Raw genomic sequence first — 46,651 nt, forward strand, 5'->3', positions numbered from 1 at the left:
AGCGCGGAGACATCGTTCCTGAACGTGTCCTACGATCCGACGCGCGAGCTCTATCAGGACTTCAATCAGGCCTTCGCGAAGAAGTGGAAGGCCGAGACGGGCGAGACCGTCACCTTCAAGCAGTCGCACGGCGGCTCCGGCGGCCAGGCGCGCGCGGTCCTCGACGGTCTGCAGGCCGACGTCGTCACCCTTGCACTGGCGTACGACATCGACGCCCTTGCGGGCAAGGGCCTCGTCAACGCGGACTGGCAGAAACGCCTGCCGGACAATGCGTCGCCGTACACCTCGACCATCGTGTTCCTGGTGCGCAAGGGCAATCCGAAGCACATCAAGGACTGGGACGACCTGGCGAAGCCGGGCGTGTCGATCGTCACGCCGAATCCCAAGACCTCGGGCGGCGCGCGCTGGAACTATCTGGCCGCGTGGGCGTATGCGCAGCACAAGCCGGGCGGCAACGAGCAGACCGCGAAGGACTTCGTGACGAAGCTCTACAAGAATGCGGGCGTGCTCGATTCCGGCGCGCGCGGCGCAACGACGAGCTTCGTGCAGCGCGGTCAGGGCGACGTGCTGATCGCGTGGGAGAACGAGGCGTTCCTGTCGCTGAAGGAATTCGGTCCGGAGAAGTTCGAGATCGTGGTGCCGTCGGTGAGCATCCTGGCGGAGCCGCCGGTCGCGGTGGTGGACAAGGTCGTCGACAAGCACGGCACGCGCAAGCTCGCCGAGGCCTATCTCAAGTATCTGTATAGCGACGAAGGCCAGCAGATTGCCGCGCGCAATTTCTATCGGCCGCGTTCGACGACGGTGCCGGCCGAGCTCACGAAGCAGTTTCCGAAGCTGAAGCTCTACACCATCGACGACACGTTCGGCGGCTGGGCCAAGGCGCAGAAGACCCACTTTGCCGACGGCGGCGTTTTCGACTCGATCTATCAGCCGCAATAAGGACAGGTTCCGACGACGCGGCGCACTCATGACGCCGCGCGTCGCTCATGCAGTACCCGGCAGCACGCGCCTCCCCCGGCGCAGAAGGAAGACTCAAGGAAGACTCACGGATGACGACCCTCACATTCAGGAAGCCGAGCGCCTTGCCCGGCTTCGGCCTGACCCTCGGCATCACGCTGGCTTACCTGAGCCTCGTGGTGCTGATTCCGCTTGCGGCCACCTTCGCGAAAACCGCGACGCTCGACTGGGCCCAGTTCGTCCGCGCGGTCACGTCGCCGCGCGTGCTGGCCTCGTACCGGCTGACCTTCAGCGCGGCCCTCGGCGGCGCGCTCATCAACGCCGTGTTCGGCTTTCTCGTCGCGTGGGTGCTGGTGCGCTACACGTTCCCGTTCAAGCGCATCGTCGATGCCATCGTCGACCTGCCGTTCGCGCTGCCCACGTCGGTCGCGGGCATCTCGCTCGCCGCGGTCTATGCGAGCAACGGCTGGGTGGGCCAGTATCTCGCGCCGCTCGGCATCAAGGTCGCCTTCACGCCGCTCGGCGTGCTGGTCGCGCTGACGTTCATCGGCTTGCCGTTCGTCGTGCGCACGGTGCAGCCGGTGCTGGAGGACTTCGAGCGCGAGCAGGAGGAAGCCGCCGCGTGCCTCGGCGCATCGCGCTGGCTGACGTTTCGCCGCGTGGTGCTGCCGTCGCTGTTGCCCGCCTTGCTGACGGGCTTCGCGCTCGCGTTCGCGCGTGCGCTCGGCGAATACGGCTCGGTGATTTTCATCGCCGGCAACGTGCCGATGAAGTCCGAGATAACGTCGCTCCTCATCATCACCAAGCTCGAACAATACGACTATGCCGGCGCCACGGCGCTCGCTGTCGTGATGTTGTGCGTGTCGTTCCTGATGCTGCTGCTCATCAACACCTTGCAGTGGTTCCTGCAACGGCGCACGAGCAAGACCGGCGCGGCGCCGGCACAGGTTGCGCAAGCGACGGCAGGAGAACCGGCATGAGCAAGGTCCTGCCATTGCAAACCGCGTCGCAGCGCGACACGCACACGCTCAATCCCGTCACCGAGCCGCGCGCGGTGCGCTGGCTGCTGACAGGCATCGCGCTCGCGTTCCTCGCGTTCTTTCTCGTGGTGCCGCTTGCCGCCGTGTTCGCGCAGGCCTTCGCCAAGGGCCTCGACTATTACTTCGAGTCGCTGAAGGACCCGGATGCGTGGTCCGCGATCAAGCTGACGCTCCTGACCGCCGCGATCGCCGTGCCGCTCAACCTCGTGTTCGGGCTGGCGGCTTCGTGGGCCATCGCGAAGTTCGAGTTTCGCGGCAAGGCGCTGCTGACGACGCTGATCGATCTGCCGTTCTCGGTGTCGCCGGTGATTTCGGGCCTCATCTACGTGCTGATGTTCGGCGCCCAGGGCTGGTTCGGCCCGTGGCTCGCCGCGCACGACGTGCAGATCATCTTCGCGGTGCCGGGCATCGTGCTCGCCACCATCTTCGTGACGTTCCCGTTCGTTGCGCGTGAATTGATCCCGCTGATGCAGGCGCAGGGCAACGAAGAAGAAGAAGCGGCGCATGTGCTGGGCGCATCGGGCTGGCAGATCTTCCGTCGCGTGACCCTGCCCAATGTGAAGTGGGGCCTGCTGTACGGCGTGATCCTCTGCAACGCGCGCGCGATGGGCGAGTTCGGCGCGGTCTCGGTGGTCTCCGGGCACATTCGCGGCCAGACCGACACCATGCCGCTGCACGTCGAAATCCTCTACAACGAATACAACTTCTCGGCGGCGTTCGCGGTGGCGTCGCTGCTTGCGCTGCTCGCGCTCGTGACGCTCGCGCTCAAGCTCCTCGCGGAGCGGCGCATGACGCAGTCCGTGAGCGAAGCCAAAGCCTCCGCCACCGCACAGAACTGACAGGCCGACATCATCATGAGCATCATCGTTCGCAATCTGCAAAAACGCTTCGGCGATTTCACCGCGCTTGACAACGTCTCGCTGGATTTTCCCGCCGGCGAACTGGTCGCGCTGCTCGGGCCGTCGGGCTGCGGCAAGACCACGCTGCTGCGCGTCATCGCGGGTCTCGAATTCGCCGATGCAGGGCAGGTCGTGCTGCATGGCGAGGACGTCGCGGAAGTGGGCGCGCGCGAGCGCCAGGTCGGCTTCGTGTTCCAGCATTACGCGCTGTTCCGGCACATGACGGTGTTCGAGAACGTCGCGTTCGGCTTGCGCGTGAAGCCCCGCCGCGAGCGCCCGAGCGAAGCCGTGATACGCGAGAAGGTGCATGAACTGCTCAAGCTCGTGCAGCTCGACTGGCTCGCGGAACGCTTTCCTTCGGAGCTGTCGGGCGGACAGCGGCAGCGCATTGCATTGGCGCGGGCGCTGGCTGTCGAGCCGAAGGTCCTGCTGCTCGACGAACCGTTCGGCGCGCTCGATGCCAAGGTGCGCAAGGAACTGCGCAGCTGGCTGCGGCGTCTGCACGACGACCTGCATATCTCGACGCTGTTCGTCACGCACGACCAGGAAGAAGCGCTCGAAGTGGCGGACCGCATCGTCGTGATGAATCACGGCCGCATGGAGCAGGTCGGCAGTCCGCAGGACGTGTACGATCATCCGCAGACCTCGTTCGTCTACGAGTTTCTCGGCGCGGCGAACCGCCTGCAAGGGCAGGTCGATGCCAACGGCTTCACCGCCGACGGCGCCGCGAGCCCGATCGCCGCGCAGGCTCATTTCAGCGGCCGCGCGCTCGCCTACGTCCGGCCGCACGATCTCGCGCTGTATCCGGCGGACGGCGCGCATCGCGACGGCATCACGGTCGGCGTGCGGCGCGTCGTGACGCTCGGCGGCTCGGTGCGCGTGGAGCTGGAGGGCAGCGCGGGCGGCGTGATCGAAGCGGAGCTGGATCGCGAGGCCTGGCGCGCGCTGCGGCTCGAGGTCGGCGACGGCGTGACCGCGGTGCCGCGCACGCTGCGCGTGTTTCCGGCGCAATGACAAACAGAACAAGCGATAAGAGCATCACGGAGAGACTCCCATGAACTTCCAGCAACTGCGTTTCGTGCGTGAGGCCGTGCGTCAGAACATGAATCTGACCGAAGTGGCCAACGTGCTGTACACGTCGCAATCGGGCGTGTCGAAACAGATCAAGGACCTCGAGGACGAACTCGGCGTCGATATCTTCGTGCGCCGCGGCAAGCGTCTCACCGGGCTGACGGAGCCGGGCAAGGAAGTGCATCAGCTGATCGAGCGCATGCTGCTCGACGCGGAAAACCTGCGGCGCGTGGCACGCCAGTTCGCGGATCAGGACAACGGCCATCTGGTCGTCGCGACCACGCATACGCAGGCGCGCTACGCGCTGCCCAAGGTGATCCGCCAGTTCACGGAAGTGTTTCCGAAGGTCCATCTCGCGCTGCGTCAGGGCAGCCCGCAGCAGATCGCGCAGATGATCATCAACGGCGAGGCGGACATCGGCATTTCCACAGAAGCGCTGGACCGCTATCCGGACATCGTCACGTTCCCGTGCTACTCGTGGCATCACACGGTGGTGGTGCCAAAGGATCATCCGCTGGTCGGGCGCGAGAATCTCTCGCTGGAGCACATCGCCGAATATCCGATCGTCACCTATGACACGGACTTCACCGGCCGCTCGCACGTCGACCAGGCGTTCGCGAGCGTCGGCGCGATTCCCGACATCGTGCTCACCGCCATCGACGCCGACGTCATCAAGACCTATGTGGAGCTCGGCATGGGCATCGGCATCGTCGCGGCGATGGCCTACGACGCGAAGCGCGATTCGGAACTCGTCGCGCTGGATACGCAGCATCTGTTCGAGGCGAGCACCACGCGCGTCGGCCTGCGCAAGGGCGCCTTCCTGCGCGCCTATGCGTATCGTCTGATCGAGATGTTCGCCCCGCAACTCGACGAAGCGCAGATCGCCGCGCAACTGCGCGAAGCGGCATGATCTCCTTGCCGGCTGATTTACAATCGCCGGCATGAAACCATCCTCTCTCCCTCGCATCGCCGTGCTGGCAACGGGCGGCACCATCGCCGGATCGGCCGGCGATGCCTCGAAAACAGCGGGCTACAAGGCGGGCGTCGTCGGCGTCGACAAGCTGCTCGACGCCGTGCCTGCGCTCGGTTCGGTTGCGACCATTCACGCGGAACAGGTCGCGAGCATCGACAGCAAGGACATGAGCGCCGCGCTCTGGACGACGCTGTCGCGCCGCATCGACGCGCTGCTGGCGCAGGACGACATCGACGGCATCGTGGTCACGCACGGCACCGATACGCTCGAAGAAACCGCTTACCTGCTGCATCTGACGGTGAAGCACGCGAAGCCTGTCGTGCTGACGGCGGCGATGCGGCCGTCCACCGCACTGTCCGCCGACGGTCCGCTCAATCTGCTCAATGCGGTCACGGTGGCGGCATCGCCAGACGCGGCGGAGAAGGGCGTACTGGTGGCGTTCAACAACCAGATTCACTGCGCCCGCGATGTCACCAAGACGAGCACCTATGCCGTCGATGCCTTTCGTTCACCCGAAACCGGCGTGCTGGGCTTCGTCCAGGACGGACGCGTCGAGTTCCAGCGCACGGCCGTGCGGCCGCATACCGTGACGAGCGAATTCGCCGTGACGGATCAATGGCCGATGGTGGAGATCGTCGCGAGTTATGCGGACGCGTCGCGCGTGACCGTCGATGCACTCGTGGCGGCCGGCGTGAAGGGGATCGTCGTGGCGGGTACGGGCAACGGCTCGATGCACGCCACGCTGACGCAGGCGCTCGCCGATGCGGTGAAGCGGGGCGTGGCGGTGGTGCGTGCGTCGCGCGTGGGATCGGGGCATGTGATGCGCAATGGCGCGGCCTCGGATGACGCATTGGGCACGGTCAGCGCGGGCACGCTGAACCCGTACAAGGCGCGCGTGCTGCTGATGCTGGCGCTGGCCAGAGGCGATAACGACCTGCAGCGCGTATTCGATACGTACTAAAAAAACGCGAGCTCACGGCTCGCGTTTTTCATGATGTGCGCCTGAGGCTCACGCAGCCGGAGGAATGCGCAACACCTGTCCCGGATAGATCTTGTCCGGGCTCTTCAGCATCGGCTTGTTTGCCTCGAAGATCAGGTCGTTCTTCGCGCCGCTGCCGTAATACTTCTCGGCGATTTTCCAGAGATTGTCGCCCGACACGACGGTGTAATACTGCGACTCGGGTTCCGAGTTCGGCACGGTCAGCTGGTCGTCCACCTTGTCAACGTGCTGGACGTTGCCCGCGGCAACCAGAATCTTTTCCTTGGTCGCCTGATCCGGCGCCTGGCCCGACACGGTGACCGTGTGCGACGCGCCGTCGTATTTCACATCGAGATTATCCGCGTTGAGGCCTTGCGAGCGGATATAGGTGGCGATGGCTTCGCCTGCTTTCTGGTTCAGCGCGGCGACATCCGGCGCCGCGGCGGGCGCCGCAGCCTGTGCGGCCGGCGTGGCTGCGCCGAAGAGTTTCTCGCCTGCTTCCTTGATAAAGCTGAGGATTCCCATTGTCTGGCTCCTTGGTTGAAGTGGTGAGACGGCCTGCGACTTTCAGGCAGTTTAGTCGCGCGCACCACCAGATAGTTCTGAGTTTCAACACAGGAGTTTCAACACAGGAGTTGCAGCACCGCTCATGTGCGAGCGGCAGGAATCGATGCATGAAAATCCGACGCGGACACCCGACGACACTCCGTCTGACCGACCAAGGCTTACCCGGCGCAACGCCGGGTGCCGCTCTCGGACCCCACTTGCCGCCCTCAGCCCAGGACGGCATTTGTCCCGCGTGCCCATACGCGGGACGCCCCACGGTTCAGGTGCCGCGCGTTACGCGGCGGCTTTGGCTTGCGCCGGCTCGTCGGCCACCTGGAAGTTGGACATGATCTCGAGCGCGCGCACGAGCGCCGAGTGATCCCATGCCTTGCCGCCGTTCGCGGCGCATACGCTGAAGAGTTGCTGGGCGCTTGCCGTGTGGGGCAGGGCGAGGCCCATCTTGCGCGCGCCGTCGAGCGCGAGGTTCAGATCCTTTTGATGCAGTTCGATCCGGAAGCCCGGATTGAAGGTGCGCTTCGTCATGCGTACGCCGTGCACTTCGAGGATGCGCGACGACGCGAAGCCGCCCATCAGCGCTTTGCGCACGCGCTCCGGATCGGCGCCGGAACGCGCGGCGAACAGCAGCGCTTCGGCGACCGCCTCGATGTTCAGCGCGACGATGATCTGGTTCGCCACCTTGCAGGTCTGGCCCGCGCCGTTGTCGCCGATCAGCGAGATGTTCTTGCCCATCAGCTCGAACAGCGGCTTCGCGATTTGGAAGGACTTTTCCGGGCCGCCGACCATGATGGTGAGCGTCGCTTCGCGGGCGCCGACTTCGCCGCCCGAGACCGGTGCATCGAGATAGTCGCAGCCGAGCGCGTTGATCTTCTTCGCGAATTCCTGCGTGTCGAGCGGCGCGATCGAGCTCATGTCGATCACGAGCTTGCCCTTCGAAAGACCCTTGGCGACGCCGTCGTCGGCGAACAGCACATTGGCGACATCGGGCGTGTCGGGCACCATCGTGATGACGATCTCGCTGGCCTTCGCGACCGCGGCCGAGTCTTCCACGACCTTGGTCTGCGCGCGGATGTCGTCCGGTACCGGAAACTTGCCGTTCACGACGAGCGCGTGGCCGCCCTTGATGAGATTGCGCGCCATGTGCGCGCCCATGATGCCGAGGCCGATGAAACCGATCGTTGCCATACTGGATGCTCCTCCTTGTGTCCTTGAATGTCCGGATCCGTGGGTTATGCCGCGCTGCCCGCCGTCACGCCGCCGATGCGTTCGAGCCAGCCGAGGCCCGCTTCGGTGCCGTTGAGCGGCTTGTATTCGCAGCCGATCCAGCCTTGATAGCCGATCTCGTCGAGCAGCCGGAACAGGAATGCGTAGTTGATTTCGCCGGTGCCCGGTTCATTGCGGCCGGGGTTGTCGGCGAGCTGGATGTGCGCGATCTGCGGCAGATGCTTTTTGATCGTCGCCGCGAGTTCGCCTTCCATGCGCTGCATGTGATAGATGTCGTACTGCAGGAACAGGTTGTCCGAGCCGACCGCGCGGATCACGTCGAACCCGTCCTTCGAGCGGTTCAGCGCGAAGCCAGGAATGTCGTACGCATTGCACGGCTCGACCAGCAGGCGGATGTTTTCCTTCTTGAGCGCAGCGGCAGCGAAGCGCAGGTTCTCGATGATGGTCGCGCGCGCCTGTTCGGTCGAAACGCCGGCCGTCGGAATGCCGACGAGGCAGTTCAGTTGCGGCACGTTCAGCGCCTTCGCGTATTCGATGGCGCGCGGCACGCCTTCACGGAATTCCGCCACGCGGTCGGGCAGGCAGGCGATGCCGCGCTCGCCCGCTTCCCAGTTTCCGGCGGGCAGGTTGTGCAGCACGATGCGCAGATCGTGGTCTTTCAGGCGTTGCTGGATATCGCTGATCGAGAACGCGTACGGGAACAGGAACTCGACCGCGCTGAAGCCCGCGTTCGCCGCGGCCGCGAAGCGGTCGAGGAACGGGACTTCGTTGAACAGCATGGTCAGGTTCGCAGCAAATTTCGGCATGGTTCGGTCCTGATGGTCGGTCAGTGATGACGGCCGCGCGCTCCTTCAACGAACGCGCGGCGGCGAAGCAGGGGAATCAGTCCAGCGGCGTGACGGCAGTCGGCGCATCCGACTTGCTTTCCGCGAGTTGCTCGAACTCGTTGATCGCGTCGATTTCCGTGCCCATCGCGATGTTGGTCACGCGTTCGAGAATCATCTCGACGACGACCGGCACCTGATGTTCCGCGGCCAGCGCCTGCGCCTGCTTCAGTGCGGGCGCGATCTCCTCCGGCTTGTGCACGCGCAGCGCCTTGCAGCCGAGCCCTTCGGCCACCGCCACGTGATCGACGCCATAGCCTTCGAGTTCGGGCGCATTGATGTTGTCGAACGCGAGCTGCACGCAGTAATCCATGTCGAAGCCGCGCTGCGCCTGACGGATCAGCCCGAGATACGAGTTGTTCACCACCACATGCACGTACGGCAGCTTGAATTGCGCGCCGACCGCAAGTTCTTCGATCATGAACTGGAAGTCATAGTCGCCCGACAGCGCGACGATCTTGCGTTGCGGATCGGCTGCCCGCACGCCGAGCGCCGCCGGAATGGTCCAGCCGAGCGGGCCGGCCTGGCCGCAGTTGATCCAGTTGCGCGCCTTGAACACGTGCAGGAACTGGGCGCCGGCGATCTGCGACAGACCGATCGTCGTGACGAAGCAGGTATCGCGGTCGAAGGCGAGGTTCATTTCCTCGTAGACGCGCTGCGGCTTCATCGGCACGTTGTCGAAGTGCGTCTTGCGCTGCATCGTGCGCTTGCGCTGCTGGCAGTCCTCCACCCACGCGCCGCGATCCTTCAGCTTGCCGGCCGCCTTCCATTCCTGCGCCACTTCGACGAACAGTTCCAGCGCCGCCTTCGCGTCCGACACGATGCCGAGATCCGGGCCGAACACGCGGCCGATCTGCGTCGGTTCGATATCGACGTGCACGAACTTGCGGCCCTTCGTGTACACCTCGACGCTGCCCGTATGACGGTTCGCCCAGCGGTTGCCGATGCCGAGCACGAAGTCGGAGGCGAGCATCGTCGCGTTGCCGTAGCGGTGCGAGGTTTGCAGGCCGACCATGCCGGCCATCAACGGATGGTCGTCGGGAATCGCGCCCCAGGACATCAGCGTCGGAATCACCGGCACGCCGATGGTTTCCGCGAACTTCACGAGCAGGTCTTCCGCCGCCGCGTTGAGCACGCCGCCGCCGGAGACGATCAATGGCTTGTCGGCGTCGTTGAGCATCGTCAGCGCCTTCTCGATCTGCGCGCGCGTCGCCTTCGGCTTGTAGACCGGCAGCGGTTCGTAGGTGTCGATGTCGAATTCGATTTCTGCCATCTGCACGTCGATCGGCAGATCGACCAGCACCGGGCCCGGACGGCCCGAGCGCATCAGGTGGAACGCCTGCTGGAACACGCGCGGCACGAGCGCCGGCTCGCGCACGGTGACGGCCCATTTCGTCACGGGCTTGGCGATCGATTCGATATCGACGGCCTGGAAATCTTCCTTGTAGAGCCGCGCGCGCGGCGCCTGGCCGGTGATCGCGAGGATCGGAATGGAGTCGGCCTGGGCGGAATACAGACCGGTGATCATGTCGGTGCCCGCAGGACCCGACGTGCCGATGCACACACCGATGTTGCCCGGCGCCGCACGGGTATAACCTTCGGCCATGTGCGAGGCGCCCTCGACGTGGCGCGCCAGCACGTGGCTGATGCCGCCCGACTTCTTCATCGCCGAGTAGAACGGGTTGATGGCCGCGCCCGGCACGCCGAACGCGGTATCGATTCCTTCTTTTTCCAGCACGAGGACGGCTGCATCGACGGCTCTCATCTTGGGCATGGTTGTCTCCTTCCTGGGGGCTCTAACTGAAATCTGAAATCGGGAAATGGCTGTCTGCTTTCATGCAGGGTTCGATGCACTTTAAGTCTGTGAAAAAGGTTTGATAAGATCAGCGCGAGTCGCTTTTTACCAAACAAAAAGTATCGAATGACGACGTGGCGCGGCTGAGCGGCCAGTGCCCGTCCGGAGACGACAGATGGACCGTTTCAAGCAGATCGAAACCTTCGTGCGCGTGGCCGAAGCCGGCAGCCTGGCGGCGGCGGCGCTGGAGGAGGGCGTGTCGCCGGTGATTCTCGGGCGGCGCATCGACGCGCTGGAGAAGCGCCTCGGCGTGAAGCTGATGTACCGCTCGACCCGGCGGCTGGTGGTCAGCGAGGAAGGCGCCGCGTTTCTCGACCGCTGCAGGAATCTGCTGGCGGAATGGGATCAGGCGGAGAACGAACTCGCGGCCGGACGGCGCGCGGTGGGCGGGCATCTGATCGTGTCCGCGCCGGCGGCGTTCGGGCGCATGCACGTCGCGCCGCACGCGCCGCGCTTCCTCGCCGACAAGCCCGAATTGCAGATGTCGTTCAATCTGACCGACCGCGTCGTCGATCTCGTGCGCGAGGGCTATGACCTGTCGATACGCATCGGCGGGGCCGTCGATCCGAACTTCGTCGCGGTGAAGCTGGCGGGCAACCGGCGCGTCGTGTGCGGGACGCCCGCGTACTTCAGGAAGCACGGCCGGCCGAAAACGCTCGAAGACCTGCCGAACCACAACTGCCTGGCGTTCAATCTCCAGGGCGGCCAGAACCGCGGCTGGTATTTCCGCCGCAACGGCAAGATCGTGACGGTGCGCGTGGCCGGCAATCTCGATTGCAACGACGGAGAACTGCTGCACCGCTGGGCCTCGGAAGGGCTGGGGCTGGGCTGGCGGTCGACGTGGGAGATTCAGCGGCAACTGGAATCCGGCGAGCTAGAAACCGTGCTGGACGATTTCGAACTGCCTGACTACGACATCCTCGCGGTCTACCCGCAGCAGCGCTACGTGCCGGCGCGCGTACGCTACTTCATTGATTATCTTAAGGAAATTTTCGCTCAACTGGGTTACTGGAGCCGTCCGCCCAGCTTGCCGGGCGAGCCGGTCCATGTGGCGACGACGGTCAAGGATCGCTAACTGCCTGAAATCACTGCTGAATTCAGCTTAGAGAAGGCTATGCGGCTTGCGAAAAGCGCCATTCCACGCTATAGTCTCGGGCTTCTCACTTGCCGCACCGGTCCGACGCCCGGGTGGCTTATATCCACAAGGAGTGAATATGCGTCATTACGAAATCGTCTTCATCGTGCATCCCGATCAAAGCGAGCAAGTGCCCGCCATGATCGAGCGCTACAAGAGCACGATCACGTCGCACGGTGGCCAGATCCACCGCATCGAGGACTGGGGCCGTCGTCAACTGGCCTACATGATCGAGAAACTCGCCAAGGCTCACTACGTCTGCATGAACATCGAGTGCGACCAGCCCACGCTGGAAGAGCTGGAACACGCATTCAAGTTCAACGACGCCGTTCTGCGTCACCTCATCGTCAAGATGAAGAAGGCCGAAACCGGCCCGTCGCCGATGATGAAGGAAGTGCAGCGCGAAGAAGCCAAGAAGGCGGCCAGCCAGCCGTCCGAAGCGCAGGCTTAAGGCGAATCAGTTCGTCACAGCCACCAAGGTTCAAGTGAATCGGCTGCAACTGACAGCAAGCGTCGTGGAACGCGAACCGGTGCGGTACACGCCCGCCGGCATCCCGATCGCAAGCTGCACGTTGCAACACGCCGCAGAAGTCGTCGAAGCGGGCATCGCCCGGAAAATCGAACTGACGCTGCAGGCGGTCGCCGCCGGAGAGGCGAGCGGCAGGCTGGAAAGCTGTCCGATGGGCGTCGAAACACGCTTCACCGGCTTCCTGGCCAAGAAGAGCCGTAACGCACGAACCCTGGTGTTTCACATCACAGAATTGCAGGACATTGGAAAGGACTAATCATGCCCCGCCCGACTGGTAAGAAATTCGACAAGCGTCGTCAGCAACAAAACCCGCTCTTCAAGCGCAAGAAGTTCTGCCGTTTCACGGCAGCCGGTGTCGAACAGATCGACTACAAGGACACGGAAACGCTGAAGGACTTCATCGGCGAAAACGGCAAGATCACGCCGGCTCGTCTGACCGGTACGAAGTCGCACTATCAGCGTCAGCTCGACACGGCCATCAAGCGCGCACGTTTCCTCGCGCTGCTGCCGTACACCGACCTGCACAAGGCCTAATCAGACGACGCAATAGGGAAAGCCAAAAATGCAAATCATTCTTTTGGAAAAGGTCGTCAATCTGGGCAACCTGGGCGACATCGTCAAGGTCAAGGACGGCTACGCACGTAACTTCCTGATCCCCGGCAAGAAGGCACGCCGCGCCACCAAGGACGCCATCGCTGAATTCGAAGTTCGCCGCGCCGAACTCGAAAAGAACGCCGCTGAAAAGTTGGCGGCAGCCCAGGCCCAAGGCGAAAAGCTGAGCGGTTTTACCGTTCAGATCTCGCAGAAGGCAGGCGTCGACGGCCGTCTGTTCGGTTCGGTCACGAACGCGGACATCGCCGAAGCGCTGAAGTCGCAAGGCTTCGCCGAAGTCGAAAAGGCGCAAGTGCGTCTGCCGCAAGGCCCGATCAAGCTGGTCGGCGACCATCCGGTTCAAGTGGCGCTGCACACGGACGTGCTGGTCGACGTCACGGTGTCGGTGCTCGGCGAGCACGCCTAAGTCTGACGCGAGGCATCGCGCCTCGCGAATCGGATCAGAAATGGCAGGAGCTGAATGGCTCCTGCCATTTTTTATTGTCCATGCCCGGCCATTGTCCGATAATTCCACCCCATGAACGCTCCGTCCAAAGACCCGCAACTCGACGCGCTGAAGGTCCCGCCGCATTCGATCGAAGCTGAACAATCGGTCATCGGCGGCCTGCTGCTGGACAACGCCGCGTGGGACCGCATCGCCGACGTGATGGCGCAAAGCGATTTCTATCGCTACGACCATCGCATCATTTACGAACACATCGGCAAGCTGATCGCGGCCACGCGTCCCGCGGACGTCATCACCGTCCACGAAGCGCTGACGATGGCCGGCAAGGCCGACGAAGTGGGCGGGCTCGCGTACCTGAATGCGCTGGCGCAGAACACGCCGAGCGCGGCGAATATCCGCCGTTACGCCGAGATCGTGCGGGATCGCGCGGTGTTGCGCCGGCTGGTGTCGGTCGCGGACGAAATCTCCGCCGACGCCTTCAATCCGCAGGGCAAGGAAGTCCGCCAGATTCTCGACGAAGCCGAATCGCGCGTGTTCTCGATCGCCGAAGACGGCGCGCGCGGCACGCAGGGCTTTCTCGAGATCGGACCGCTGCTGACGCAGGTGGTGGAGCGCATCGACACGCTGTACCACACCGCCAACCCGAGCGACGTGACCGGCACGCCTACCGGCTTCGTCGACCTCGACCGCATGACCTCCGGCATGCATGGCGGCGAACTGATCATCGTGGCGGGACGTCCGTCGATGGGCAAGACGGCGTTCTCGATGAACATCGGCGAATACGTGGCGGTGGAATATGGCCTGCCGGTCGCGGTGTTCTCGATGGAAATGCCCGGCACGCAGCTCACCATGCGTATGCTCGGCTCGGTGGGCCGGCTCGATCAGCATCGCATGCGCACGGGCCGCCTCACCGACGAAGACTGGCCGAAGCTCACGCACGCCGTGCAGAAGATGAGCGAGGCGCAATTGTTCATCGACGAAACCGGCGGCCTCAACCCGATGGAACTGCGCTCCCGTGCGCGGCGTCTGTCGCGCCAGTGCGGCAAGCTGGGTCTCATCATCGTCGACTATTTGCAGCTGATGTCGGGCTCGGGCGGCGGCGAAAACCGCGCGACTGAAATCTCGGAAATCTCGCGCTCGCTGAAGAGTCTCGCCAAGGAGCTCGACGTGCCCGTGATCGCGTTGTCGCAGCTGAACCGCGGTCTGGAACAGCGTCCGAACAAGCGCCCGATCATGTCGGACCTGCGCGAATCGGGCGCAATTGAACAGGATGCGGACGTGATCCTGTTCATCTATCGCGACGAAGTCTATAACCCCGACAGCCCCGACAAGGGCACGGCGGAAATCATCATCGGCAAGCAGCGTAATGGTCCGATCGGACCGGTGCGCCTGACCTTCCACGGCCAGTTCACGAAATTTGACAATTTCGCGGGCTCGCAGACCTTCTACGGCAGCGAGTAGGGCCACTGCCTTTCGGCATCGAATCAAAGTGGTCAAGTGCCGTGGCGCAAGCATTCTGCAAGGTGCGGAGCGAACACGAAGGGATGACGACTGCTTTGCTGTCCCGGATGCGAGTCACGATTCGCGGCGTATGAGCGCGGCACGTCGGGGTGCGCGCACGGGTACAATATGTCAGTTTGATGTCTGTCTTTAAATTGACCCATTAATCGGGATCGGGATTTTCATGTTCGGTCGTTTCATGCCCACTGAGGGCAAATTCTTCGAAATCTTCAACGCGCACGCCAAGTGCATCGTAGAGGCCAGCCGCGAGCTCGAGCTGCTGATCGACAACCTCGACGAAGCCGAGATGCACAAGCAGAAAGTGCAGGCGAACGAGAAGCGCGCCGACAAACTCACGCATGAAACCATCGACCTGCTGCACAAGACCTTCATCACGCCGCTCGACCGCGACGAGATCCACAAACTGATCACCACGATGGACGACATCCTCGATTTGATGGAGGACGTCGCCACGGCCATTTCGCTGTATGACGTGCGTGCGGTGACTTCGGAGGCGAGCCAGCTCGCGCACATCAGCACGGCGACGTGCGAGCGCGTGCAGCAAGCGGTCGGGCTGCTGTCCGACATGAAGCGCGCGAGCGAAATCCTGAAGATCTGTGAGGAAATCGACCGGCTCGAGTCGGACGCGGATCGCGTGCTGCGCTCGGCGATGTCGAAACTGTTCCGCGAGGAAGACGACGTGAAGACGCTCATCAAGCTGAAGGCGATCTACGAGCTGCTCGAGACGATCACCGACAAGTGCGAAGACGTCGCGAACATCATCGAAGGCATCGTGCTGGAAAACGCCTGACCGGCGGCGCTTTGAACTCCAGTCACCACACCATTCACTGATGCATTCGATTCAACTCGCCATCTGGGCCGTCGCGCTGCTCGTCATAGTCGCACTCGCGTTCGACTTCATGAACGGCTTCCACGACGCCGCCAATTCCATCGCCACGGTCGTCTCGACCGGCGTGCTCAAGCCGCAACAAGCGGTCGCCTTCGCGGCGGCGTTCAACGTCATCGCGTATTTCATCTTTCACCTGAAGGTCGCGGCCACGGTCGGGAAGGGCACCATCGATCCCGAGATCGTCGATCACTACGTGATCTTCGGCGCGCTGGTCGGCGCGATCGGCTGGAATATCGTCACCTGGATCTACGGCATTCCGTCGAGTTCGTCGCATGCGCTGATCGGCGGGCTGGTCGGCGCGGCGCTGGCCAAGTCGGGCTGGGGCTCGCTCAACTGGGACGGCCTGCTGAAGACGGTTGCGTTCATCTTCATCTCGCCGCTGCTGGGCTTCGTGCTCGGCTCGTTCTTCATGCTGCTGGTGTCGTGGCTGTATTTCCGCACGCCGCCCTCGAAGGTCGACCGGCGCTTCCGCCGCATGCAGCTGGTTTCGGCGGGTCTGTATTCGCTCGGCCACGGCGGCAATGATGCGCAGAAGACCATCGGCATCATCTGGATGCTGCTGATCGCCACCGGCTACGCGTCCGCCACCGCCGATGCGCCGCCGATCTGGGTCATCGGCTTGTGCTATCTCTCGATGGGTCTTGGCACGCTGTTCGGCGGCTGGCGCATCGTGCGGACGATGGGTCAGAAGATCACCAAGCTCAAGCCGGTCGGCGGTTTCTGCGCGGAGACGGGCGGGGCGATCACGCTGTTTCTCGCGTCGTTCCTCGGCATTCCGGTGTCCACCACGCATACCATCACGGGCGCGATCGTCGGCGTGGGCGCGACGCAGAAGTTCAGCGCGGTGCGCTGGGGCGTCGCGGGCAACATCGTGTGGGCGTGGATTCTGACCATTCCGGCCTCCGCCGCGCTCGCCGCAGCGGGTTGGTGGCTCGGACACCGCTTCCTTTAAGCGTCTTGAAGCGCGTCCGCCCTGCGTGACGGCAGGGCGGATGCGCATCAGATGATCGGCGACGAGACGCCGTCCATCGGAATCAGCGCGCCCGATACGTAACTCGCCCGGCGGCTCGCCAGGAACAGCGCGACGTCGGCGATTTCCTCCGGCTTCGCATAGCGGCCGAACGGCACCTTCGCCTGACTGTCGGCGAGCACCTGATCGCGCGTCACGCCTTGACGCTTCGCTTCGAGATCGAGCGCTTCCTCGACGCGTTCGGTAAGCGTCGAGCCCGGATTGATCGCGTTGATGCGGATGCCGAGCTTCGCATAGTGATGCGCCAGCCCCACGGTATTGAGCATCAGCGCGGCATTGGCGGCGCCGCCCGCGATGTGGATGTCGCTGGCCATCTTCCCACCCATCCCGATGATGTTGACGATGGCGCCCGGTTCCGCCTGCGGATCGGCGCGCAGGCGTTCGGCCATGCGCTTGAGCACCACTTGCTGCGGATATACGTAGGAGAAGTACTTGGCGTCCATCGCGGCCTTGTACGCGGCGGCGTCGAGCGTGTCGGGATCGTAGCGTTTTGCGGCGCCCGCGCTGTTGATCAGGATGTCGATGGGGCCGAGCGCCGCGCTCGCTTCCTCCACGACGTCGTCGGCGCTGTGCGCCTCGTGCAGGTCGGCGCGCGCAAGATGCACGTGATAGCCGCTGCTCGCGAGCTGCTCGCGGGCGCGGGCGAGATTGGCGGCATCGCGCGAGACGATGGCCACTTTCGCGCCTTCCGCGGCGAACGCCTTGGCGCAGGCGAAACCGATACCCTTGCTGCCGCCCGTGATCAGCACGACCTTGCCCGCCAGTCCCAAGTCCATGGTGTTGCGCTCCGTGGTGAAATCGATCGGAACACGATAGCAGACGCGCGCGACGGGCGTCAGTTCGTTCCGGTGGCGAAGCGGGCGATGGGGTCGTCGTTCGGTGCGGGACGCGGCGCGGCGAGCGAGCTGGTCGAGGCGCGCATCACGCGCACGGGCGGGTCTGCGGAAGCAGGCGTGGCGTTGTCATAGGCCGTTTGAGCCGTGCGCGCCTGTTGCTGCGCGGCGCGCGAACTGGGCGGCGGCGGCTCGAAGGCGTCGGCGGCGGCCTGGATCGGATCGGGTGACGCGTTGATCGCGGCCGTGGCGGCAGCAGGCGCGATCGCGCCGGCCGCTTGCGATTGCCGCTGCGCCGCACTCAGCGATGAAGGCGGCGGTTCAAAGGCGTCGGCGCTCGCGGTCACCGGGGCGGCTGGAGCCGCCTGAGCTACTGGAGCCGGCGCGGCGGCTTGAACTACGGGAGCCGCAGCGGGTGCCGCAGGCGCAGGCGATGCCAGGTAAGTCGGGCCATCGAACGGCGTCGGCGCGGCCTTAGGCGCGGCGACGCGGCGTATGCCGTCGAAACGCTTGGCCCAGTACGGATTCGTGAGGTAATCGAGACGCACCGTGCCGCCCGTCGATGGCGCGTTCACGAAGCGCAGCTTGCCGACATAGATGCCGACATGCGAATGCGGCCGCCCGGTCGTGTTGAAGAAGATCAGGTCGCCGGCGGCGATTTCGTCCGGTTCGACCGATTCGCCGCGCGAACTCATCTCGCCGGTGGTGCGCGGCAGATCGACGGACGCCGCGCGCCCGACGACATAGCGCACGAGGCCGCTGCAATCGAAGCCCGCATCGGGCGTGTTGCCGCCCCAGCGATACGGCACGCCGACGAGCGACATCGCCTGAATGGAGATTTCCTCGCGCCCGATGCTGTGATCGACGAAAGTCGGGAAACCGGGCGGCGGCTTGAAGGTGCGGGTGGCGGCGGTGCTGGACGCGGGCTTGCGCGTGGCCTGCTGCGGCGCGGAACCACACGCGGCGAGCAGCACGGACACGAGAAGCGGCAACCAGATTCGACGCATTGCAGAAGGCGAGCGCGTGCTCGCCAGTAAGGGCAGTGTGCCGATACTAGCCCGTCGCACGGGCGTGCGGCAAGCGCTGTTGAAGTTTTACATGAAGATTCGGCTGTAAGTGTTGCCGTCGCGGAACGGCGATATCACCGGAAACGTCATGAAAAACGGCCCGGCGGATCGCTCCGCCGGGCCGTGCATGGCAGCCGATAAAGCCGCTTAGAGAATGTCCGACGCGTAATCCGCGAGCCGCGAGCGTTCGCCGCGCGCCAGCGTCACGTGCCCGCTGTGCGTCCAGCCCTTGAAGCGGTCGACGACATACGTGAGCCCCGAACTGCCTTCGGTCAGATAAGGCGTGTCGATCTGCGCGATATTGCCGAGGCACACGATCTTCGTGCCCGGGCCCGCGCGCGTGACGAGCGTCTTCATCTGCTTGGGCGTCAGGTTCTGCGCTTCGTCGATGATCACGTACTTGTCGACGAACGTCCGGCCGCGCATGAAATTCATGCTCTTCACCTTGAGACGCGAGCGGATCAGCTCCTGCGTCGCGGCGCGGCCCCATTCGCCGGCGGCGTCATCGGTCTTCTGGAGCACTTCGAGGTTGTCGTCGAAGGCGCCCATCCACGGCTGCATCTTCTCTTCCTCGGTGCCCGGCAGGAAGCCGATGTCCTCGCCCACCGGCACGGTGGCCCGCGTCACGATGATCTCGTTGTAGCGCTTGTCGTCGAGCACCTGCGCGAGGCCCGCAGCGAGCGCCATCAGCGTCTTGCCGGTGCCGGCCTGGCCGAGCAGCGTGACAAAGTCGACTTCCGGGTTCATCAGCAGGTTGAGGGCGAAGTTCTGCTCGCGATTGCGCGCGGTGATGCCCCACACATTGTTCTTGTGATGGCCGTAGTCACGCAGCGTCTGCAGCAGCGCGGTCTTGCCGTTGAGTTCGCGCACCACGGCGTGGAACGACGGCTCGCCGTTCTGCGGCTCGAGATAGACGAACTCGTTGACGAGCATCGACGGGCACAGCGGACCGGTCACGCGGTAATACGTGGTGCCGGTCTTGGTGTCCTGCCAGCTTTCCATGCCCTTGGCATGCCGCGTCCAGAAGTCCTGCGGCAGCGCACGCACGCCGGAGTAGAGCAGGTCCTTGTCTTCGAGAACCTGATCGTTGAAGTAGTCTTCGGCGGGCAGTCCGAGCGCGTGCGCCTTGATGCGCATGTTGATGTCTTTCGACACCAGCACGACCTGGCTTTCCGGGCGCTCCTTCTGCAACGCACGCACGACGCCGAGGATCTGGTTGTCGGCCTTGCCGACCGGCAGGCCCTGGACCGGCTCGATGTCGGTGAGCGTCGTCTGGAAGTACAGGCGGCCGAGCGCGTCGCGGTTGCCCTGCGCGGCGAGCGGAATGCCTTCCGTCATCTTGCCCGCATGCGCGACGAGCGCGTCCAGCGTGCGGCTCACCTGACGCGCATTGCGCGCCACTTCGGACATGCCCTTCTTGTGGTTGTCGAGCTCTTCGAGCGTCATCATCGGCAGATAGACGTCGTGTTCCTCGAAGCGGAACAGCGAGCTCGGATCGTGCATCAGCACGTTGGTGTCGAGCACGAACAGCTTGCGCAATTCGGCTTCGGCAGCGGCGCCCTTGCGGCGTTTGCCGGACGCGCGCGTTTCCTTCGCGTTCGACGGGGCGCTCGCGACAGGCGCATCGGCCTGCTCAATGCGTTCGGCGCGTGCTTCGGTGTCGTCCTGTTTCGACCGGACGGGGGGCGCCGGCTGCAACAGCGCCGCGGTCTGCCGCGATTTGCGGCCGCGCGCGGGGATGGTGCCGGGCGCGGGCGGCGGCACGGCCGCATCCACCTGCGCTTCGGCGGGAATCTGGGTCAGCACTTCGCTGGCGATGGCGCGCAGCGTGTGCGCCGCGTTCGCGGGACGTTCGGCGGTGGCCGTGGCGGCGCCGCCATGGGCGTCGTCGTCGCTCGCTGCAGCGGGCTTCTTCGACGATTTCGAAGGCCGGGCTTTGGCCTTGTACTCGTCGGACGGAAGGAGATGGCCGAGCTTGGCCGGGGCGGTAGGCAAAGGCATGGTGTTCCCTCGAAAGGAATCGGGTCGTGTATCGTGCGCCGCCTGTCGCATCCTGCTCGTCCGCCCTCGCAGCGAGACGCGTGCCGCAGTTTGCGCCCGGCGGCGCGCTTCAATGTCGAAAACGCCGGTTCGCCTAGGTGTCGATCTGCTCCTCGGGATTGCGTCAGTGGATCATTGCGCGGTGGGGAAAGTGCGTCGCTCCGCGCGATGCCCAATAAAAAAGCCGCCGTTCCGACTACCGGAACCAGCGGCTGACTTCTCTTTCAGAGCGCCTGCGCCGACCCGCTGCCTCACCGCCCGGATAACCCGGATCCATGCCGACCGCGCCGCAGGGCGCACGACGGCTGGTGCCGGGAAGGAGGAAAGTGAAGGGACAGGCGCTCATTGCGAACCAATATATCGTGCCTCAAATGGCTTGTACAGCCTCCACGATGGCCTCGACGTGCCCCGGCACGCGCACGCCGCGGAACTCCTGCCGCAGCACGCCCTGGGCGTCGATCAGGAAGGTCGAGCGCTCGATGCCGCGCACTTCCTTGCCGTACATCTTCTTCATCTTGATGACATCGAACTGTGCGCAGATGGCTTCGTCGCCGTCCGACACCAGCGTGTAGGGCAGCTCCAGCTTGGCCTTGAAGTTGTCGTGCGACTTCACGCTGTCGCGCGAGATGCCGACCACTTCCGCGCCGGCCTTCCGGAACAGCTCGTAGTGGTCGCGGAACTGCAGGCTTTCGGTCGTGCAACCCGGCGTGTTGTCCTTCGGATAGAAAAACAGCACGACCTTCTTGCCGCGCAGGGAGGAGAGGGTGAACTCGCCGCCGGTTGCGGGTGCGGTGAAATCGGGAACGGGCTGGTCGACAGCGACTGACACGAAGGCTTCTCCGTTGTTGTGGATTGTTGGTGAGGGAGACGATCTGCACGCGCGCCGCGCGCGAGGCTCGGGCGCGCTGCCCGGGCGGGATTTCAGCCCGGCTGGACGATGAGTTCGCCCGCGCGGCCCGGAATCTCGCCCCACGTGACAGGGTACGTGGGCAGCGTCGCGCGGTCCAGCGCCGCATGATAATCGCCCATCGTGGCGAAGACGTGTCCCTGCGCGCGCCAGCCGGCCAGCAGTTCTCCGAACACGGGCGCGAGCTTCTGGCCTTCGAGCTCCGCGTGCAGCGTGAACACCTGGTCGTGCGGGTTGTTCTCGGTGTGCTTCAGCAGATGCGCGGCGACGTTGCTTTCGTCGACACCCGCCACGCCGAGCACTTCGTCGAGCGTCGGCAGGGTGGTGGGCATCTGCACGTGGTTCAGCGTGCGGCCGTCGAGCACGGGGATATAGGGCGTGTGGCCGCGGCCGTCGGACGCGTAGCGCATGCCCCACGCGTCGATCTGCTCGAACGCGTGGCCGTTCATCTGCCAGCCGGCCGCGCCGTGCGTGACGGGCGGCGCGCCGAAGATCTCGATGAAGCGCGCATGGCTCTGCTGCATCTGCGTCACGGTCCAGTCGCGGTCACGCGCGCGCACGTTGTCCTGCCAGTACACGTGGTCCCACGTATGGATGCCGCATTCGAAGCCGGCTTCGTGGATGGCGCGCATCTCCGACACGGCTTCGCGGCCGATGTCCGGTCCCGGCAGCAGCACGCCGTACATCAGCGTCCTGAGCCCGTAGTGCTCGACCACCGAGGTGCGCGACACCTTCTTCAGGAAGCCCGGCCGAAAGACGCGGCGCAAGGCCCAGCCGGTATGGTCCGGGCCGAGGCTGAAGAGGAAGGTGGCGCGCGCGGCGTACTGGTCGAGCAGACGCCCGAGGTTGGGCACGCCTTCGCGCGTGCCGCGCAGGGTATCGACGTCGATCTTGAGGACAATGCGTGCCACGCGGCTTCCTCGCCCTTACGCCTGCTCGACGAGCTTGCGGGCTTCGCCCACGTGCCCGCGATACGCTTCGAAGATCTTGCGCAGCGCGTCGTCCATGGTGGCCTGCGGGGCCCAGCCGAGTTCCTGCATCGTGTTGTCGATCTTCGGCACGCGGTTCTGCACGTCCTGGTAGCCCTCGCCGTAGTACGCGCCCGACGAGGTCTCGACGAGCTGGACTTTCTTCGCCGTGTCCGCGTATTCGGCATATTCGTTGGCGAGCGCCAGCATCTTGCCGGCCAGCTCGCGCACCGAGAAGTTGTTCTTCGGGTTGCCGATGTTATAGATCTTGCCGCTGGCCACGCCGCCCTTGTTCTCGATGATCTTCATCAGCGCGCCGATGCCATCGTCGATGTCGGTGAACGCGCGCTTCTGCGCGCCGCCGTCGACCAGGCTGATGTTCTCGCCGCGCACGATATGGCCGAGGAACTGCGTCACCACGCGCGACGACCCTTCCTTCGGCGTGTAGATGGAGTCAAGGCCCGGGCCGATCCAGTTGAACGGACGGAACAGCGTGAAGTTCAGGCCTTCCATGCCGTAGCCCCAGATCACACGGTCCATCAGCTGCTTGGAGCACGCGTAGATCCAGCGCGGCTTGTTGATCGGGCCGTAGGAGAGCTGCGAGTTCTCCGGGTCGAACTGCTCGTCGGTGCACATGCCGTACACCTCGGACGTCGACGGAAACACCAGGTGCTTGCCGTACTTCACGGCTGAACGGACGATGGGCAGGTTCGCCTCGAAGTCGAGTTCGAACACGCGCAGCGGCTGCTTCACGTAGGTGGCGGGCGTCGCGATGGCGACCAGCGGCAGGATCACGTCGCACTTCTTGACGTGATACTCGACCCACTCCTTGTTGATCGTGATGTCGCCTTCGAAGAAGTGCATCCGTTCGTGATTTGCGAGGTCGCCCAGACGATCGGTTTGCATGTCCATCCCGAAGACTTCCCAGTCGGTGGTCTCGAGGATGCGCTTGGACAGGTGGTGGCCGATGAAGCCGTTCACACCCAGGATCAGAACTTTTTTCATGAATGACGAGAGGATTGAGTGAGGCGGCCGAAAGCGGTGGCGAATTCGGCAGGGCTGATGGCGCGCTCGTCGCCCACGGGTTGACCGTCGGCGGACAGCGGCCGATGGCGCAATTCGTGGATGGCGATGACGCGGCCATCGCCGCACACGCCGAACAGCGCATTATCCGTCACGGCAAGGCCCGGGGGCAAACCGCGCAGCTCACCGAGCCTTTCCGGCGTGACGCCCGGTGCGCCGGTTTCCGGCACGAGCCGCGCACGCGCGACGATGAAGCGGTCAGCGCCGAGATCCGTGAACGCGCCCGGATAAGGCGGCGCCACGGCGCGAACCAGGTTGTAGACGCGCGCGGCCGGCTGCGTCCAGTCGATGCGCCCGTCTTCCGGCTTGCGCCCGCCGTAGTAGCTGCCGGCGGCGAGATCGTTCGGCAGGCGCGGCGCGTCGCCGGCCAGCAGCGCGGGCAGCACGCGCCAGAGCGTCTGCTCGGCGGCGACCACGGTCTTGTCGAAGACCTGCGCGGCGGTATCGTCGGGCAGGATGGGCACCGGCGTCTGCGCGAGGATCGCGCCGGCGTCGGGCTTCGCGGCCATTTCATGCAGCGTCGCGCCGGATTCGGTCTCGCCGTTGAGCACCGCCCAATTGGTGGGCACGCGGCCGCGGTACTTCGGCAGCAGCGAGCCGTGCATGTTGTACGCGCCGCGCCGCGCGAGCGACAGCAGCGCCACCGGCAGCATGTGCCGGTAGTAGAACGAGAAGATGAAGTCGGGTGCGAGGCGTTCGACGGCCTCGTGAAGCTCGGGCGACTTCGGATCGGCCGGGGTGAGCGTGGCGATGCCATGCTCCGCCGCCACCTGCGAGACGCTCCCGAACCAGATGTTCTCGCTCGCGCTGTCCTCGTGCGTGACGACGAGCGCGACCTCCACGCCGCGCGCGAGCAGCACCTGCAGGCAACGCACGCCGACGTCGTGATAGGCGAAGACGACTGCGCGCGGCTTCATGCGCCGTCTTCCTCGCGCGTGACCACGGCGACCTGCTGCACGGCGTCCTGCAGTGGCCGGGTGGCGGTGGGCAGGCCGTCGCGTTCTTCGAGGATGGTCTGCACCAGATAGCGCGGCCGCGCGCGCACTTGCTGGTAGATCCGGCCGATGTATTCGCCCAGCAGCCCGAGCGCGAAGATGATCACGCCGAGCATGAAGAAGGTGATGGCGAACAGGGTGAACACACCCTGGACTTCCGCGCCGAACATGAAGCGGCGGATCAGCAGCAGCAGGAACAGGCCCGCCGATCCCACCGAGAGAATCACGCCGATGAACGACAGCCATTGCAGCGGCACCACCGAGAACCCGGTGACCAGGTCGAAGTTCAGGCGGATGAGGCTGTAGAGCGAATACTTGGATTCGCCCGCGAAGCGCTCCTCGTGGGCCACGTCCACTTCGATCGGGTTCTGCGCGAAGGTGTAGGCGAGGGCCGGAATGAAGGTATTGATCTCGCCGCAGCGGTTGATCGTGTCGATGATATGGCGGCTGTAGGCGCGCAGCATGCAGCCCTGGTCCGTCATGCGGATCTTGGTGATGCGCTCGCGCAGCCGGTTCATCGCGCGCGACGCCTTCTTGCGCCACAGGCTGTCCTGGCGCTGCTGGCGGATCGTGCCGACGTAGTCGTAGCCCTCGTGCATCTTCGCCACCAGCTTGCCGATTTCCTCGGGCGGATTCTGCAGGTCGGCGTCGAGCGTGACGACGATCTCGCCGCGCGACTGCTCGAAGCCCGCGAGGATCGCCATATGCTGGCCGTAGTTGCCGTTCAGCAGGATGACGCGGGTAGTGTCGGGGCGCGCGTGGAACTGCTTCGCGAGCAGCGCCGCCGACTTGTCCCGGCTGCCGTCGTTGATGAAGATCACCTCGTACGACGTGCCGAGCGCGTCGAGCGCCGGATACAGGCGCTGGAACAGGGCGGCGAGGCCGGCTTCCTCGTTGTAGACGGGGATGATCACCGAAAGCTCGGGGGAAGTCGCCGGAAAATCGAAATGACTCATGTTGCGCTGGTTGTCCCTGGGTTGCCCGTGATTGGCGGGTGCATGTCTTGTGCGTTTCTCATGGCGTGTTCATCGCCCGAACTGCTCGCAGATCGCATCGATGGAGCTCACGACATGCTCCACGTCGGCGGTCTCCATCAGCGTGAAGAGCGGCAGCGTGAGCGTGGCCGCGCCGAGCTCCTCGGCATGCGGGAACATGCCTTCGTGGAAACCGCGCGCGCGATACAGCGTGAACAGATGCAGCGCCGGATAGTGCACGCCCGTGCCGACGCCGCGTTCCTTCATCTCCTCCATGAACTCGGCGCGCGTGAGCGTGAGCCGCTCCAGCGGCAACGCGATCTGGAACATGTGCCAGTTGGCGTCGCTGAAGTTGCGCAGCGGCAGGCCCGTGCCGAGGCGCACGGCGGCGCCGCCTTCAAACGCGTCGAAGTACGCGCGCGCCAGCTGGCGGCGTTTTTCCGTGAAGCGGTCGATCTGGCGCAACTGGCCGAGCCCGACGCGCGCCGCGACGTCGGTCAGGTTGTACTTGCCGCCGAGGACGTCGCAGTCCATGCCGTCGAAACCGGTCCGCGTAATGCCTTGCAGGCGGTACTTGCGCGCAAGCTCCGCCTCGTCCTCGTTGTTGAGCACGAGCGCGCCGCCTTCGATCGACGTCAGGTTCTTGTTCGCGTGGAAGCTGAACGAGACCAGGTCGCCGAGGGCGCCGATGCGATTGCCGTTCCAGCTCGACCCGAAGGCCTGCGCCGCGTCCTCGATCACGCGCAGCCCGTGCGCCCGCGCGATCTCATAGAGCCGGTCCATGTCCACCGGCAGCCCCGCCAGATACACCGGCATGATGGCTTTCGTGCGCGGCGTGATGGCGGCTTCGAGCAGGTTCAGGTCGAGATTGCGCGTGACCGGATCGATGTCGACGAACACCGGCGTCGCGCCCACTTCGAGGATCACGTTCGCCGTGGACACCCAGGTCATCGGCGTGGTGATGACTTCGTCGCCCGCGCCGACGCCCGCGATGCGCAGGCCGATTTCCATCGTGCAGGTGCCGGAGTTGAACACCCGCACCGGCCGGCCGCCGCAATACGCCGACAGCTCCGCTTCGAACTGCTGGTTCTGCGGGCCGGTGGTGATCCAGCCCGAACGCAGCACGTCGACCACGCCCTGGATGGTTTCTTCGTCGATGTCGGGCTTCACGAAAGGCAGGAACGGCCGCGAGGTTTGAGTCATGGGCTATGCGTTGTAATTGATGATTGATCCGGACAGGGCCGCCGCGGGTCGGGACGCGAGGCAGGCCGCGCTTCAGCCGCGCGCGAGCACCACCACGCCGACCAGGATGATGCCGATGCCGATGAGCCGCTGCATCGACAGCACTTCGCCGAACAGGTACCACGCCGCGAATGCGTTGACGACGTAGCCGAGCGAGAGCATCGGATAGGCGATCGACACGTCCACGCGCGACAGCCCGACGATCCACACGACCACGCTCAGCACATAACAGCTCAGTCCGCCGATGATCGGAAGCTGCGTGGCGATCTTCATCCCGACGGGCACGATATTGGCAGGCGTGAAGTCGAAATGGCCCACCGCGTTCACGCCGGCTTTGAGCAGCAACTGGGCGCATGCGTTCAACGATACGCCGATGATGATGCAAATGAGAGAAATCAGGTTCATCGTGAAAGGTCGGGTGCGGATCTAGGATACCCGGTTCGCCGCCAAATGCCGCACGGCCGTGCGCTTCAAGTGCGCGGCCGAAAGGCATTCGAAGGCTCAGGGCTGTGGTTTCTCGACGATCACGCGACGCTCGTCGCGCGCGATCACCTGCATGGGCACGTGACGTTTCTCCAGCTCGTCGTAACGATAGGGCGGCATCAGCGCGAGCGCGGCGTGCTCCGAATCCCAGATCCGGACCCATTCGTCGATGCTCGGCACCCATTTCTGCGGCTCCGCATGCACGCCGAAGGTCAGTTCGTCCGCTTCGCCGACCATGATCATCGTGTGGCCGAGGTAGAAGGGCATCGTGTGATCGAGCTTGGCGATCGAATAGAAGGGCGTGTCGGGCGGCAGTTTCGCCATCGCGGCCTTGACGGACGGCACGAGCTGCACGCCCGAACTCTGCGTGCCGAAGACATCGTGGCCGGAGCCGGCGATCGTGCCCAGCAGCAGCCACGCGGCGCCCAGTCCGGTGGCGCCCGCCAGCACGCTGCGGCGGTTCAGCCACAGCGCGACCAGCGTCGCGACGAAGGCCACGGCGAGCCCGGCCCACACCCACAGCTGGAAGACGCGATAGAGCGCGTTCGGCGTGTTGGCGCTGCCCGCACGGCCGATGAAGATCGCCCCGAGCGCCGCCGCGACCAGGAACACGGCATAGCCGATCAGATGCATGCGGTAGCGCTGCGGCGTCAGCGACGGCAGATAGAGCCCGATCACCAGCGCCAGCGCCGGCGCGACGGGCAGCACGTAGGAGATGAGCTTCGAGTGCGACGCGCTGAAGAACAGGAAGATGAACGCCGACCAGATCAGCAGCAGGGTGACGGGCGCGAAGCCGTTCGGCTGGCGCGGCGTGCGGATGCCGTGCCAGACGCTCTGTGCGGCCACCGACAGCCACGGCAGGAAGCCGACCAGCAGCACGGGCACGAAGTAATAGAACGCGCCCGGGCGATTCTGCTCGGGCGTCAGATATCTCTGAAATTGCTGGACGATGAAGAAGAAGTTGAAGAATTCGGGATTCTTCATCTGCACGAGCACGAACCACGGCGCGGTGATGACCAGGAACACGATCAGCCCGCTGCCGATATAGAGCCGCTTCCAGAGTGCCCAGTCGCGCGCGACGAGCGAATAGAGGATCAGCACGGCGCCCGGCAGGATCAGCCCGACCAGACCCTTCGACAGCACCGCCGCGGCCATGCCGGCCCAGCACAGCCACATCCAGCCGCGCACGGCGCGCGCCGGGAGGCCGGGACGCTGCGCCAGCAGCAGCGCGCACAGCGTGACCTGCATCCAGAACGACAGGGCCATGTCGAGCGTGTTGAAGTGGCCCATCAGGTTCCAGTAGGGGCAGGTCGCGAGCACCACGGCGGCGGCGAACCCCGTCATCGCGTTGAACACGCGCGTGCCGGTATAGCCCACCAACAGCACGCCGGCAAAGCCCGTGAGCGCCGTGTAAAGCCGAGCTTGCCATTCGCCGATGCCGAACCACGCGAAGGTCAGCGCGTTTGCCCAAGTTTGCAGGGGCGGTTTCTCGAAATACTTGTAGCCGTTGTAGCGCGGCGTGATCCAGTCGCCGGTCACGAACATCTCGCGGGCCATTTCGGCGTAGCGGCCTTCGTCGCTCGGCACCAGATGGCGATAGCCCAGCGGCCCGAACCAGACGAGCGCGAGCGCCAGGACCAGAAGAATGAGCGCGAGACGGGTGAGCGGTAGCCGCGAAGGCGTATCGTTCATGAAGTCGACCTGTCCGATGCCGCGATGCGCGGCGCTAGTGGAACGAAAGGGGCGGGAACGCCCGGTGGTTCGGGGTATTCGCGGCGTCGGGCGCGTCTGCGTTGCCGCCGCGCCGGTCCCGCGTCCTGCGGTCCGTTGCCATGAATGCCGGGCGGGAGTTTATCAGTACGCCACGGCGCGACCTGCTGGAGCGTGCTCGCCTGCATCGCAGCCTGCACCGATTTCAGGCGCGCGGCCGGAGTCTGCCAGCCGTTCCTTAACGGTTCCTTAGCGCACTCCGGGCGTATGCCCCGAATCGATCAGCGCGCGATCAGCGCTCGATCAGCAAGGCCGCCGCCACGCGCCGGCCTTCGGACATCAGGATGTTGTAGGTCCGGCAGGCGGCGCCGAAGTCCATCGTTTCGACGCCGATGCGATGCTGGGCCAGGCTCGCCGTCAGGCGCGGATGCGGAAAGCGCAGGCGCGTGCCGCTGCCGAAGATGACCACCTCGGGCGCGCCTTCTATCAGCGCCTGGAAGTGCTCAGGGGCCAGCGCGTCGAACGACGCAACCGGCCATGCGGTCACCGGCGTTTCGGGCATCACGATCACGCTGCCTTCGTGCCGTTCGAGGTTGATCGCGACGAATCCGTCTCCGTAGCTCGTGATGGTATTGAGTGCGCTGGTGGAATCCTGGTGAAGTTTCAAAACAGTGATCCGGCAGGGAAGGGATGAAGGGCCCGGCAAGTGTTACGCGACGTGCAGGCCGGCGGACGCGCCGGCCAGATCACGCGCGCCCGCCCGCAGGGCGCGGCGGCGCGGCTTTGGTGCATTGCGCAACGGAGCCATAATCAGTAAATTATAACTTTCCGGCTGCCGGGCCCGCTCGCGCCGCCCGTTGCGCTCGCTGCCGCCACAAGCCGCCATCGCGCGCAATCGCCGCCTCCGGCTTAGTCCCCGGTCCGCAACGCTCAAGCCTACCCGGCGCTGCGTCTAGAATATGTCGTCCGACGCCCGGGCGGCTTGCCCGAAACTCATCAGCCCAGGTTGAAGTCGCTTTCGAAGCCCAGGCTCCCCATCCCGGTCTGCCACGCTCGTCTGCACGCTGTCCGCGCGCGAGGCTGGACGCACGGACGACCGGGCCGGAATCGCGCAACCTCAGGCGTGCAACATCAGCGGTTACGACGCCCAAGCCGCATCGAACCAGACAACGTCCGTCCACACATCCAGACCAGAGCGCCAGCCGTGAAACCGATTCTGAAATCCAACAAGCTGCAAAACGTCTGCTACGACATTCGCGGACCCGTGCTCGAGCACGCGAAGCGCCTCGAGGAAGAAGGCCACCGCATCATCAAGCTCAACATCGGCAATCTGGCCCCGTTCGGTTTCGAGGCGCCCGACGAGATCATCCAGGACATGATCCGCAACCTGCCGGGTTCGTCGGGTTACTCGGATTCGAAAGGCGTGTTCGCCGCGCGCAAGGCGATCATGCATTACACGCAGCAGAAGGGCGTGGAAGGGGTGGGTCTGGACGACATCTACATCGGCAATGGTGCGTCCGAGCTGATCGTCATGGCCATGCAGGCGCTCCTCAACGACGGCGACGAAGTCCTGCTGCCCGCGCCCGACTATCCGCTGTGGACGGCGGCCGTGAGCCTTTCGGCCGGCACGCCGCGGCACTACCTGTGCGACGAAGGCAACGGCTGGATGCCCGACCTCGACGACATCCGCGCGAAGATCACGCCGAACACCAAGGCGCTCGTCGTCATCAACCCGAACAACCCGACCGGCGCGCTGTACTCGGATCAGCTGCTGCTGGACCTGATTGCGATCGCGCGCGAGCACGGCCTCATCATTTTCGCCGACGAGGTCTATGACAAGATCATCTACGACGGCCTCACGCACACGTCGATGGCCGCGCTCTCCGAAGACGTCATCACGGTGACCTTCAACAGCCTGTCGAAGAGCTATCGCTCGTGCGGCTACCGCGCGGGCTGGATGGCCATTTCCGGGCTGATCGAAGAGAACCGCCGCCGCGCGAAGGACTATCTCGAAGGGCTGGGCATCCTGGCGTCGATGCGCCTGTGCCCGAACGTCCCGGGCCAGTACGCGATCCAGACGGCGCTCGGCGGCTACCAGAGCATCAACGACCTGATCCTGCCGGGCGGACGCCTCTACAAGCAGCGCGAGCTCGCCTACGACATGCTCACCGCCATTCCGGGCGTGACCTGCGTGAAGCCGCAGGCGGCGCTCTACATGTTCCCGCGCCTCGATCCGAAGATGTACCCGATCCAGGACGACCAGCAGTTCATCACGGATCTCCTGCTGGAGGAGCGCGTGCTGCTGGTGCAGGGCACGGGCTTCAACTGGCCGACGCCGGATCACTTCCGCGTGGTTTTCCTGCCGAATGTCGACGACCTTGCCGACTCCGTGAATCGCATCGCCCGATTCCTCGACGGTTATCGCAAACGCCACTCCGCTTAATTTCCCTTTTAAAGAAGCACGCTGCATGGAACCGATCAAAGTAGGACTATTGGGCTTCGGCACGGTCGGCAGCGGCACCTTCACGGTGCTGCGCCGCAACCAGGAAGAAATCAAACGCCGGGCGGGCCGCGGCATCGAAATCTCGCGCATCGCCCTGCGCACGCCGGCCAAGGCCGAAGCGGCCACGGCGCAAGGCATTGCGGTGACGGACGACTTCAATGCGGTGGTGGACGACCCGTCCATCGCGATCGTCTGCGAAATGATCGGCGGCACGGGCTTCGCGCGCGAACTCGTGCTGCGCGCCATCGCCAACGGCAAGCACGTGGTCACCGCCAACAAGGCGCTGCTCGCGGTGCACGGCACGGAAATCTTCGAAGCGGCGCGCGCCAAGGGCGTCATGGTCGCGTTCGAAGCCGCGGTGGCCGGCGGCATTCCGATCATCAAGGCGCTGCGCGAAGGCCTGACGGCGAACCGCATCGCGTACATCGCCGGCATCATCAACGGCACCACGAACTACATCCTCTCCGAAATGCGCGACCGCGGGCTCGACTTCGCCACTGCGCTCAAGGCCGCGCAGGAACTCGGCTACGCGGAAGCGGACCCGACCTTCGACATCGAAGGCGTCGACGCCGCGCACAAGGTCACGATCATGAGCGCCATTGCGTTCGGCGTGCCGGTGCAGTTCGAGCGCGCCTACGTGGAAGGCATCAGCAAGCTCGCCGCCATCGACATCCGCTATGCCGAAGACCTCGGCTACCGCATCAAGCTGCTGGGCATCGCGCGGCGCACGGAACAGGGCATCGAACTGCGCACGCATCCCACGCTGATCCCGGCGAAGCGCCTGCTGGCGAACGTCGAGGGCGCGATGAACGCGGTCGTCGTGCATGGCGACGCGGTCGGCACCACGCTGTACTACGGCAAGGGCGCGGGCGCGGAGCCGACGGCATCGGCGGTGGTCGCGGATCTCGTCGACGTGACGCGCCTGCATACGGCGGATCCGGAGCATCGCGTGCCGCACCTGGCGTTCCAGCCGGACAGCCTCTCGAACACCCCCATCCTGCCGATCGACGACGTGACGAGCGGCTACTACCTGCGTCTGCGCGTCGCCGACGTGACCGGCGTGCTCGCCAACATCACGCGCATCCTGGCGGACAAGGGCATTTCCATCGACGCGCTGTTGCAGAAGGAGTCGGAGGAAGTGGACGGCGCCGGCAAGGGCGAGACCGACATCATCCTCATCACGCACGAGACGGTGGAAAAGAACGTGAACGCGGCGATCGCGGAGATCGAGGCGCTGTCCACGGTGGTCTCGAAGGTGACGAAGCTGCGCATGGAAGCGCTCAACTGATCAGGTACGTGACATGAACTACATTTCGACGCGCGGCGCGGGCAGCAACGAGCGCCACACGTTCTCCGACATCCTGCTGGGCGGACTCGCGAAAGACGGCGGCCTGTATCTGCCGGCGGATTATCCGAAAGTCGGCGCCGACGAACTCGCGCGCTGGCGCACGCTGTCGTACGCGGATCTCGCGTTCGAGGTGCTCTCGAAGTTCAGCGACGACATTCCCGCCGCCGATCTCCGCTCGCTCACGCGCAAGACCTACACCGCGCAGGTGTACAGCAACGTGCGCCACGAGGAAAGCGCGGTGCAGATCACGCCGCTCAGGACGCTCGGCGTCGAGAACGGCACGGCGCTGTCGCTGCTGGAACTGTCGAACGGTCCGACGCTCGCGTTCAAGGACATGGCGATGCAGCTGCTGGGCAACCTGTTCGAGTACGCGCTGGCGAAACATGGCGAGACGCTGAACATCCTGGGCGCCACCTCCGGCGACACCGGCAGCGCCGCCGAATACGCGATGCGCGGCAAGGCCGGCGTACGCGTGTTCATGCTTTCGCCGCACAAGAAGATGAGCGCGTTCCAGACGGCGCAGATGTTCTCGCTGCAGGATCCCAACATCTTCAACCTCGCGGTGGAAGGCAACTTCGACCATTGCCAGGACATCGTGAAGGCTGTGTCCAACGATCACGCCTACAAGGCGCGCCACAAGATCGGCACGGTCAATTCGATCAACTGGGCGCGCGTCGTCGCGCAGATTGTGTACTACTTCCGCGGCTATTTCGCGGCGACCACGGACAACAGCCAGAAGGTGTCGTTCACGGTGCCGTCGGGCAATTTCGGCAACGTGTGCGCGGGACACATCGCGCGCATGATGGGCCTGCCGATCGACCAATTGGTTGTCGCCACGAATGAAAACGACGTGCTCGACGAGTTCTTCCGCACCGGTGTGTATCGCGTGCGCGGCGCGGCGGAGACATATCACACGACGAGCCCGAGCATGGACATCTCGAAGGCGTCGAACTTCGAGCGGTTCGTGTACGACCTGCTCGGACGCGATCCGGCGCGCGTGCTGCAACTGTTCCACGACGTCGAGGAAAAGGGCGGCTTCGACCTCGCCGCGAGCGGCGATTTCGCGCGCGTGAAGGAATTCGGCTTCGTGTCGGGCAAGAGCGGACACGACGACCGCGTGAACACCATTCGCGACGTGTTTGAGCGCTATCACACGATGATCGACACCCATACGGCGGATGGCGTGAAGGTCGCGCGCGAGAACCTGAAGCCCGGCGTGCCGATGATCGTTCTCGAAACCGCGCAGCCGATCAAGTTCGGCGAAACGATCCGCGAAGCGCTGAATCGCGAGCCGGAGCGTCCGGCGGCGTTCGCGGGACTTGAAAAACTGCCACAAAGGTTCGATATCGTTCCTGCGGATGCAGACGTCGTGAAAGCGTTCATCGCCGAGCGCACCTGACCACAGGCGCGCGTCCGCCACGTGCGGAATGTCGCAGGAACGCACGGGGCGCAGCGGCTATCGCTGCGCCCCGAATCGTTTAAAGGCACCCTTTTGCGGCACGCGCGAAGGCCTTTCGGGCCTGAACACGCCTCAAACCCCGCCAAAAGCTGCTAAAATCTCAGGTTTTTCGTCGTACCCCATTCGAAAGGACGCGCCGTGCTGTCTACCGCCAACATCACCATGCAATTCGGGCCCAAGCCCCTCTTCGAGAACATCTCGGTCAAGTTCGGCGGAGGGAATCGCTATGGACTGATCGGGGCGAACGGCTGCGGCAAATCCACCTTCATGAAGATTCTGGGCGGCGATCTCGAGCCCAGTTCCGGCAACGTGATGCTGGAGCCGAACGTCCGCCTGGGCAAGCTGCGCCAGGACCAGTTCGCCTACGAAGACATGCGCGTGCTCGACGTCGTCATGTTGGGTCACACCGAGATGTGGGCCGCGATGACCGAGCGCGACGCGATCTACGCCAACCCCGACGCCACCGACGACGACTACATGCGCGCGGCGGACCTGGAAGCCAAGTTCGCGGAATACGACGGCTACACGGCCGAGGCGCGCGCGGGCGAGCTGCTGCTGGGCATCGGCATCAACATCAGCGATCACAACGGCCCGATGAGCAATGTGGCGCCGGGCTGGAAACTGCGCGTGCTGCTGGCGCAGGCGCTGTTCTCGAAGCCCGACGTGCTGCTGCTCGACGAGCCGACCAACAACCTGGACATCAACTCGATCCGTTGGCTGGAAGACGTGCTCAACCAGTACAACTCGACGATGATCATCATCTCCCATGATCGCCACTTCCTGAACCAGGTGTGCACGCACATGGCGGACATGGACTACGGCACGCTGAAGGTCTGGCCGGGCAACTACGACGACTACATGCTGGCCTCCACGCAGGCGCGCGAGCGTCAGCAGGCCGCCAACCAGAAGGCGAAGGAACGCGTGGCGGACTTGCAGGACTTCGTGCGGCGCTTCTCGGCCAACAAGTCGAAGGCGCGTCAGGCCACCAGCCGTCTGAAGATGATCGACAAGATCAAGATCGAGGAATTCAAGCCGTCGTCGCGTCAGAACCCGTTCATCCGCTTCGAGTTCGAAAAGAAGCTGCACAACATCGCGGTCGTGGCGGAAGACCTGACCAAGAAGTACGACCGCACCATCTTCCAGAACTTTTCGTTGTCGGTGCAGCCGGGCGAACGCATCGCGATCATCGGCGAGAACGGCGCGGGCAAGACCACGCTGCTCAAGTCGCTCAAGGGCGCGCTGGATCTCGATCACGGCACGGTGAAGTGGGCCGAGAATGCGAATGTCGGCTACATGCCGCAGGACACGTACGAAGAGTTTCCGAAGGACGAGACGCTGACCGAGTGGATCGACCAGTACCGCAAGGAAGGCGACGACGAGCAGATGATGCGCGGCACGCTCGGCCGTCTGCTGTTCAATGCGGACGACATCAAGAAGAACGTGAAGGTGCTGTCGGGCGGCGAGAAGGGCCGCATGATCTGGGGCAAGCTGATGCTCGGCCGCCACAACGTGCTGCTGATGGACGAGCCGACCAATCACATGGACATGGAATCGATCGAGTCGCTGCAGATCGCGCTCGAGAAGTTCGAAGGCACGCTGATCTTCGTGTCGCATGACCGCGAGTTCGTGAGCGGCCTGGCGGACCGGATCATCGAAGTGAAGACCGACGGCACGTTGCGGGACTTCGGCGGGAATTACGAGGACTTCCTGGCGAGCCAGGGGATTCAGTAAGTCCGCTAGCTGCGCGACATATGCAACGGCCCGTCTCGCAAGAGCGGGCCGTTTTTGCGTCTGCTTCCAGATTTACAGATGGTCGTTGCGGAACCGCATCGCGGTGCCTTCGCGCCGTATGCGTTCCCAGACCACGCGCTTCTCCTCATCGGAGAGAAACACCCAGTTGGACACCTCGACGGCCGTGCGGCCGCAGCCTTTGCAGACATCGTCGAAGAGGGTGGAGCACACGCCGATGCACGGGCTGTCGGGCTGATCGTGAAGAATGGAAGACATAAGAACGGTTCATGGCCCGCCGCCGTCCGCAATGCGGCCCGGCGACCAAGCGATCGGAAACAAAAGAAAAGTCAGCGCGCGATACTGTAGCCTATCCGCGCGATCCAGTGATGTCGCTGGTTGTAATCGAGGATATCCTCGCCGTAGCCGTTGAAGTAGCTCACGAACAGATACCCGCCCCATGCGCTCCCGATCAGCTTGGCCAGCGGATAGGTGAGCTGCGAATCGACGCTGCCGTACCAGTGCTTGGTGCCCTTGCGCAGCGTGGTCGCGAGTTGCAGGCCGTCCGGGCTGCCGTACTTCACGAGAAAGTCCACATACCCGCGATAATCCGCGATGTCCTGATTCCCCGACTTCGACAGGTAATAGTAGAACTTCGGCGAGAGCGTCAGGTGATTGCTGTCGAGGTCGCCGAATTCCCAGGTCGGCCGTACGAAGGCGATGTTGATCGCCCGTGAATCCGCGCCGCTCTTGCCGTTCGATTCATGTCCGATACCGGCCGCCATGCCCATGCGCGTGTAGAGCGGACTGTTCCAGCCCGTGTCCTGCACGTAGTAGAACAGCTGCGGCTGGAAGCTGATGTCGCGGAACGGCACCGACTCCGCTGAGAGATTCCAGATGGCCGTCTGCGTGTAGCCGAAGTAGAGGTTGTCCAGGAAGCCGCGCGAACGCGGATCGTCCGGCAAATGCAGCCGGTACTTGAAGCTGAACTGGAACTTGGCGAGGTTGTCGCCGTTCTTGCCATCGGCGAAATAAATCGGCTCGAAGCTCGAGAAGCGGCCCGACAGCAGGGTATCCGCCGTCGAGGTCGGCGCTGCCTGCGTGTTCGCCGCGGCCGTGGCGGTCGCGAGTTGCGAGGGCGTGGTCGCCTGCGTTTCGCGATGCTCGGCGGCCGCGACCTGCGTCTGCGACTCGCCGCGGTTGATCGTGACCAGCATCGGCGAGGCGTCGAAGCCCACCGGATCGATCTTCACCGTGCCGCGCGCCGCGTCCGGCCAGGGCGCCGAAAACCGCACCCGTCGATACTGCCCCGGCGCAAGCCGCAGACGGTCGGGCACCTTGGGATCGCGTGTGAGCGTCAACGGCGCGGGCGGCAGGTCGCCGTTGGTCAGATTCACGGTCAGTTGTGTCAGTTGTTTCGGCACATCGACGGCGAGTGCTTTTGCGTCGTCATCGGTATAAAGCAGCGTCAGTTCGAGCGGCTGGGAAGCCGCCGCTTCGCGCGCGGGTTGCAGCACGGCGACGGTAGCGTGAGCGGCTCCGCTCGCGCAAAACGTGGTGAGCAGCAGGGCGTGAGCGGGGGAAAGCCGTCGTGGGCGGTAAGGCATGTCTGGTTATTGTCCTGTTGCAGGCGAGATCCAGCACGCTGCGGCGTGCTGTGGCGTGGTCCGGCGGGGTCCGACGAAACGGCAAGAAATGCCGCGCGTCGGGATGAGGTAGCGAAAATCATGCCTCGACGCCCCACTTGCACCGAAACAGCCGCATTCACCCCGAAAACGCCGCCTGCCAGAGCATCGCGCCGTTCAACGCGACGATCACACCCGCGCAGCCCCACGCCAGCGCGAGCGGCAGGCGTGCGACCCGCCAGCGGCCCATCAGCCGCGCATCGGACGCGAAGCTGACCAGTGGAATCACTGCAAGCGGCAGTTGCAGGCTCAAAACGACCTGCGTCGCAACCAGCAGCGTGTTCGAGCCGTGCTGGCCGAAGCACGCCACCGCCACCAGCGCCGGACCGATCGCCAGCGCCCGCGTCGTCAGCGCACGCGCCCAGCGCGCCATCTTGAGGCGCAGAAAGCCTTCCATCACGGCTTGTCCGGCCAGCGTGCCGGTGACGGTCGCATTGAGGCCGCAGGCGAGCAGCGCGGCCGCGAACACGACCCCCGCCCATTGACTGCCGACGAGGGGAGCAATGAGCCGGTGGGCATCGGCGAGATCTTCGACTTCGGTGTGGCCGCTCGCGTGAAACACAGCCGCGGCCACGATCAGCAGCGACGCATTGACAACGAACGCCAGACCGAGCGACGCGAAGGTATCGATGTTCACGCCGCGCAGCGCCTGCGCGATCGACACGTCATCGCGGCCGCGCGCATGGTCCCTGACGAGCGTGGAATGGAGATACAGGTTGTGCGGCATCACGGTAGCGCCCAACACGCCGGCGGCGAGCCACAGCATGCCTGCATCGCGCACGAGCTGGGGCGAGGGCGCGACGCCGCGCAGCGCGCCGCTCCATGACGGATGCGCCAGCGCGAGTTCCACCACGAAGCAGACGCTCACGAACAGGATCAGCGCGGTCACGACGCGCTGCAAAGGCCGACGCCCGCGGCTTTGCAGCGCGAGCATCGCGAAGGTGCCGACCGCCGAGAACAGCACGCCGGCCGTGAGCGAGATGCCGAACAGCAGCTGCAACGCCACCGCGCTGCCGACCACTTCGGCTACATCGCACGCGATGATCGCGATCTCGCACGCCACCCACAGCGCAAAGTTGGTGCGCGGGCCAAAGCGTTCACGGCACAGCTGCGCGAGATCGCGGCCAGTGACGACGCCTACCCGCGAGGCCACCCATTGCAGCAGCATGCCCATCAGGCTCGCAACCAGCACGACGAAGAGCAGCGCATAGCCGTAGCGCGCGCCGCTGGCCAACGCTGTCGCCCAGTTGCCCGGATCCATGTAGCCCACGGCGACGAGCGCACCCGCGCCGGCAAACGAGTACCAGCGCCCGCCCGAGCGCGGCCCGCGCCGGCGTGGGGCGTCCCGCTCGTCCAGATTCGCCGGGCTCGACTGCGCGTCGGATTGCGCGGCGGACAGTGCGCCAAGCGTGGACGGGTTGGTGTTCATGCGAAGGCGGCCTCGAATAGCGGGCAACGGCGCAGCGCTGACGTGCGGTCGTTGCGGGTTCTGGACGCGCCGCATGCACGGCGCACGTCGCGCGCCGTGTACACGGCGCTTGTCGCGAGCCGCCTGTACGGCGCTCGTCGCGCGCCGCATAGGCGGCGCTCGTCGAATTGGCTCGCAACAACTGTTCCGCTGGCTATTCGTGGTCGGATGCCGCAGCGCATTGTTCCCCTCGCCGCCTGAATGAAACTGAAAGGCGGGCAAGGGAAGGGCATGCCGGCAGCCGATCACAGATAATGACACCCCATCGGCACAGCGCGCCCGCGGTCCCTTTGGCGAGTGTGGTTTTATCAGGTGCCGCAGGGGGCGATTAGGGGCTAAAATGCGCGCTCCCCGCGGGTGCCGTTTGCCTCGTCGAAGCTTGCTGCGCAAGACTTCCGGACCGACGTGCCGCGCGGCTGTAGATTTTGTGCGACAGGCGGCCCGTTAATTTTTGTCGTGCTTGCGTTTAATGGTAGTTTTCGGGGTTTTGAGGGGCGTCGCGCGCCAGGGTCGGGCTTGAAGCGACCGGGACTCAACCGGTGGCGGAAGCGCGCGGCACGACGTCTTGACAGTCGCAACAACGGAGAATCGAGATGAACGAGAAACTGGCGGGCCGCATGGCCAAGCTGGCGGGCGCGCTGACCTGCGCCGCGATGTTGACTCCGCTCGCTGCAATGGCGAAGGACACGCAGCTGAACGTGTACAACTGGTCGGATTACATCGCCAAGGACACGATTCCCAACTTCACCAAGCAAACCGGCGTCAAGGTGAAGTACGACAACTACGACAGCGACGACACCCTCCAGGCCAAGCTGCTCACCGGCAATTCGGGCTACGACATCGTCGTGCCGACCAGCAACTATGCCGGCAAGCAGATTGCCGCCAACATCTTCTCGCCGCTCGACAAATCGAAGCTGCCGAACCTGAAGTATCTCGATCCCGATCTGATGAAGCTGGTCGCGGGCGCAGACCCGGGCAACCAGTACACGGTGCCCTGGGCGTACGGCACGACCGGCCTGGGCTACAACGTCGACAAAGCGAAGAAGCTGCTCGGCGACAACGTCGAACTCAATAACTGGGACATTCTCTTCAAGCCCGAGAACATCTCGAAGCTGAAGGCCTGCGGCGTGTCGGTGCTCGACGCGCCCGACCAGATGTTCGCGGCCGCGCTGCACTACATGGGCAAGGATCCGATGAGCACGAACCCGGCCGACTATCGCGCGGCCCTGGCGATGCTGAAGAAGATCCGTCCGTACATCACGCAGTTCAACTCGTCGGGCTACATCAACGACATGGTGGGCGGCGACATCTGCTTCACCTACGGCTGGTCGGGCGACGTCGTGATCGCCAAGCATCGCGCGGTGGATGCGAAGAAGCCGTTCAAGATCGAGTACTACATTCCGAAGGGCGGCGCGCCGGTGTGGTTCGACGTGATGGCCATTCCGAAGGACGCGAAGAACAAGGAAGCGGCGCACGAGTGGATCAACTACATCGAGACGCCGCAAGTGCACGCCGCGATCACCAACGCGGTCTACTATCCGAGCGCGAACCTGGAAGCGCGCAAGTACGTGGACAAGGACGTCGCCAACGATCCGGCCGTGTACCCGCCGCAGGACGTCATCAAGACGCTGTTCCTGCTGAAGCCGCTGCCGCCGGAAATCCAGCGTCTGCAGACGCGGCTCTGGACCGAGTTCAAGTCCGGCCGATGATGACGACACGCCGGCCGCGTTCCTGAATCGACGAAGCCCCTGGTCCTCCGGGGGCTTTGTTCGTGCGGAACGCAAGCATGGCAACGGCGGGCAACGGTGGCAATGATGAGCAATGGCGCGCGCAACGCGGCGCAACTACGCAGGAGTCGGACAGGCAATCATGAGTGAGCAGTCGAGCGCGTCGCAGGCGGCGCCGAATGGATCGGGTGGATCGGGCGGAGTCAATGGCCGGCAGGAGCCGGGCGGCGCCTTGTCCGGCGCAAGTCTCACCGACAACTTCGTGCAGGTCGTCGATGTCGTCAAGAAGTTCGGCGAGACCACGGCCGTGCGGGGCGTCAATCTGTCGGTGAAGAAGGGCGAATTGTTCGCGCTGCTCGGCAGTTCCGGATGCGGCAAGTCCACGCTGTTGCGGATGCTGGCCGGCCTCGAGTCCGTGACCGAAGGCCAGATCCTGATCGATGGCGAAGATCTCGCGCAGATGCCGCCGTATCGCCGGCCGGTGAACATGATGTTCCAGTCGTACGCGCTGTTTCCGCACATGAGCGTGGAGTCGAACGTTGCGTACGGGCTCAAGCAGGAAGGCGTGCGCGGCGCGGAACTGAAGGATCGCGTCGATACCGCGCTCAGGCTCGTGCAGATGGCGCCGTATGCGAAGCGCAAGCCGCATCAGCTGTCAGGCGGCCAGCAGCAGCGCGTGGCGCTGGCGCGCAGCCTCGTCAAGCGCCCGAAGCTCCTGCTGCTCGACGAGCCGATGTCCGCGCTCGACAAGCAGATTCGCCAACGCACGCAGATCGAGCTGGTCAACATTCTCGATCAGGTCGGCGTGACCTGCATCATGGTGACGCACGATCAGGAAGAGGCCATGACCATGGCCAACCGCCTGGCCGTGATGAGCGAAGGGCAGATCGTCCAGCTCGGCACGCCGCACGAAGTCTATGAATTCCCGAACAGCCGCTTCTCCGCGCAGTTCATCGGCTCGACCAACCTGTTCGACGGCAATGTCGTGGAAGACGAACCGGATCACGTGTTCGTCGAATCGACGGACCTGCCGGTACGCCTCTATGTGAACCACGGCATCACCGGGCCGCTCGGCATGCCCGTCACGATTTCCGTGCGGCCCGAGCGCATCGCGCTGACGCGCAAGCCACCCGAAGGCGCCTATAACTGGGGCCGCGGCAAGGTGAGCAACATCGCGTACATGGGCGGCTACACGCTCTATCACGTGACGCTGGATTCGGGCAAGGTCGTGGTCGCGAACCTGTCGAGCCTGGCGATCGGCGAGATCGATTCCCCGACCTTCGACGACGAAGTCTACGTGCGCTGGAGCGCGTCGGCCGGCGTGGTGCTGACGTCATGATGGCCAACCTGTTCAGGCGGATGGGCCTGTCGGGGCGCACGCTGGTGATCGGCGGGCCGTATCTGTGGCTGCTGCTGCTGTTCTTCGTGCCGTTCCTGCTGGTCGTGAAGATCAGCTTCGCCGACAGCCAGCTCGGCATTCCGCCCTACACGGAACTGGTCGCGCTGAAAGACGGCGTGATGAACATCGCGCTCGATTTCTCGCACTACGCGTTCCTGGTGCAGGACAGCCTGTACTTCGCGACCTACATGAATTCGCTGCTGGTCGCGGCGGTCTCGACGCTGCTGTGCCTGCTGATCGGCTATCCGATGGCGTATTACATCGCGCGTTCGAATCCGGCTTCGCGCAACCTGTTGCTGATGGCGGTGATGCTGCCGTTCTGGACGTCGTTTCTGATTCGCGTGTACGCGTGGATCGGCATTCTCAAGAACAACGGCCTGCTCAACAACTTCCTGATGTCGATCGGACTGATCCATTCGCCGATCGAGCTGTATCACACCAACATCGCGGTTTATATCGGCATGGTGTATTCGTATCTGCCGTTTCTCGTGATGCCGCTGTACGCGCACCTCGTGAAGATGGACCTGACGCTGCTCGAAGCGGCCTACGACCTCGGCGCGAAGCCGTGGAAGGCGTTCGTGCAGATCACATTGCCGCTGTCGAAGAACGGCATCATCGCGGGCTGCCTGCTGGTGTTCATTCCGGCGGTGGGCGAGTACGTGATCCCCGAACTGCTCGGCGGCGCCGATACGCTGATGATCGGCCGGGTCATGTGGAACGAGTTCTTCGATAACGCCGACTGGCCGATGGCCTCCGCCGTCACCTGCGCGATGGTTCTGCTGCTGCTCGTGCCGATGGCGCTGTTCCAGCACTTTCAGGCGAAGCAGCTGGAGGGCAAGCGATGATCAAGACCAGCCGTCCATTGCAGATCACGTCGCTCGGCATCGGGTTTGCGTTCCTGTATATCCCGATTCTCAGCCTGATCGTCTATTCGTTCAACGAGTCGCAACTGGTGACCGTGTGGACTTCGTTCTCGCTCAAGTGGTATCGCGCGCTCTGGTCCGACGACGAGCTCATCAACGCAGCGTGGCTCTCGTTGCGCATCGCGTTCCTGACCGCGTGCGCGTCGGTGGTGATCGGCACGTGGGCGGGCTTCGTGCTCGCGCGCATGGGCCGCTTCAAGGGCTTCACGCTCTATACCGGCATGATCAACGCGCCGCTCGTGATCCCCGAGGTGATCCAGGGGATATCGTTGCTGCTGCTGTTCGTCGAGATGGCGAAGCTGATCGGCTGGCCCGCGGGGCGCGGGCTGTTCACGATCTGGGTCGGCCACGTGATGCTGTGCATCTCGTATGTCGCGATCATCGTGGAATCGCGTGTGCGCGAACTGAATCCGTCGCTGGAGGAGGCCGCGCTCGATCTGGGCGCGACGCCCTTGCGCGTGTTCTTCACGATCACGCTGCCGCTCATTTCCCAGGCGCTGGTGGCGGGATGGCTGCTGTCCTTCACGCTGTCGATCGACGATCTCGTGTTGTCCGCGTTCCTGTCCGGGCCGGGTTCCACGACCTTGCCGCTGGTCGTGTTCTCGCGCGTGCGCCTGGGCCTCAATCCGGAGATGAACGCGCTGGCGACGTTGTTCATCGCGGTGGTGACAGTCGGGGTGATCGCGGCGAATTACTTCATGCAGCGCAGCGAGCGCAGAAGGCTCGCCGGGGTGATGTAAGGCTTGCCTGGAAGAGCTCGATGTTGCGCGGCCCCGCGTCGAAAGGCGCGGGGCCGCGTGCGTTTCTGACCTTCAAACGGCGGCGAGATGGCGTGCGAAGGTGGCTGGATCGGTATTGGTGCCGCACAGCAGGACGCCGACGCGCTTGCCTTGCAGGCGTTCCCGGAGCGGCCCGAGCAGGGCGGCGGTGGCGGCCGCGCAGGCCGGTTCCACGGCCAGCTTGAGTTCGCCGAACAGTTGCAGCATGCCGTGCCGCAACGCGTTGTCCGACACGGTGACGATCTCGTCGATATGCCGCCGGCACAGCTCGTAGCTGTACTGTTCGGTGTGCGGCGCCATCAATGAATCGGCGATGCCGTGCATCGCGCCCATCTTGATCGTGTGATTGGCTTCGAAGCTGCGCTTCATCGCGTCCGAGCCTTCCGGTTCGACGCCATACACATGCAGTGACGGATTCGCGAGGCGCATCGCGGTGGAGACGCCCGCCGCGAGTCCGCCGCCGCCGATCGGCAGGATGACCGCATCGAGATCCGGCGCCTGCGAGGCCCATTCGTAGCCGAGTGTCGCCGTGCCGAGCACGGTGCGATAGCCGTTGAACGGATGGATGAACACGCGTCCTTCTTCCGCCTCGACGCGGCGCACGACATCGAATGCTTCCGCGACGTTCTCCGCGAACACGACCTCCGCGCCGTAGCGACGGCACAGCGCGACGCGCGCGGGACTCGCGCTGCGGATGATCACGACCTTCGCGCCCACGTCCATGCGTTGCGCGGCGTAGGCGACCGCCACCGCATGATTGCCCGCCGACACGCAGGTGACGCCTGCCGAGCGTTCACTGTCGGTGAGCGCCAGCAGGTTGGAGAACGCGCCGCGGGCCTTGAAGGTGCCGCTCGCCTGGAGCAGTTCCATCTTGAAGGTGACGGGCGTGCCTTCGAGCGTCGGGAAATCGTGACGCTCGAAGGTGGGCGTGCGTGCGACCCAGGGCGTGAGGGCCATGTGCTGCCCGGCGATGTCGTCGAGCGTGGGGATCGGCGTGCCGTCGATCGTGTTGTCGGAATGGTGCGTGTCGGTGGACATGACGCGTGGTGACTTGGGTTGGATCAGCGTGCCTGCGCTTCGACGGACATGCTGTGGATGAACTTGCCGAGGAACGCCTCGCACTGCGCGAGTTGTTCGAGCGACACGTATTCGTTCGCCTTGTGCGCCTGTTCGATATTGCCCGGCCCGCACACGATGCTCGGCACACCCGCGTTCGCGAACAGGCCGGCTTCGGTGCCGTAGGCGACCTTGTGCTTTTCCTGGTCCGCGGTGAGGGCGCGCACGAGTTGCGTGATGGCGGCTTGCTCGGTGGCGTCGAGGCCGGGCGCGGAGGCGAGCTTCGTGAATTCGATGGCGGCGTTGCCGTGTTCCTTCAGCATGCGCGGCAGCAGCGTCTCGCGTGCATAGGACTCGATGCGCCCGAAGATCTGATCGGGATCGATGGTCGGCAGGTTACGGAATTCGAACTCGAAATTGCATTCGGCCGGGACGGTGTTGATGGCGTTGCCGCCCTTGATGGTGCTGGTCTGGCCGGTGGTGAAGGGGACGTCGTAGAGTTCGTCGAACGGGCCTTTGGCGCGGAACTCGTCGACGAGGTCGCGGATATGGCAGATGAGGCGCGCGGCGTACTCGATGGCGTTGAGGCCTTTCGGCGTCAGCGACGAATGCGCGGCGAAACCGCGCACGCAGCAGTGATAGGTGTTGATGCCCTTGTGGGCGATGATCGGGCGCATGGAGGTCGGTTCGCCGACGATGCAGCCGTCCGGTTGCAGGCCGCGCTTCTTGAGGTCGGCGATCATCAGCGGTGCGCCCGCGCAGCCGACTTCTTCGTCATACGAAAGCGCGAAGTGGATGGGTTTGGCGAGCTTCGTGGCCTGCATTTTTGGGAGCATCGCGAGTGCGGCGCCGATGAAGCCTTTCATGTCGCACGAGCCGCGGCCGTAGAGGAGGCCGTCGCGGATCTCGGGCTTGAAGGGGTCGCTTTGCCAGTTCTGGCCGTCGACGGGGACGACGTCCGTGTGGCCCGACAGCACGATGCCGCCATTGGTCTGGCCGTCGTGGGCCGGAACCGTGGCGAAGAGATTGGCCCACTGGCCGCGTGGATCGTTGGTGATCGTGGCCTCGATGCCCGCGCGGCGCAGTTCGTCGCGGACGGTTTCGATCAGGCCAAGGTTGGGGTTGCGGCTGACGGTATCGAAAGAAATCAGTTTTTCGATCCAGGGGAGGGAGAGCGGTGAGGCGTTTCTGGACGAGGACGATGAGGCTTCGAGATGCGCCTGGTCAGCGATCTGTGACATTTTTTGGCTCCTGCGGGTAGGGTTTGATCATAGCCCAAAAATGCTCGTTCCCTCGCTTGGCGTTCTTCGCTCTGGGTCTTCGCTTGGGATCTTTTCCTTCGCCTGCGCTTCTATGGACTTCCCGTTATCGCGTCGGGTGCCAGGGCTCTAGCGTTCGCCTGTGCTTCCATGGACTTCCTGTATTCGCGTCGGTCTATTAGCACTGCCCCTCCCCGGGGCGGGGGTCTTCGCTTTGGTCCTTCGCGTGGGTTGTTGTGTTCGCCTGCGCTTCTATGGACTTCCCGGTTTCGCGTCGGTCTATTAGCACTGCCCCTCCCCGGGGCGGGGGTGTAGTGGTCTAACAATCTTGGACACTTCTTAAAGGTAGACTTTGATCGACCAACGAGGTGTCAAATGGGCAGACGAGAGTTTTCAGAGGAATTCAAG

43 protein-coding genes (1 of these 43 cut by a window edge) are annotated in these 46,651 nt (G+C 64.4%); 22 read left to right on the forward strand and 21 right to left on the reverse strand.

The features are described from left to right. The 6 genes from QCE83_RS06125 to QCE83_RS06150 all read left to right on the forward strand — a co-directional run. Positions 1-939, forward strand: the 3' portion of a protein-coding gene (locus QCE83_RS06125; RefSeq protein ID WP_309808171.1) for a sulfate ABC transporter substrate-binding protein. The gene continues 96 nt to the left of window position 1, outside the view; 939 of the gene's 1,035 nt are visible here — the last part of the coding sequence; its start codon lies off the left edge, out of view; the stop codon is at positions 937-939. A gap of 110 nt (positions 940-1,049) precedes the next feature. Continuing rightward, on the forward strand, positions 1,050-1,937 hold the full coding sequence (gene cysT / locus QCE83_RS06130) for a sulfate ABC transporter permease subunit CysT (RefSeq protein WP_309808172.1): 888 nt from the start codon (positions 1,050-1,052) through the stop codon (positions 1,935-1,937). Beyond that, positions 1,934-2,836, forward strand: a complete 903-nt coding sequence (gene cysW / locus QCE83_RS06135; protein WP_309808173.1) for a sulfate ABC transporter permease subunit CysW — start codon at positions 1,934-1,936, stop codon at positions 2,834-2,836. The genes cysT and cysW overlap by 4 nt, the downstream gene beginning before the upstream one ends. 15 nt (positions 2,837-2,851) lie before the next feature. Beyond that, entirely contained in the window at positions 2,852-3,910 is a 1,059-nt protein-coding gene (locus QCE83_RS06140) for a sulfate ABC transporter ATP-binding protein (RefSeq protein ID WP_309808174.1), read from the forward strand. Positions 3,911-3,950: 40 nt separating this feature from the next. Then, positions 3,951-4,877 carry a CysB family HTH-type transcriptional regulator gene (locus QCE83_RS06145; protein ID WP_309808175.1) on the forward strand — a complete coding sequence of 309 codons (927 nt, stop codon included), beginning with the start codon at positions 3,951-3,953 and terminating at the stop codon, positions 4,875-4,877. A 31-nt stretch (positions 4,878-4,908) separates the two neighbouring features. Next, the gene (locus tag QCE83_RS06150; protein WP_309808176.1) at positions 4,909-5,901 is read left to right on the forward strand and encodes an asparaginase; all 993 of its coding nucleotides are present in this window, start codon (positions 4,909-4,911) and stop codon (positions 5,899-5,901) included. A gap of 48 nt (positions 5,902-5,949) precedes the next feature. On the opposite strand, the gene lysM is transcribed toward QCE83_RS06150, so the two are convergent. The 4 genes from lysM to gcl all read right to left on the reverse strand — a co-directional run bounded on the left by lysM (position 5,950) and on the right by gcl (position 10,365). Next, positions 5,950-6,444: a peptidoglycan-binding protein LysM gene (lysM, locus tag QCE83_RS06155; RefSeq protein WP_309808177.1), complete on the reverse strand. Its 495-nt coding sequence runs from the start codon at positions 6,442-6,444 to the stop codon at positions 5,950-5,952. A gap of 315 nt (positions 6,445-6,759) precedes the next feature. Next, positions 6,760-7,668, reverse strand: coding sequence for a 2-hydroxy-3-oxopropionate reductase (locus tag QCE83_RS06160; protein ID WP_309808178.1), 909 nt, complete (start codon positions 7,666-7,668; stop codon positions 6,760-6,762). A 44-nt stretch (positions 7,669-7,712) separates the two neighbouring features. Beyond that, a complete protein-coding gene (hyi, locus tag QCE83_RS06165; RefSeq protein WP_309808179.1) occupies positions 7,713-8,513 on the reverse strand; it encodes a hydroxypyruvate isomerase in 801 nt (266 codons plus the stop codon). Positions 8,514-8,589: 76 nt separating this feature from the next. Further along, the gene (gcl, locus tag QCE83_RS06170; RefSeq protein ID WP_309808180.1) at positions 8,590-10,365 is read right to left on the reverse strand and encodes a glyoxylate carboligase; all 1,776 of its coding nucleotides are present in this window, start codon (positions 10,363-10,365) and stop codon (positions 8,590-8,592) included. 196 nt (positions 10,366-10,561) lie between these two features. Between gcl and QCE83_RS06175 the strand changes: the two genes are divergently transcribed. From QCE83_RS06175 to QCE83_RS06210, 8 genes are all read left to right on the forward strand, one after another. Continuing rightward, positions 10,562-11,521, forward strand: a complete 960-nt coding sequence (locus QCE83_RS06175; protein ID WP_309808181.1) for a LysR substrate-binding domain-containing protein — start codon at positions 10,562-10,564, stop codon at positions 11,519-11,521. Between the two features lie 139 nt (positions 11,522-11,660). Continuing rightward, the gene (rpsF, locus tag QCE83_RS06180; RefSeq protein WP_309808182.1) at positions 11,661-12,032 is read left to right on the forward strand and encodes a 30S ribosomal protein S6; all 372 of its coding nucleotides are present in this window, start codon (positions 11,661-11,663) and stop codon (positions 12,030-12,032) included. Positions 12,033-12,066: 34 nt separating this feature from the next. Continuing rightward, positions 12,067-12,366, forward strand: coding sequence for a primosomal replication protein N (gene priB / locus QCE83_RS06185; protein ID WP_007000151.1), 300 nt, complete (start codon positions 12,067-12,069; stop codon positions 12,364-12,366). Between the two features lie 2 nt (positions 12,367-12,368). After that, a complete protein-coding gene (gene rpsR, locus QCE83_RS06190; protein WP_309808183.1) occupies positions 12,369-12,644 on the forward strand; it encodes a 30S ribosomal protein S18 in 276 nt (91 codons plus the stop codon). A gap of 28 nt (positions 12,645-12,672) precedes the next feature. Then, positions 12,673-13,128, forward strand: a complete 456-nt coding sequence (rplI, locus tag QCE83_RS06195; protein ID WP_309808184.1) for a 50S ribosomal protein L9 — start codon at positions 12,673-12,675, stop codon at positions 13,126-13,128. 111 nt (positions 13,129-13,239) lie between these two features. After that, positions 13,240-14,628, forward strand: coding sequence for a replicative DNA helicase (locus QCE83_RS06200; protein WP_309808185.1), 1,389 nt, complete (start codon positions 13,240-13,242; stop codon positions 14,626-14,628). 223 nt (positions 14,629-14,851) lie between these two features. After that, complete coding sequence (locus QCE83_RS06205) at positions 14,852-15,478, forward strand: DUF47 domain-containing protein (protein WP_309808186.1); 627 nt, start codon at positions 14,852-14,854, stop codon at positions 15,476-15,478. Positions 15,479-15,518: 40 nt separating this feature from the next. After that, positions 15,519-16,529, forward strand: a complete 1,011-nt coding sequence (locus QCE83_RS06210) for an anion permease (protein WP_309808188.1) — start codon at positions 15,519-15,521, stop codon at positions 16,527-16,529. A gap of 47 nt (positions 16,530-16,576) precedes the next feature. Here QCE83_RS06210 and QCE83_RS06215 read toward each other — a convergent pair whose 3' ends face one another. From QCE83_RS06215 to QCE83_RS06270, 12 genes are all read right to left on the reverse strand, one after another. Further along, positions 16,577-17,383, reverse strand: coding sequence for an SDR family oxidoreductase (locus tag QCE83_RS06215; RefSeq protein ID WP_309808189.1), 807 nt, complete (start codon positions 17,381-17,383; stop codon positions 16,577-16,579). Positions 17,384-17,442: 59 nt separating this feature from the next. Beyond that, entirely contained in the window at positions 17,443-18,447 is a 1,005-nt protein-coding gene (locus QCE83_RS06220) for a C40 family peptidase (protein WP_309808190.1), read from the reverse strand. Between the two features lie 207 nt (positions 18,448-18,654). After that, a complete protein-coding gene (locus QCE83_RS06225) occupies positions 18,655-20,508 on the reverse strand; it encodes a PhoH family protein (RefSeq protein WP_309808191.1) in 1,854 nt (617 codons plus the stop codon). A gap of 406 nt (positions 20,509-20,914) precedes the next feature. Continuing rightward, positions 20,915-21,376, reverse strand: coding sequence for a peroxiredoxin (locus tag QCE83_RS06230; RefSeq protein WP_309808192.1), 462 nt, complete (start codon positions 21,374-21,376; stop codon positions 20,915-20,917). 92 nt (positions 21,377-21,468) lie between these two features. Beyond that, entirely contained in the window at positions 21,469-22,365 is an 897-nt protein-coding gene (locus QCE83_RS06235; RefSeq protein ID WP_309808193.1) for a polysaccharide deacetylase family protein, read from the reverse strand. Between the two features lie 15 nt (positions 22,366-22,380). Next, the gene (locus QCE83_RS06240) at positions 22,381-23,427 is read right to left on the reverse strand and encodes a bifunctional UDP-4-keto-pentose/UDP-xylose synthase (protein ID WP_309808194.1); all 1,047 of its coding nucleotides are present in this window, start codon (positions 23,425-23,427) and stop codon (positions 22,381-22,383) included. Continuing rightward, the gene (locus tag QCE83_RS06245) at positions 23,424-24,422 is read right to left on the reverse strand and encodes a formyltransferase (protein ID WP_309808195.1); all 999 of its coding nucleotides are present in this window, start codon (positions 24,420-24,422) and stop codon (positions 23,424-23,426) included. Before QCE83_RS06245 ends, QCE83_RS06240 begins: the two co-directional genes overlap by 4 nt. Next, positions 24,419-25,456, reverse strand: a complete 1,038-nt coding sequence (locus QCE83_RS06250) for a glycosyltransferase (protein ID WP_309808196.1) — start codon at positions 25,454-25,456, stop codon at positions 24,419-24,421. Before QCE83_RS06250 ends, QCE83_RS06245 begins: the two co-directional genes overlap by 4 nt. A gap of 69 nt (positions 25,457-25,525) precedes the next feature. Beyond that, positions 25,526-26,677 (reverse strand): DegT/DnrJ/EryC1/StrS aminotransferase family protein, encoded by a 1,152-nt coding sequence (locus QCE83_RS06255; RefSeq protein WP_309808197.1) that lies wholly within the window; start codon positions 26,675-26,677, stop codon positions 25,526-25,528. Positions 26,678-26,749: 72 nt separating this feature from the next. After that, positions 26,750-27,121: an SMR family transporter gene (locus QCE83_RS06260; protein ID WP_309808198.1), complete on the reverse strand. Its 372-nt coding sequence runs from the start codon at positions 27,119-27,121 to the stop codon at positions 26,750-26,752. A 96-nt stretch (positions 27,122-27,217) separates the two neighbouring features. Next, positions 27,218-28,891 (reverse strand): glycosyltransferase family 39 protein, encoded by a 1,674-nt coding sequence (locus tag QCE83_RS06265; RefSeq protein ID WP_309808199.1) that lies wholly within the window; start codon positions 28,889-28,891, stop codon positions 27,218-27,220. Positions 28,892-29,201: 310 nt separating this feature from the next. Continuing rightward, positions 29,202-29,576: an Mth938-like domain-containing protein gene (locus QCE83_RS06270; RefSeq protein WP_309808200.1), complete on the reverse strand. Its 375-nt coding sequence runs from the start codon at positions 29,574-29,576 to the stop codon at positions 29,202-29,204. A gap of 537 nt (positions 29,577-30,113) precedes the next feature. Between QCE83_RS06270 and QCE83_RS06275 the strand changes: the two genes are divergently transcribed. The 4 genes from QCE83_RS06275 (at position 30,114) to QCE83_RS06290 (ending at position 35,950) form a co-directional block, all read left to right on the forward strand. Continuing rightward, positions 30,114-31,352 (forward strand): pyridoxal phosphate-dependent aminotransferase, encoded by a 1,239-nt coding sequence (locus QCE83_RS06275; RefSeq protein ID WP_309808201.1) that lies wholly within the window; start codon positions 30,114-30,116, stop codon positions 31,350-31,352. A 25-nt stretch (positions 31,353-31,377) separates the two neighbouring features. Then, a complete protein-coding gene (locus QCE83_RS06280; protein WP_309808202.1) occupies positions 31,378-32,700 on the forward strand; it encodes a homoserine dehydrogenase in 1,323 nt (440 codons plus the stop codon). Positions 32,701-32,713: 13 nt separating this feature from the next. Next, positions 32,714-34,159, forward strand: coding sequence for a threonine synthase (gene thrC / locus QCE83_RS06285; protein ID WP_309808204.1), 1,446 nt, complete (start codon positions 32,714-32,716; stop codon positions 34,157-34,159). A gap of 198 nt (positions 34,160-34,357) precedes the next feature. Beyond that, entirely contained in the window at positions 34,358-35,950 is a 1,593-nt protein-coding gene (locus tag QCE83_RS06290) for an ABC-F family ATPase (RefSeq protein ID WP_309808205.1), read from the forward strand. Between the two features lie 72 nt (positions 35,951-36,022). Here QCE83_RS06290 and QCE83_RS06295 read toward each other — a convergent pair whose 3' ends face one another. The 3 genes from QCE83_RS06295 to QCE83_RS06305 form a co-directional block, all read right to left on the reverse strand. Beyond that, positions 36,023-36,226 carry a DUF1289 domain-containing protein gene (locus tag QCE83_RS06295; RefSeq protein ID WP_309808206.1) on the reverse strand — a complete coding sequence of 68 codons (204 nt, stop codon included), beginning with the start codon at positions 36,224-36,226 and terminating at the stop codon, positions 36,023-36,025. 71 nt (positions 36,227-36,297) lie between these two features. Then, entirely contained in the window at positions 36,298-37,554 is a 1,257-nt protein-coding gene (locus tag QCE83_RS06300) for a phospholipase A (protein ID WP_309808207.1), read from the reverse strand. A 157-nt stretch (positions 37,555-37,711) separates the two neighbouring features. After that, a complete protein-coding gene (locus QCE83_RS06305) occupies positions 37,712-39,061 on the reverse strand; it encodes an Nramp family divalent metal transporter (RefSeq protein WP_309808208.1) in 1,350 nt (449 codons plus the stop codon). 632 nt (positions 39,062-39,693) lie between these two features. Here QCE83_RS06305 and QCE83_RS06310 point away from each other — a divergent pair. From QCE83_RS06310 to QCE83_RS06325, 4 genes are all read left to right on the forward strand, one after another. Further along, positions 39,694-40,809 carry a polyamine ABC transporter substrate-binding protein gene (locus tag QCE83_RS06310; protein WP_309808209.1) on the forward strand — a complete coding sequence of 372 codons (1,116 nt, stop codon included), beginning with the start codon at positions 39,694-39,696 and terminating at the stop codon, positions 40,807-40,809. A gap of 160 nt (positions 40,810-40,969) precedes the next feature. After that, a complete protein-coding gene (locus QCE83_RS06315; protein ID WP_309808211.1) occupies positions 40,970-42,166 on the forward strand; it encodes a polyamine ABC transporter ATP-binding protein in 1,197 nt (398 codons plus the stop codon). Then, complete coding sequence (locus tag QCE83_RS06320; protein ID WP_309808212.1) at positions 42,163-43,071, forward strand: ABC transporter permease subunit; 909 nt, start codon at positions 42,163-42,165, stop codon at positions 43,069-43,071. Before QCE83_RS06315 ends, QCE83_RS06320 begins: the two co-directional genes overlap by 4 nt. Continuing rightward, entirely contained in the window at positions 43,071-43,889 is an 819-nt protein-coding gene (locus tag QCE83_RS06325; protein ID WP_309811495.1) for an ABC transporter permease subunit, read from the forward strand. Before QCE83_RS06320 ends, QCE83_RS06325 begins: the two co-directional genes overlap by 1 nt. A gap of 72 nt (positions 43,890-43,961) precedes the next feature. On the opposite strand, the gene QCE83_RS06330 is transcribed toward QCE83_RS06325, so the two are convergent. Together QCE83_RS06330 and argE are read right to left on the reverse strand one after the other, a co-directional pair. Beyond that, positions 43,962-44,966 (reverse strand): threonine/serine dehydratase, encoded by a 1,005-nt coding sequence (locus QCE83_RS06330; protein WP_309808213.1) that lies wholly within the window; start codon positions 44,964-44,966, stop codon positions 43,962-43,964. A 23-nt stretch (positions 44,967-44,989) separates the two neighbouring features. Beyond that, positions 44,990-46,225 (reverse strand): acetylornithine deacetylase, encoded by a 1,236-nt coding sequence (argE, locus tag QCE83_RS06335; protein ID WP_309808214.1) that lies wholly within the window; start codon positions 46,223-46,225, stop codon positions 44,990-44,992. Positions 46,226-46,651 lie beyond the last annotated feature (426 nt).

The sequence above is a fragment of the Caballeronia sp. LZ034LL genome (assembly GCF_031451215.1).
Lineage (GTDB): Bacteria > Pseudomonadota > Gammaproteobacteria > Burkholderiales > Burkholderiaceae > Caballeronia.

Bases quoted from the DNA above. Each gene is read 5' to 3' on its own strand.
- cysT (WP_309808172.1), top strand. From the start codon at position 1,050: ATGACGACCCTCACATTCAGGAAGCCGAGCGCCTTGCCCGGCTTCGGC.
- cysW (WP_309808173.1), top strand. From the start codon at position 1,934: ATGAGCAAGGTCCTGCCATTGCAAACCGCGTCGCAGCGCGACACGCAC.
- QCE83_RS06140 (WP_309808174.1), top strand. From the start codon at position 2,852: ATGAGCATCATCGTTCGCAATCTGCAAAAACGCTTCGGCGATTTCACC.
- QCE83_RS06145 (WP_309808175.1), top strand. From the start codon at position 3,951: ATGAACTTCCAGCAACTGCGTTTCGTGCGTGAGGCCGTGCGTCAGAAC.
- QCE83_RS06150 (WP_309808176.1), top strand. From the start codon at position 4,909: ATGAAACCATCCTCTCTCCCTCGCATCGCCGTGCTGGCAACGGGCGGC.
- lysM (WP_309808177.1), bottom strand. From the start codon at position 6,444: ATGGGAATCCTCAGCTTTATCAAGGAAGCAGGCGAGAAACTCTTCGGC.
- QCE83_RS06160 (WP_309808178.1), bottom strand. From the start codon at position 7,668: ATGGCAACGATCGGTTTCATCGGCCTCGGCATCATGGGCGCGCACATG.
- hyi (WP_309808179.1), bottom strand. From the start codon at position 8,513: ATGCCGAAATTTGCTGCGAACCTGACCATGCTGTTCAACGAAGTCCCG.
- gcl (WP_309808180.1), bottom strand. From the start codon at position 10,365: ATGCCCAAGATGAGAGCCGTCGATGCAGCCGTCCTCGTGCTGGAAAAA.
- QCE83_RS06175 (WP_309808181.1), top strand. From the start codon at position 10,562: ATGGACCGTTTCAAGCAGATCGAAACCTTCGTGCGCGTGGCCGAAGCC.
- rpsF (WP_309808182.1), top strand. From the start codon at position 11,661: ATGCGTCATTACGAAATCGTCTTCATCGTGCATCCCGATCAAAGCGAG.
- rpsR (WP_309808183.1), top strand. From the start codon at position 12,369: ATGCCCCGCCCGACTGGTAAGAAATTCGACAAGCGTCGTCAGCAACAA.
- rplI (WP_309808184.1), top strand. From the start codon at position 12,673: ATGCAAATCATTCTTTTGGAAAAGGTCGTCAATCTGGGCAACCTGGGC.
- QCE83_RS06200 (WP_309808185.1), top strand. From the start codon at position 13,240: ATGAACGCTCCGTCCAAAGACCCGCAACTCGACGCGCTGAAGGTCCCG.
- QCE83_RS06205 (WP_309808186.1), top strand. From the start codon at position 14,852: ATGTTCGGTCGTTTCATGCCCACTGAGGGCAAATTCTTCGAAATCTTC.
- QCE83_RS06210 (WP_309808188.1), top strand. From the start codon at position 15,519: ATGCATTCGATTCAACTCGCCATCTGGGCCGTCGCGCTGCTCGTCATA.
- QCE83_RS06215 (WP_309808189.1), bottom strand. From the start codon at position 17,383: ATGGACTTGGGACTGGCGGGCAAGGTCGTGCTGATCACGGGCGGCAGC.
- QCE83_RS06220 (WP_309808190.1), bottom strand. From the start codon at position 18,447: ATGCGTCGAATCTGGTTGCCGCTTCTCGTGTCCGTGCTGCTCGCCGCG.
- QCE83_RS06225 (WP_309808191.1), bottom strand. From the start codon at position 20,508: ATGCCTTTGCCTACCGCCCCGGCCAAGCTCGGCCATCTCCTTCCGTCC.
- QCE83_RS06240 (WP_309808194.1), bottom strand. From the start codon at position 23,427: ATGAAAAAAGTTCTGATCCTGGGTGTGAACGGCTTCATCGGCCACCAC.
- QCE83_RS06245 (WP_309808195.1), bottom strand. From the start codon at position 24,422: ATGAAGCCGCGCGCAGTCGTCTTCGCCTATCACGACGTCGGCGTGCGT.
- QCE83_RS06250 (WP_309808196.1), bottom strand. From the start codon at position 25,456: ATGAGTCATTTCGATTTTCCGGCGACTTCCCCCGAGCTTTCGGTGATC.
- QCE83_RS06255 (WP_309808197.1), bottom strand. From the start codon at position 26,677: ATGACTCAAACCTCGCGGCCGTTCCTGCCTTTCGTGAAGCCCGACATC.
- QCE83_RS06260 (WP_309808198.1), bottom strand. From the start codon at position 27,121: ATGAACCTGATTTCTCTCATTTGCATCATCATCGGCGTATCGTTGAAC.
- QCE83_RS06265 (WP_309808199.1), bottom strand. From the start codon at position 28,891: ATGAACGATACGCCTTCGCGGCTACCGCTCACCCGTCTCGCGCTCATT.
- QCE83_RS06280 (WP_309808202.1), top strand. From the start codon at position 31,378: ATGGAACCGATCAAAGTAGGACTATTGGGCTTCGGCACGGTCGGCAGC.
- thrC (WP_309808204.1), top strand. From the start codon at position 32,714: ATGAACTACATTTCGACGCGCGGCGCGGGCAGCAACGAGCGCCACACG.
- QCE83_RS06295 (WP_309808206.1), bottom strand. From the start codon at position 36,226: ATGTCTTCCATTCTTCACGATCAGCCCGACAGCCCGTGCATCGGCGTG.
- QCE83_RS06300 (WP_309808207.1), bottom strand. From the start codon at position 37,554: ATGCCTTACCGCCCACGACGGCTTTCCCCCGCTCACGCCCTGCTGCTC.
- QCE83_RS06305 (WP_309808208.1), bottom strand. From the start codon at position 39,061: ATGAACACCAACCCGTCCACGCTTGGCGCACTGTCCGCCGCGCAATCC.
- QCE83_RS06310 (WP_309808209.1), top strand. From the start codon at position 39,694: ATGAACGAGAAACTGGCGGGCCGCATGGCCAAGCTGGCGGGCGCGCTG.
- QCE83_RS06315 (WP_309808211.1), top strand. From the start codon at position 40,970: ATGAGTGAGCAGTCGAGCGCGTCGCAGGCGGCGCCGAATGGATCGGGT.
- QCE83_RS06320 (WP_309808212.1), top strand. From the start codon at position 42,163: ATGATGGCCAACCTGTTCAGGCGGATGGGCCTGTCGGGGCGCACGCTG.
- QCE83_RS06330 (WP_309808213.1), bottom strand. From the start codon at position 44,966: ATGTCCACCGACACGCACCATTCCGACAACACGATCGACGGCACGCCG.
- argE (WP_309808214.1), bottom strand. From the start codon at position 46,225: ATGTCACAGATCGCTGACCAGGCGCATCTCGAAGCCTCATCGTCCTCG.